38 protein-coding genes, 2 tRNA genes and 1 pseudogene are annotated in these 46,909 nt (G+C 61.5%); 17 read left to right on the top strand and 24 right to left on the bottom strand.

From position 1 onward, the window contains the following. Positions 1-417: 417 nt before the first annotated feature. From H5U38_11280 to H5U38_11290, 3 genes are read right to left on the bottom strand one after another with little or no spacing between them, the layout of a single operon-like run. Positions 418-933 carry a hypothetical protein gene (locus H5U38_11280; GenBank protein MBC7187607.1) on the bottom strand — a complete coding sequence of 172 codons (516 nt, stop codon included), beginning with the start codon at positions 931-933 and terminating at the stop codon, positions 418-420. Positions 934-957: 24 nt separating this feature from the next. Next, entirely contained in the window at positions 958-1,842 is an 885-nt protein-coding gene (locus H5U38_11285) for an EamA family transporter (GenBank protein ID MBC7187608.1), read from the bottom strand. A 47-nt stretch (positions 1,843-1,889) separates the two neighbouring features. Further along, positions 1,890-3,086, bottom strand: a complete 1,197-nt coding sequence (locus H5U38_11290; GenBank protein MBC7187609.1) for a PAS domain S-box protein — start codon at positions 3,084-3,086, stop codon at positions 1,890-1,892. A 419-nt stretch (positions 3,087-3,505) separates the two neighbouring features. On the opposite strand from H5U38_11290, the gene H5U38_11295 reads away from it, so the two are divergent. Continuing rightward, a complete protein-coding gene (locus H5U38_11295) occupies positions 3,506-3,916 on the top strand; it encodes a hypothetical protein (protein ID MBC7187610.1) in 411 nt (136 codons plus the stop codon). A 60-nt stretch (positions 3,917-3,976) separates the two neighbouring features. Next, positions 3,977-4,495 (top strand): hypothetical protein, encoded by a 519-nt coding sequence (locus H5U38_11300; protein MBC7187611.1) that lies wholly within the window; start codon positions 3,977-3,979, stop codon positions 4,493-4,495. A gap of 455 nt (positions 4,496-4,950) precedes the next feature. Here H5U38_11300 and H5U38_11305 read toward each other — a convergent pair whose 3' ends face one another. From H5U38_11305 to H5U38_11365, 13 genes and pseudogenes are all read right to left on the bottom strand, one after another. Beyond that, positions 4,951-5,934, bottom strand: a complete 984-nt coding sequence (locus H5U38_11305; GenBank protein MBC7187612.1) for a GDP-mannose 4,6-dehydratase — start codon at positions 5,932-5,934, stop codon at positions 4,951-4,953. Between the two features lie 17 nt (positions 5,935-5,951). Next, entirely contained in the window at positions 5,952-7,073 is a 1,122-nt protein-coding gene (locus tag H5U38_11310; protein MBC7187613.1) for an undecaprenyl/decaprenyl-phosphate alpha-N-acetylglucosaminyl 1-phosphate transferase, read from the bottom strand. After that, positions 7,070-8,287: a glycosyltransferase family 4 protein gene (locus H5U38_11315; protein MBC7187614.1), complete on the bottom strand. Its 1,218-nt coding sequence runs from the start codon at positions 8,285-8,287 to the stop codon at positions 7,070-7,072. Before H5U38_11315 ends, H5U38_11310 begins: the two co-directional genes overlap by 4 nt. Positions 8,288-8,348: 61 nt before the next feature. Then, positions 8,349-14,174, bottom strand: coding sequence for a T9SS type A sorting domain-containing protein (locus H5U38_11320; GenBank protein MBC7187615.1), 5,826 nt, complete (start codon positions 14,172-14,174; stop codon positions 8,349-8,351). Between the two features lie 407 nt (positions 14,175-14,581). Further along, a complete protein-coding gene (locus H5U38_11325; GenBank protein ID MBC7187616.1) occupies positions 14,582-15,739 on the bottom strand; it encodes a lamin tail domain-containing protein in 1,158 nt (385 codons plus the stop codon). Positions 15,740-15,810: 71 nt separating this feature from the next. Continuing rightward, positions 15,811-16,545, bottom strand: a complete 735-nt coding sequence (locus tag H5U38_11330; protein ID MBC7187617.1) for an SdiA-regulated domain-containing protein — start codon at positions 16,543-16,545, stop codon at positions 15,811-15,813. A gap of 90 nt (positions 16,546-16,635) precedes the next feature. Further along, positions 16,636-17,151, bottom strand: coding sequence for a lamin tail domain-containing protein (locus H5U38_11335; protein MBC7187618.1), 516 nt, complete (start codon positions 17,149-17,151; stop codon positions 16,636-16,638). 18 nt (positions 17,152-17,169) lie between these two features. Further along, the gene (locus tag H5U38_11340; GenBank protein MBC7187619.1) at positions 17,170-18,420 is read right to left on the bottom strand and encodes a hypothetical protein; all 1,251 of its coding nucleotides are present in this window, start codon (positions 18,418-18,420) and stop codon (positions 17,170-17,172) included. A 245-nt stretch (positions 18,421-18,665) separates the two neighbouring features. Further along, a pseudogene (locus H5U38_11345) lies at positions 18,666-19,709 on the bottom strand (inorganic phosphate transporter). A 10-nt stretch (positions 19,710-19,719) separates the two neighbouring features. After that, complete coding sequence (locus tag H5U38_11350) at positions 19,720-20,364, bottom strand: DUF47 family protein (protein MBC7187620.1); 645 nt, start codon at positions 20,362-20,364, stop codon at positions 19,720-19,722. An 18-nt stretch (positions 20,365-20,382) separates the two neighbouring features. After that, entirely contained in the window at positions 20,383-21,978 is a 1,596-nt protein-coding gene (locus H5U38_11355) for a DASS family sodium-coupled anion symporter (protein MBC7187621.1), read from the bottom strand. Positions 21,979-21,981: 3 nt separating this feature from the next. Next, positions 21,982-22,449: a CYTH domain-containing protein gene (locus H5U38_11360; protein ID MBC7187622.1), complete on the bottom strand. Its 468-nt coding sequence runs from the start codon at positions 22,447-22,449 to the stop codon at positions 21,982-21,984. A 30-nt stretch (positions 22,450-22,479) separates the two neighbouring features. Then, positions 22,480-23,106, bottom strand: coding sequence for a hypothetical protein (locus H5U38_11365; GenBank protein ID MBC7187623.1), 627 nt, complete (start codon positions 23,104-23,106; stop codon positions 22,480-22,482). Positions 23,107-23,706: 600 nt separating this feature from the next. Between H5U38_11365 and H5U38_11370 the strand changes: the two genes are divergently transcribed. The 3 genes from H5U38_11370 to H5U38_11380 are packed head-to-tail and all read left to right on the top strand — an operon-like array spanning position 23,707 to position 27,472. Then, a complete protein-coding gene (locus H5U38_11370) occupies positions 23,707-24,627 on the top strand; it encodes a PhnD/SsuA/transferrin family substrate-binding protein (protein MBC7187624.1) in 921 nt (306 codons plus the stop codon). Next, a complete protein-coding gene (locus H5U38_11375) occupies positions 24,624-26,072 on the top strand; it encodes a hypothetical protein (protein MBC7187625.1) in 1,449 nt (482 codons plus the stop codon). The genes H5U38_11370 and H5U38_11375 overlap by 4 nt, the downstream gene beginning before the upstream one ends. A 2-nt stretch (positions 26,073-26,074) precedes the next feature. Then, positions 26,075-27,472, top strand: coding sequence for a sigma-54-dependent Fis family transcriptional regulator (locus tag H5U38_11380; GenBank protein ID MBC7187626.1), 1,398 nt, complete (start codon positions 26,075-26,077; stop codon positions 27,470-27,472). A gap of 506 nt (positions 27,473-27,978) precedes the next feature. On the opposite strand, the gene H5U38_11385 is transcribed toward H5U38_11380, so the two are convergent. Continuing rightward, on the bottom strand, positions 27,979-29,070 hold the full coding sequence (locus H5U38_11385; GenBank protein MBC7187627.1) for a DNA photolyase: 1,092 nt from the start codon (positions 29,068-29,070) through the stop codon (positions 27,979-27,981). A gap of 23 nt (positions 29,071-29,093) precedes the next feature. Continuing rightward, entirely contained in the window at positions 29,094-30,080 is a 987-nt protein-coding gene (locus H5U38_11390) for a ParB N-terminal domain-containing protein (protein ID MBC7187628.1), read from the bottom strand. 182 nt (positions 30,081-30,262) lie between these two features. On the opposite strand from H5U38_11390, the gene H5U38_11395 reads away from it, so the two are divergent. The 8 genes from H5U38_11395 to H5U38_11430 all read left to right on the top strand — a co-directional run bounded on the left by H5U38_11395 (position 30,263) and on the right by H5U38_11430 (position 36,706). After that, positions 30,263-31,768, top strand: a complete 1,506-nt coding sequence (locus tag H5U38_11395) for an alanine:cation symporter family protein (protein ID MBC7187629.1) — start codon at positions 30,263-30,265, stop codon at positions 31,766-31,768. A 2-nt stretch (positions 31,769-31,770) separates the two neighbouring features. Further along, positions 31,771-32,265: a GIY-YIG nuclease family protein gene (locus H5U38_11400; protein MBC7187630.1), complete on the top strand. Its 495-nt coding sequence runs from the start codon at positions 31,771-31,773 to the stop codon at positions 32,263-32,265. A gap of 27 nt (positions 32,266-32,292) precedes the next feature. Further along, the gene (locus H5U38_11405) at positions 32,293-33,033 is read left to right on the top strand and encodes a radical SAM protein (GenBank protein MBC7187631.1); all 741 of its coding nucleotides are present in this window, start codon (positions 32,293-32,295) and stop codon (positions 33,031-33,033) included. Between the two features lie 163 nt (positions 33,034-33,196). Continuing rightward, positions 33,197-34,045: a hypothetical protein gene (locus H5U38_11410; protein ID MBC7187632.1), complete on the top strand. Its 849-nt coding sequence runs from the start codon at positions 33,197-33,199 to the stop codon at positions 34,043-34,045. Next, positions 34,042-34,662 carry a hypothetical protein gene (locus H5U38_11415; GenBank protein ID MBC7187633.1) on the top strand — a complete coding sequence of 207 codons (621 nt, stop codon included), beginning with the start codon at positions 34,042-34,044 and terminating at the stop codon, positions 34,660-34,662. Before H5U38_11410 ends, H5U38_11415 begins: the two co-directional genes overlap by 4 nt. 14 nt (positions 34,663-34,676) lie before the next feature. Continuing rightward, the gene (locus H5U38_11420) at positions 34,677-34,907 is read left to right on the top strand and encodes a hypothetical protein (protein MBC7187634.1); all 231 of its coding nucleotides are present in this window, start codon (positions 34,677-34,679) and stop codon (positions 34,905-34,907) included. Positions 34,908-34,933: 26 nt separating this feature from the next. Continuing rightward, entirely contained in the window at positions 34,934-36,187 is a 1,254-nt protein-coding gene (locus H5U38_11425) for a 3-isopropylmalate dehydratase large subunit (protein MBC7187635.1), read from the top strand. Between the two features lie 21 nt (positions 36,188-36,208). Next, positions 36,209-36,706 carry a 3-isopropylmalate dehydratase small subunit gene (locus H5U38_11430; GenBank protein MBC7187636.1) on the top strand — a complete coding sequence of 166 codons (498 nt, stop codon included), beginning with the start codon at positions 36,209-36,211 and terminating at the stop codon, positions 36,704-36,706. 379 nt (positions 36,707-37,085) lie between these two features. On the opposite strand, the gene H5U38_11435 is transcribed toward H5U38_11430, so the two are convergent. From H5U38_11435 to H5U38_11445, 3 genes are all read right to left on the bottom strand, one after another. Then, a tRNA-Asp gene (locus tag H5U38_11435) sits at positions 37,086-37,163 on the bottom strand. Positions 37,164-37,170: 7 nt separating this feature from the next. After that, positions 37,171-37,245: transfer RNA gene (locus H5U38_11440), tRNA-Val, on the bottom strand. A 7-nt stretch (positions 37,246-37,252) separates the two neighbouring features. Next, on the bottom strand, positions 37,253-37,558 hold the full coding sequence (locus H5U38_11445) for a hypothetical protein (protein MBC7187637.1): 306 nt from the start codon (positions 37,556-37,558) through the stop codon (positions 37,253-37,255). 420 nt (positions 37,559-37,978) lie between these two features. Between H5U38_11445 and H5U38_11450 the strand changes: the two genes are divergently transcribed. Then, a complete protein-coding gene (locus H5U38_11450; protein ID MBC7187638.1) occupies positions 37,979-38,239 on the top strand; it encodes a hypothetical protein in 261 nt (86 codons plus the stop codon). A gap of 31 nt (positions 38,240-38,270) precedes the next feature. Then, a complete protein-coding gene (locus tag H5U38_11455) occupies positions 38,271-39,467 on the top strand; it encodes a serine hydrolase (protein ID MBC7187639.1) in 1,197 nt (398 codons plus the stop codon). An 11-nt stretch (positions 39,468-39,478) separates the two neighbouring features. Here the strand turns inward: H5U38_11455 and H5U38_11460 are convergent, their stop codons facing one another. From H5U38_11460 to H5U38_11470, 3 genes are all read right to left on the bottom strand, one after another. Next, positions 39,479-40,084: a hypothetical protein gene (locus tag H5U38_11460; protein MBC7187640.1), complete on the bottom strand. Its 606-nt coding sequence runs from the start codon at positions 40,082-40,084 to the stop codon at positions 39,479-39,481. A 133-nt stretch (positions 40,085-40,217) separates the two neighbouring features. Then, positions 40,218-42,005 carry an MFS transporter gene (locus tag H5U38_11465; GenBank protein MBC7187641.1) on the bottom strand — a complete coding sequence of 596 codons (1,788 nt, stop codon included), beginning with the start codon at positions 42,003-42,005 and terminating at the stop codon, positions 40,218-40,220. A gap of 135 nt (positions 42,006-42,140) precedes the next feature. Then, the gene (locus H5U38_11470) at positions 42,141-43,346 is read right to left on the bottom strand and encodes an ornithine--oxo-acid transaminase (GenBank protein ID MBC7187642.1); all 1,206 of its coding nucleotides are present in this window, start codon (positions 43,344-43,346) and stop codon (positions 42,141-42,143) included. Between the two features lie 915 nt (positions 43,347-44,261). Here H5U38_11470 and H5U38_11475 point away from each other — a divergent pair. Together H5U38_11475 and H5U38_11480 are read left to right on the top strand one after the other, a co-directional pair. After that, on the top strand, positions 44,262-44,579 hold the full coding sequence (locus tag H5U38_11475) for a hypothetical protein (protein MBC7187643.1): 318 nt from the start codon (positions 44,262-44,264) through the stop codon (positions 44,577-44,579). 49 nt (positions 44,580-44,628) lie between these two features. After that, positions 44,629-45,819 carry a Fic family protein gene (locus tag H5U38_11480; protein MBC7187644.1) on the top strand — a complete coding sequence of 397 codons (1,191 nt, stop codon included), beginning with the start codon at positions 44,629-44,631 and terminating at the stop codon, positions 45,817-45,819. Positions 45,820-46,909 lie beyond the last annotated feature (1,090 nt).

The raw sequence follows: 46,909 nt of genomic DNA on the forward strand, positions 1-46,909 counted from the left end.
TCTTCGTGCGCGGAGCCATCACAGAAAACACAAATGTTGGGCCGGAAGAATGAACCGGGGATGCAGCGCGGCTCCATGATGCTCCTCTTACGCTTCGTCCGGCAGCCGCAGACGCCCGGAAGTTAGTGCGTCGAGGAAACTCCGTTGAAGGGAGCGCACATCGGCGAAAGTCCGGCGAGTTGTTGCTCGCGCAAGCCTTCTCCAGAGAATACAGCACGAAAGGCCCGGTGAAGTCGTGCAGCCCATTGCGGCAACGAACAATCGTCCCGGGATTCATGAAACAGTCTCCACGACAAGCACCCTGCTTAGATTCATCTCTCGCGCGCCTCTCCACTTCAGCATGGGCGGTTGCCATTTTTTCAGCCGCGGGGAGGTGACATGTCTCGTGCCAAACCACCGCTGCAAGGTGGCGCAGCCTCACAGCCCCGCCGGGTCGACAAAAAGGTCAATCCACGGCAACTTGTACGTGAAGCGCACATAGAGCAAGGCGGAGACGACCACCAAAATGACCACCAGCACCCGGAAAACGACCGTCGGCTTGTTCCCTGCGAGCTGCTTCTCCAGCACTCCACCCATGACGCCGGAGATGTAGGTAACCGCAAGCGCCCAAAGGAGCTCCACGGGCAAAGGCTCGAGCTTACCGCACAGAGCCGGACCCACATACCAAATCAGAAAGACCAGCCAGGGCACGAACACTGTTGATAGCAAGCGTGAATACCAAAAGGCCGCCGTTTCGCGTACCCGCTGCTTGGCCGCGGCGTATTCGATCGCGCTGGCCGCGAGATAGGACCAAAACGCCATCTTCAGGTGCTGAAACACCGATTCGTTGGTGCCACAAAAGGGAGTGAGAACGGCCCAATGGGTCAGATCGTAGAGGAAATGGAGTACGGAAAAGAGAAGCAGGTAGACGAGCGCCTTCACGTAGCTGTTCATCTCGGTCACCTCCTGCGATTGCGCTCAGCCGGCAAACAAGAGTCCCACGCCTGCGACGGCAACCAGGGCACCGACCCACGCGCGTGGCGAAGGCTTTTCTTTGTAGACCACCCGCACCACCGGGATGATGAGGATGGGCGTGGTCGCCATCAGCGTGGAGGCGATGCCTGTGGCGGTCAGCTTCACGGAGGTCAGCATCAGCCAGATGCCTAAGAACGGCCCGACAATGGCGCCGCCGGTCATGAAGGCGAGCGCTTGGCGGTTGCGCAGGGCACGGACGCCCGCCTGGGCGCGTCCCGCAACCAGCGCCAAGGCCCAGACGCCCACCACGGCGGTGGTCACGCGAATCACCGTGGCAGAAAGTGCATCCAGGCTGTTGCCCATAGCCATCTTGGAGAGGACCAGGCCCACCCCCTGGGCAGCGGCCGCTCCGACTCCGGCGACCACACCCTCGATGTTTACGCCTTTGGCGGTGGGAGTAGCAGAGTTTCGCTCGGACACGACCCACACCACGCCGGCCAGCGTCGCCACCATACCCGCTACAGCCACAGCGCTGAGGCGTTCGTGCAGCACCACTCGCGCCGCCACTGCCGCCACCGGGGGTGCCAGCGTGCTAAGCAGGGTGGCAAGGCGCGGGCCCAGGAGCACCACGGAGCGGAAGAAGAGCGCGTCGCCCATCGCCAAGCCGAGAAAGGAGCTGCCAGTGAGCAAAGCAACCTGGCGAGAGGTTGCCCAGGTGGGCCAGAGCACACCGCGACTCACAAAGAGGGTGGAGACCAAGAAGAAGGCCCCCATAGGGATGCGCAGCAAATTGGTGGCGAAGGCCCCGACCCTTTTGCTTGCCTCGCCAAACAAAGTGGTGCCCAACGCCCAACAGGCGGCAGTCGCCAACGCTGCCAGTTCGCCCACGTGCTATGCCTTTCCTCCGCGGCTGCCCTTGAGGTTGCCGCCCCTGCTCACGCCGCCCTCGCGCTGCTCACGCGCCCGGCATCCTGCTTTGCCACAGGGATTTCTACGATGGCGCGTGTGCCCACCCCCACCTGGCTTTCCAGATAGAAGCGGCCTCCGTGAGACTCGACAATCTGCTTGACGATGGGCAGGCCGAGGCCCGTCCCCTCTCCCTCCGCCTTGGTGGTAAAAAAGGGCTCGAAAATCTTGTCCTTGATCTCGTCAGGAATCCCCTGGCCATTGTCTTCGATGACCATGCGCACAAAGTTGCCATCCTCCGTCAAAGAGGTGGACACGGTGAGCACGCCATCGCTCTTCATGGCGTGGGCAGCGTTGATCTCCAAGTTGCGGATCACTTGCTCGATCTGGTTGCGGTCCCCGCACACCGGTGGGAGATCTGGCGCAAAGTGTTTCTCAATGCGAAAGCGCTTCAGCACCCCGCTGAGCACCAGCGTATCGGTCGTGTCCTCCAGCACCTCGGTCAGGTCCATGCTCTGCAGTTGTGGGCGAGCCGGCTTGCTCAACGACAGCAGGTTGCGGCCATGGAGCGCCACTTTCTCCAGATGGGTCAAGAGGCGCTGGCCTATTTTCCGCACCTCCTCCTGGTTGTCGGCGCGGCGCAGCAAGAGCTGAGTCTCCACCAGCAAGCCGCTGACCAAGTTGTTCAGCTCGTGGCCGATGCTGCCGGCGATCACTCCGAGGGTCGCCTGCTTCTCCGACTGGATGAGTTGTTCCTGCGCCCTCTTCTGCTCGGTAATGTCCTTGTAGATGAGGGAGACAAACTGCACTGTGCCGTCCTCGCCGAGAATGGGCGTGGCCGAGATGAGGACGTTGCGCGGCTGGCCTTCCTTGGTGTACCGCACCGCCTCGTAAACGCGCACCACCTTGCCGGCGCGAATTTGGCTGTTGACATAGTCGCTGGACGGACTGACGTCCGGCCGGATGATCAGATCATCGAGGGTCTTGCCGAGCGCTTCCTGTTCAGTGTAGCCGAACACCTCCTCGGCACCCTTGTTCCAGGAAAGCACGCGCAGGTTGCGATCGACGGTCATGATGGCGTCCGTCGCGCCGTCCACGATGGAGCGGTACAGGTGCTCGGACTTGCGCAAGTCGGCGGTCATCTCGGCAAAGAGGTCGCGGAGCCGCGCAGCATATTCGGCCAGCTCTCGTTCGTACTTCTGTGCCTTGCTTGTGGATGTCACCACTGCTGATACCTCGCAAAGATGCGCAAACCCCGCGGCGTTGCGCGGGGACAGATTCACGGCCGCTGCAAAGTAACAAAATCGCGCAGCAAAATCAAGCAGAAATCTGCGCCCTTGCAGCTTTGCTCGGAAGCTCGGCCACTTCGCGCAACCAGGAAAAATGTCTTGACAATGGCACTGCGCCTCCGTACATTTGGGCCACGCTCCGAGCAGCAAGACGGGACGGCACGCACCGAGGGAACCTGGGGCTTGAACCGCGGAGCGACGCAGAATGCTGCCACAAGCGGCAGATCAACGGTGCTGCCTCCGCGTAGTGCCTTATCCTGACGGCTACACCCGGCATGCCTCCGGTTACGTTCGCGTTGGCACAAGGTGAGAAACACTGACTGAGTCAGCTCCGCCACACCAGAGGAGGGAACAGGGTGCAACGAGTCTTTTTTGTCCTGGGGGTGGCAAACAATGTGATGCTCATTGCGGTGTTTGTCCTGCGCGTGCGGCACATGGCCCTGCTGGAGCGGTTTGGCTGGGCATACCTGCTCTTAGCTCTGCCTGCGGCCTACGCCCTGCTTCTTACACGCAGCCACCCACAGGGAGTGCAGTACGCGGTGTTTTTGAGCATCTTCTTGGCGTTCTTAGCTCTTGAAGGGCTGTTCGACTTTGTGCTCCGCCTCCCCTTCCGCGAGCAGTGGCGCCTGTTGGCGCCGTATCTCATGCTGTACTTTGCCATGAACTATGGCTTCGTAGTCATGAGCTGGAAAGCCTCACCCAAGCAGGGCCTGGTCATGCTCGCGCTCTTCGTGCTGCAGATAGCAGCGAACATTGCCACCCATTAGCCGTATGCACGGGCGAATGGCTACGCCCCAGAAGTGTACCTGCACTGCGGGAGGGAAAAGATGGCACGATCAAGGGCGAAGGGCTCCGCCTCTGTGGCGGAGTCCGGTTCGGCGCTCCACAGGTTCATCCATGGCCTGCGGCACCTTGCCGCCTCTTTGGCTCTGCAGCCGCACGAGTATCAGTCCCGTCGGCGACTGGGTGGGCTGCCCATGCTGAGCATCAACCTTGGGCCGGAGACTTCGGACGGCCAGCTCCGCCATGCGCGGGGCATCATCGCCATCGGCACCAAGGCCACGGGCGTGGTGGCCATCGGCATATTCTCGGCCATCGGGGTCGTCGCGCTGGGCTTTCTCACCGCCGGTGTCGTGGGAGTAAGCATCGCTGGCGTCGGTCTGCTCACGGTGAGTGTGTTCGGCTTAGGCGGCATCAGCGTGTCTGCTCTCGCGATCGGCTACATAGCGGTCGGCGTGTTGGCAGTGGGCATGCGCGCCCTCGGCGTGGTGGCAATCGGGGTGAAGGCAGTGGGCATAGTGGCCCTTGGGCGCAGTGTGCGCACCCTGTTCGCACTCTGGCGCTGAAGCACGCTGCGAGGTCTCGGCACCTGTCCAGCCCGGGCTGTTCCTGGGTCGAGGAGGGCCGAAGCGCCAGCAAGCACGGCCTTTCGCCGCACACCGCACGGTCCCGCCATGTGGCCAGCACGACCTTGCTCCGCTCTGCCATACAGCAGCGGCGGAGCGGATCACAAACGAAGGGCCTCGTCAGCAACGTCAGCGGGCGCCCGCAGACTCAAGGCTCACAAAGCCTCGGCGAGCGAAGAAGCCACGGACGTTGTAGGCAACGAACGGCGTACTCCAACCCGGACACCTCGAATAGCGCCACTCCCCCAAGAGCCTTGATGGGCAACCGGAGGCTGCTACCCCGGAACACGGGCTCCTTCGCCTCTGGCCTCTACACCTGTTCTTCCCCAAGAAGCTATCGGTGGGTCAGCTCCCTCGTCGTGCGCTCGCAGTGTCGCAATACGCGCCTCCCCCGCTCAGGATGCCCATTGTTGCTTCATCTGCTCCCGGGTGTAGTCGATGACCTTTTGCAAAATTTCATCCAGGCTGAACTTTGGCTGGTAGCCGATGAGTTGCCGGATCTTGGTCAAGTCCGGCACGCGCACGCGCATATCCTCAAACCCGGCCTCGTAAGCCTTTTCGTAGGGGATGTAGACAATCTCGGAGGGGGAACCGGATAGTCGCTTAATGCGCTCCGCCAGCTCGGCAATGGTAATCGCCTGATTGTTGCCGACGTTGTAGATCTGCCCCTCTGCCGCCGGATGCTCTGCTAAGGCAATGAGCGCCTCCACCACGTCGGCCACGTAGGTGAAGCAACGCACCTGGGAGCCGTCGCCGTACACAGTGATGGGCTCGCCCCGCAGGGCCTGGCCCACCATGCGCGGGATCACCATGCCGTAGCGCCCGGTTTGCCGCGGCCCCACAGTGTTGAACAGCCGCGCAATGACCGTGCGCAAGCCCTTCTGCTTGTGGTAGGCCAGGGCGAGGAACTCGTCGATGCCCTTGGAGGCTGAGTAGCTCCAGCGGCTCTTGGTGGTGGGCCCCAACAGCCGGTCGTCGTCCTCTTTGAACGGCACCGCTTCGCTCTTGCCGTAGATTTCCGAAGTCGAGGTGATCAGCACCTTGCGCAGGTAGCGGTTAGCCAGGCGCAGCACCACATGCGTACCCAAAATGTTTGTCTCGATGACCTCCACGGGCCTGCTGACGATGAGCTCGACGCCCACTGCCGCAGCCAGATGGTAGATGATGTCGCACTCCGAGACCAGCCGGTCCATGACCGTCTCATTGAGAATCGTCTCCACCGCCACATGGAAGCGCGGATTGTCCCGCAGGTGCTGGATGTTCTTGAGCGTACCCGTGGATAGATCGTCAATAGCCCACACCTCGTAGCCGCGGCGCAGCAGTTCCTCGCAGAGATGCGAGCCGATAAACCCTGCGCCGCCCGTCACCAGTATGCGCATGCGCACTCCTTTCCTGTTCAGTCCTGTTCCTTGGGTGCCCCTCTGCGTCGCCGAATGTGCATCAGGGAAACGATAATCGCAAAGATGACGAACTCATTCAAGAGCACCAGGATGCTCTGCCAGACGTTGAGGCTGGGGAGCAGCGCGGCCCCTACGCCCACGCCAAAGGTCACGAGGTACAAAAAGAGCACCGCCTGTCTGGGCGTCATGCCCATGTCCATCAGACGGTGGGAGAAGTGGCAGCGGTCCCCGACCCAGATCGGTCGCCCTTCGCGAAGGCGGATGAACACCACGGAGAACGTGTCAAAAAGGGGTACCCCAAGCACCAGCAGCGGCAAGATGACCGGGAGCAGGCCCGGACTGCCTGGAACCACGTACGAGCCGACCAGCGTCAGACAGGCAAGCACATAGCCCATGAACAGGCTGCCAGCGTCGCCCATGAAGATGCTGGCCGGGTAAAAGTTGTAGCGCAGGAAGCCCAGCACTGCCCCCACCAGCGCAGCGAGCATCAGCGCCGTGAAGACTTGACCTTGCAACGCTACCACAGCAAAAAGCACGCTGGCGGCGATTGCGGCGATCCCAGCGGCTGCACCGTCGGTATTGTCCAGGAGATTGAAAGAGTTGGTTATGCCCACGATCCAGAGCAGCGATATGAGATAATCCAGGGCCACGCCCGGCATGAAGCTGGTGCGTATTCCCACGGCAATGGCCGTGAGGGCCGCTACCGTCTGCCCGGCAAGTTTCACCCGCGGCGAGAAGTGGATGCCGGTCAGGTCGTCCGCCGTGCCCACACCGGTGACCACCGTGGCGCCCAGGAGAATGCCAACCACCTTAGGCAAGACGTGGCGCAGGCGGGAGACCTGGACCACAAGCGGCGCCAGGTAATCAGCCACGAGCGGATTAGAGCGCAACAAGAGGAAAAGGCCGATGTTCGCCACCACCACAAGGAGAAAAGTGGCATACATGGCGATGCCGCCCAACAACGGCATCGGCTTGGCATGCGCCTTGCGCGAGATGGGCCGGTCCAGCACCCCCAACTGCAGGGCAAGACGTCGACAACACGGCACCAGCAGCAGTGCCAGCCCGAAAGAGCTGACCAGCACGTACGCATAGAGCAAGGCTTTGAACTGCCAGGTCATCGCACCAGTGCCTCCAAAAGGTGGGCGAGCCTCTCGGCCTGGGCGCGGCGCGAGAAATGCTGCTCCACGTAGCGCCTGCCGTTGGCTCCCAGGCGACGCGCCAGAGCGCGGTCTTTTGCCAGACGCAGGATCGCCCGGGCAAGGGCCTCGGGGTCCTCGGGTTCCACAAAGACTCCCCCCTGAGCCTCTTCCAGCACGCGGCGTGCTTCCCCGTCCACCGCCAGCAGCACTGGCCTGCTGCAGGCCCAGGCGTCGAACATCTTGGAGGGCAAGGCGCCTGTGAAAAGCGGCTTCCTCTTCAGCGGCACGATACAGGCGTCGGCGGCAGAGATAAGCTCCGGAATCCGCTCGCGGGGCACTTCGTCAAGGAGGAGCAGGTTGTCAAGGCGCCACTGCTGCACCAAAGCGCGCACCTGCTCCTTGACCGGCCCCTCACCCACGAAGACAAAACGGACGTCGGAGTGGTCCTTCAAAAGCCGGGCCGCTGCGCAGAGCACTTCCATCCCCTGGGCAATGCCGAAGATTCCGGCATACATGGCCACGAATTCATCCCTTAGGCCCCATTCCCTGCGCGCCCCTTGCCCGCGGTCATAGAACAGCTCGGTGTTCGTGCCGTTGGGGATGAAGACCAGCTTCTCCTCGGCCACCCCTCGGGAACGAAGCACCTCGAAGATGCCTCTGGTCACCACCGGCACCGCCAGGGCATTCCGGTAAAGGGCCAGCTCCAACTTTTCAGCCAAGTGAGCGTAGGTACGGCTGCGTATCTCGCCCAACTCCACTGCCGAGAGTGGCCAGACGTCGCGTACCTCGAACACAAACCGCGTACGGCGGACGCGCGCAATGGCCAGGCCTGCTGCGCCGACAAAGAGAGGCGGCGACGTGGCAAAGACCACGTCGAAACGCTTGCGGTCAAGCATGCCTGTCAGCGAGGCCATAAAGGCGAACGAAAGGTAGAACGCTAAGCGAGTGGCAAAGGTTTTGCGCGGCGAGGTCATCACCCAGACGCGCAGGACCTCCACGCCATCAAGCCTCTCGCGCACCAGGAGCTTGCCCCGGTAGCCCGCGTGAATGATGCCCTTTGGGTGATTCGGCACCTCGGTCAAGACAGTGACCTTATGCCCCATGCGCACCAGATTCGTCGCCATTTCGTAGGCGCGGTTCTGTGTAGCCCCCACCTCCGGGGGGAAGTATTGCGAAAGGTAGAGGATATTCACGTCAGTTGGGCAGATTCCTCGGTGTCCAAGAAGCTTCTCTCTCTCAGTTGGCTGGCAGATGCTACCGCGCCACCACGACCTTGCCTATTACCGCCACCTGTTTTCCCTCCTGGGTCGCGGTGATTTTATAGAGGTACACGCCGTTGGCCAGTTCGTCGCCGTCCTCGTCTCGACCGTCCCAATGCACGCGGTTGAACCCGGTTGCGCTTGGGGCGTCATGAACCGTTTTGATCAGCCTACCGGCAAGAGTGTAGATGCGAATGCTCACCTCGTCTGCGGGCGCGGTCAGTACATAGCAGAAATCCGTGCCCGTGCGGAACGGGTTCGGGAAGTTTACCACGTCGCGCAGTTCGAGGCGCTCGGCCACCTGAAAGTCGATCCGAAGGTGAGAGGTGTTGCCGTTCGGGTCAGTGAACAGGACCTCTATCTCGTGCCGACCATTGGCCAGGGTCGGCTGAAAAACTATGGAGCCTTTGAGGCGCTGGTCGGCAGCCGCGTCGGGCGGCAGGAGCTGTAGGCGCGGCTCGCCACCGGCGAACGACAGGCGCGTCCCATCCAGCAGCAGGTGCAGGCCGGCGGTGTCGGTGAGGGCCCCTCCGCTGTTGTCGTACAGGCGCACCACAATCTGCGGGCGACCACTGACGAACTCACCGGCCGCGACGGCGTGGCCGTCCGCAAGCAGCTCGAGGGCCGGCGCGAGCGAGTCCCGCTGGACCTCCACGACGCAAGCCTGATCGTTGTTGAATTCCGCCGGCTCGCCGATCTGGTCGCCTGGATCGACCCTGGCGCGGAGCTCGTAACGGCCTGCCAACCGCGCAGTCGGCCATGCGCGCCGAACCACTGCGGCGCTATCCGGCGCAAGGGGACGGCGCAGGGTGTCGGTGCCGAACAGGTCCTCCTTGCTCTGGCTCACCTGACTCCACCAGACCACCACCTTTTCGGCAGGGGCATAGCCGAGGTTGTGGACCTCCAACTCGAGCTGCACAGGGTCGCCAGCCACCACGTTGCCTGTGGGTGTGACCCGGAGGGGGAGCGCTGCCAGCTCCGGCGCAGGCGTAAAGGAGGTGGCCCACCACTGCAGCGTCGGCGACCAGCGGCCGTCGCTGGTGAGCAGCTCCGCACGCAGCCTCACCAGCCTGAAACGCTGCGCATCCAACCCGCTGAGGTCCAGTGTTCCCTGCGGGCCACTGCCTTCCTGCACCCTGAGCCAGGCACCTGAGCTCCACTCGTAGCCCTCCACGGCTACTGCCACCCTCGTGCAGGGGGCGGGCTCCTCTGCCTGCCATTGCACTTTCTGCCAGCGCGTGGCCGGCCCGATCAGCGGCGACTGCAAGATGCCTTGGGCAATGTAGAAGAAGATGCTGTCCTGCAGCACCGCCACGCCCTGGCCACTCTTCACCAGCTTCTCGGGCACGCTCCCGGGGGTTGCGCCCTTCCTGCCGATGATGGCCCAGGAGTCGCGGGCTCCCACCTGTCGACAGAGCGCACTCCCTATCGATTCCAGCGCTTGGTAGGCCGCCTCGGTCATGCTGTGGCTGCCCTCGTCGGCAATAGCCGCCAGGACAAGCATGCCTTCAGGTATCTGCGCCACAAAATCAGCCAGCCGTTGCGCCTCGGCAGTCGACTCGTAGGTGTCGAAGGCCATGGCCTGGACCACCTGTCCGTTGCCTGGGTGCACGACGGCCAAGTTGTGGCCGCGCCCTTGTGCCAGGGCCGGGCTGCCGGCCACCAGAAGCCTGGCGTACTGCCCGTCGTTGTACCCTGCCGACTCGGCGCGCAGAACCACTTTTTCCCGCGCCAGCTGCACCCCTGTGGCTGTTTGTTCTGTGCCCGCGAAGAGACCCGCATCTGTCTCCGCGGGGAAAAGCTGCTGCCAGCGCGTCTCTTCGGCCCCTTCAGCAAGAGTGAAGGATGCTGCGCGCCACGGCCCAGGCCCGTTTGCATAGACCGCTCTTGCCCGCCAAAAGTAGCGCCGTCCCGCAGAAAGCGGCGCAGGAGTCCATCGCGTGGAGAGCAAGCCAGGCAAGATCTCCGGGGAGCGCTGCAAGGCTCCTGACGAGAAATCCGCAGTCGTATCCACCTCGAATTGCACGTATTGAGGCGAGCCTGAGGCGGACACCGGGGTGAGTACCTCCAGCGTCGGGGTGACGTCCAGCAGCGCATGGGGGAAAGGCTTGAGCAGCACCACCTCCACGGCGCCCACCGGCACGCGGATGGTGGCGCGGTTGTTCGTCTCCACCGCCTCGCGGATGCTGTCGTCAGGATCGACCACCGCTTCCAGATCAAAGCTGCCGCTGCGCCCTCCCAGGCGCCAGGCAAACGCGGCAGTGTCCTGCCACCCCAAGGCAGACAAAAGCTTGGGCGTGTCAATGGGAAACGCGCCAGTTCCTGGCGACCGTCCCCAGAGCCCCACCTGTACTGGGCCGGGCGTAGCCAGCCCAAAATTGTGCACGCGGACGACCACCTGGACCAAGGAGTCCTCTTCACTGGGCGTGGCAGGAGTCAGGGAGAGGTCAGCGGGCTGAACCACCAGGTCCGGCAACGAGGGCAAGGCCAAATCCGTAGCCGGGTCACCAAGCAGCGAGTACTGCAGAATCACATTCCTGGTGAACTGACTGTTCCCGAGGCTCTCCCACAGGCGCAGCTTTGCCAGGGTCGTGGCGGCGCCCAAGAGGTGTACAGTGTCGACGAGCGCAGCGCGAAACAGATTGGTAATCAGCACCTGGTCGTGGAAGAGGTAGCCCCATCCGGTGGTACCCCAGAAGCCGACCGCGCCGCTCTGGGGCAGTGTCAGGAACTCTTCCCCAAAGCAATTGGTGTAGGGATTGGCAAAGCGGGCCGTGTGGCAGGTCATGCTGGTCACAAACGGATAGCGCCCCTGGTTACGCAGCTCCCGCAGGTCAGTGGAGTTGAACATCAGGTCCCAGGTGCCGGTGCCCGCGTGCCCTACAAAGTTCGTCCACAGCACCCCCGCATTGAGAGCCGCCAGAATGTCATCGCGATGCTCCCCTTGGAAATACCCTTGCGAGGTCTTGCTTATCACCACGGGTTGGCAGGAGGCCGGCGGCTTGGCGATGATCGAATCCACGAGCAGCCGCGACTGTTGGGCGAATTGCTGCTGCTCCCAGGTGTCGAATCCACCGTTGATGAGCAGCACCTGCTTCTTCCATGCCGCGGGGGTGCTGTCCGACTCGTAGGCGATGATTTTGCGCACCATGCGCTCGGCCTGCTCCCCGTTCTCCGCAGGAATCCGTCCCACAAGAAGGTCCGGTAGAAGATCGTCAGGGCCGTCCGTGCAGGCGAACCAGGCATCGCTCACCGGATTGCCAAAAGTGGGCACATAGTCCTTTTTCACCGTTTGCGCAAGCAAACCCTTCGGGTCCCAGCACGCATCGCCGAGCAAAAGCAGGAAACGTGGGCTCCGCTGCCAGTGGGCAGTTGCGTGCTCCATAAGCAGCCGGATAGCGGCGGGGTCGGCCAGGCCATAGGTGAATTCGTCGTACACATCTTCAATGAACGCAGAGGTGACGGCGAAGCCATTGTGAACTCGGCGGAACGCGGCCAGCTCCTCTGCGGCAGCCGCAAAGCGCGGGTGGGTGATGAGCAGATAGTCCGCAGCATTCTGCGCCGAGCGCAAGTGCGAGGGCTGGTCCAGCACCATGCGAGCTGGGCTCCTCAACGTGCCCAGCTCGGCTGCCATGAGGTGCAGGGCAACACCCGACGAGTCTCGGAATGCCGCAGTCACTCCTCTGCCACCTGAGGAAAAGGAGATTACCTCGGCCAGGCGTGCTGGCCCCGTGCGTGCAGGTGCCAAGACCTCGGGCACAGACCCTGGGGTTGCCCCTTTGCGTCCGATCAGGGCCCAAGAGTCCCGCACGCCTACCTGCCGCGTGAGGGCGCTGCCCAAGCTCTCCAAGGCACTGTGCGCCCGCGGCGTCATGCCCACGCTCCCCTCATCGCGGATGGCGACCAGCACGACGGTGCCTGCCGGCAGACGCTCCACGTAGGCCGCCATGCTGTCGGCATTGGCCTGCGAAGCGTAGGTGTCGAAATTCCTCTTGTCCAGCACTTGCCCGCTCTGGCCGTCCAAGACCAGCAGGTTGTGACCCCGGCCACCACTCCACAGAAGCTGGTCGTCCTGCCAAAACTCGGCGCGGTTGCCATCGTGGTAGCCGGCAGAGAGCAGAACAAAACGTGCCCACCAGCTCGTTGAACAGCGGACCTCGGTGACCAGGCGCCCCTTGTCCACGTCGACAACGAGGATGCTGTCGGAAGAAAAGCCCTGAATTGCAATGTCTCGTGCCCCTCCACTGGCTGGCAGGAGGCCAGCGAAGCGGCCTGCTATGGCCTTGGGGCGACGCGGGTATACGAGTTCGATCCAGTCAAGATAGAATTGGTCGATGCCGGCACCCGTATTGCCGACTGAGGCAATGGCGAGATCGTTCAGGGCGCGCGCCGCATCGGCGGGGAACGTTGCGTCGACAAAGATGAGCTGCCGATTGTCAAACCAGACGTCGGCGGCCAGGCGGCCATTGAACCAGAGGCGCGCATGGTGGTCCGGGTTCGCCTGGTCCAGCGTGGTACCGCGCAGAAGCACCCTCAGCCGCAGGCTATCCCCTTCGAAAGCCAAATCGGGCAGTGGCACCGGCACGCTCAGGGAATCCCCGGGGTTGAAAAAGTGCCAAACCCACCCTTCGCCAGGTGTGGCGAAGGTGTTATGCACCTCGGCGTCGCTGTCGCCGTGATAGTAGTGCCTCTCTTCTTCAAGGTGCAGGGTATCGGCGAACCAATGGAGGAATTCCTGCCCGGCAGGCGCTGCTGCAGTTGCGACCAGGCGCTTTCCTTCCGACCCTCCCCAGGTCAGCCAGTAGACGTTCGTGTCCGACTGGGCCGCATAGTAGGTGGTGTCGCCCCGTCGGCGCTCAGCAGAAAAGACCAGCCAGTCGTCTGCATCGAACACGCCATCGCCGCCTTCGGCCACGTGCAGAGCTACCTCCTCGCCCCTGTAGTACAGGCGCAGCGTACTGCTAGGAACCACGCTGGAAATGCCCAACGACTGCAGCTCGCGGCCGCGGACCGCGTAGAGGCCTTGTTCCAGCAGCAACAACTTGCAGTAGGGCCGCGCCGGGTCGTACCAGCCATACTCGTCCTGAGGAGTGCTACGCCCCAGCGGCATTGGGGCCTTGCTACCCCGCAGGAGGTCGCCCGCCACGCGTTTGAGCTCGTCCCCCACAGGCGGCAGTTGAAGGGGGGTCTGCGCCGTACCCTGCCATTGCACGCGGAGGCGCGCCCGCTCGACAAGCCGTATGCTCCCCGTGGTCGCAGCATAGCGGAGCGGATGGACTGCCACCCGGACGAGCCGGTGACCAGCCACTACGGCCGCACCGTCAAGCATTGCGATTGGCCTTGCGGCGACCGGGTCGCCTGGCCCGTGTTGTGCAGGGGCAGCAAACCGATAGCTCACTCGGCTCATACCCTCAGGGCCCTGCTCCTGGGCAAGCAGGACACGCGGCAGGCGATAGGTCCCGGCAACTGGTGTGCAGATGCTGTCCTCTACAAGCACCGTGACCCTGGCCCCGGGCGGCACCTCAATGGCCAGGCCTGCGACTGGCAAGGCCAAAGCCCCATCGACAAGGTCTATGGGCAGGTCGCCGAGCAGAGGGAGGTGAACTTCCTCTCCCCCATCCACCAAGCGCTCAAAACGCAGGGCAGGGGCAGCCCACTCCAGCACACAGTAGTTCGCTCCCCGCTCGACCATGTGCAGGGCAGGCTGCCCGGCAAAGGCCAAGGCGGCTACCGAGCAGAGGAGGCTCACTACCGTTGCTCTATGTGCTCGCAGGACAGTCACGTTCTCCGGCCAGAAGGTCATCGCCTGCCTGAGGTCCACGGGCCACTCGAGACGGTGTCCTCAGTTGCTGCTTCCCTTGTTGCGTCAAAAGATAGCACTATTTTCCGAATCTGCAAAAGTCTTTTTGCAACGTGCCCCTTCCACTACTCTTGGCACACACCCTGCAGGCCCGCAGGGGCCCACCTTGCCAGCGAGAGGCCAGCTCACCCCCGAGAGGTTCCTCCGCACAGTCCTCTTGCCCGTAAGGCATTCCCCCGCGCGCTTGTCAGAACCTCCCGGAGGCTCCCCCACAGGCGCCCGAGGCGAAACCATGAGAACGCAGCGGGCTCTTGAGACCCGCCCCGGGCTCGCCACATTCCCAAAAGCAAAGAGGCCGCCGGCGAAATCGCCTGCGGCCTCTCGCGAAACAGGGGACCGTAAAGCCAAGGGCTGGAGGGCGCCCTTCGCTACTTAAGCAGCACCATGCGCCGCGTCGCCGTAAACTCCCCGGCCTGCAGCCTGTACAGATACACGCCAGAGGGCAGATCACTCCCGTCCACGACTATGCGGTGGCTGCCGGCGGCCAGGGGTGCGTTGACCACCTCTTTGACCTTCTGCCCGAGAGCGTTGAAGATGACCATGCTGACGTGCGTGTTGCTGGGCAGATACACGTCCACATACGTGGTCGGGTTGAAGGGGTTGGGGTAGTTCTGGCTCAAATGATAGGTGCCCAGGACCGCCGGCTGTTCTGCGACGCGCACCGGCGAGCCGTTGCTACCGCCCCGCGTGATGACCGACACGAGCTCCCAGGGCCCGCCATCTGGGACGCGACTGTAGGACTGGGTGACGTCCATCGCCGGAAAGGCGACCGAGTCTATCACCACACCGTCAGCGTCCTCAAGCCATGCCCACTCACCGCTGCTTGACAGGCCAAAGTCGGCCGGGTCACCGGTGTTATCGGTGACAATGACGAAGAAGCCATGCGGCGGAAGCACTGTCCCCGCCGGAAGGAGTTTCTTCGGCTTGGTGCCCGCCTTGCCGCCGTTGTCGTAAATCTTGTAGCCGGAAATGTCCACGGTGTCGAGGGTGGCGTTGTAGACCTCGATCCAGTCTGGATCAGAGGTCGTTCCGCGGGAGTAGATCTCGTTCATCCGGAGGACACCGTTGAGCGAGCCGCGCGTGACGCGCTTCAGTATCTGCCACGGACCGCCGTCCGGGTACCGGCCGTACGATTCGGTGGTAGCCAGCGCGGGAAACGCCACCGTGTCGATCACCGCACCGGTGGCATCCTCCAACCATACGGTCTCGCCACTGCTGGAAAGGCCAAAGGCGCTGGCCGTGCCGTCCTCGGTAACCACCACGTAGACCCCCAGGGGCGGGATCACGGTCCCGGCGGGAAACTCCTTCTTCGGCTTGGTGCCCGCCTTACCGCCGCTGTCGTAGATCTTGAAGCCGGTGATGTCCACCGTCTGTGAGCTGGCATTGTAGAGCTCAATCCAATCGGGATTCTCGTTGGTGCCACGGGAGTAGACCTCGTTGAGGAGAATCGCCGACTGCGCGTAGAGAGCTCCTGCCAACAGCCATGCGGCAACCATGAATGCCGCACCGTAACTAAGCTTCTTCATGTCCACCTCCTTTGCAATGCACTCCTTCCGTGCGCCAGCTCGGCGATGCACCGCACGCGGAGCCGGCCATCCTACGGCTTGTCAAAGGCGTAGAGCTTTGACTCGCCGTCCTGCACCACGTAGAGGGTGCGCCCAACTACAGCGATCCCCTCCCCTTTAGAAAAAGGTATGAACCACTCCCCTAACAGGACGCCCTCCCTGCTGAACTTGCCGATCTTGAGCGACTCGTCGCTGATGATCCACAGGCAGTCTTCCGCCTCGTCATAGCAGATGTCCGACAGGTCGGTGAATGCCGTGATCTCCACTCGTGCCACTTCGGCCCGCCCGCGGTACCGGAGGAGCATGCGGGGGTCCTTCTCGTTCACCACGTACAGGTTGCCGTACTTGTCCAGCGTGACCCCTTCGAGCGCATGATTCTCCGCAGTGGCCACGCGCACTGAGAAGGAAAACAGTTCTGTTCCGTCCCAACGCACGGCGGTGACAAGCTGTGGGCGTTCCTGAACAACGTAGAGCGTATCGCCACTACCGGTAACTGCCACGCCTTCGAGGTCCACGCAGGCGATCGGTATGCTTCTAATAACCCTGCCCGTGAGGTCTATCTCAAATACCTCCCCGCGGTCATCGGATACCACGAGCAGCGAATTGCTCACCTTGCGGTAACAGATACCAGAGGCCTCCGCAATCGCCGGACTGATGACGTAGGTCGCCACTGGCTGCAGCGTCGGCACCTCAGCTTGCGGCGGGAGTCCAGTGGGTGCTTTGCGGGTGCACCCACTGAACACCACGCCTGCAACCAGCACTGGCACCAAAAGCCACTTTCGCCACTCACCGGCTGACCGGAGAAAGCTCAACGCCTCCTCTGCTCCGACAGTGCTCCTTCCTTCGGTGGGGGGCCCTCATGGCTGGTTTGGACCGCCGCGAGTAATCGTGGCAAGCTGCCAGGTGGTCCCGCCATCCGGGATCCGCGAGTACGACTGTGTCACGTCCATGGCAGGGAAGGCGACGTAGTCGACGACCGTACCGGTGCTGTCCTCCAGCCACACTTCTTCACCAGCACTGGACAAGCCAAAGTCCGAGGGATCGCCGGTGTTGTCGGTCACCACCACGTAGTAGCCATGGGCCGGAACCGTCACGCCTTGCGGAATCGTCTTCTTCGGCTTGGTGCCACCCTTTCCTCCGCTGTCGTAGATGCGGTACCCACTGATATTCACCGCCGAGTTGAAGGGATTGAAAAGCTCCACCCAGTCTGGGGCATCTGCGGTGCCTCGGGAGTAGATCTCGTTCATCACCACGTAGGTGGCCTCTGGCGGCGGAGGCTCGGGACCTTGGATGGGCGGAGCCTCGCGCGAGCAGGCGAAAATGAGCAGGCCGGCCACCATTCCCAGACTCATCGCTTCCGTCTTTTTCAACATCGTGCAACCTCCTTTTGCTTAGAATGCCGCCTGGACGCGGAACTGAATGAACCAGTGATCGTCGTCGCCCAGCAGATTGCCCTTGCGCGTGGCGTACTGGTCCAGGTCGACCTTGGAGTAGTTGAACTGGAGCTTGATGTTCCTGTTCGGGTAGTAGTTGACGCCAAGCATCATCTGTTTGGAAGAGCCCCCATGGATGCCTGCTCCCAGGTCGTTCAGGTCAAGGAAGCTGGCGCGCGCCGCCAGTTCCAGCGCTCCCCACGAATGCTTCGGCATCTCCACAGGGCCTGGTTCCCCTTCGTCGACGTAGTAGTCGCGCGTCTCGCCGGTGACCATCCAGGTGACGAAGGCATAGCCGCCCTTCATGTCCACGCGCGGCTTGTTGTACCAGCGCTCCACGGTGGTCCACATCGCCTCAGACTGCAAGAAGAACGGCCCGTAGATGCCGAGCAGTTCCACGCCGGAGCGCAGGTAGTAGTTCACGTCCCGAATGTCGCCAGTGTGCAGGAGCTTGGGGTCGGACACGTAGGTCTCGTGCCGCGATTTGATCTCGATGGTGTTCTCTGGCAGATCGGCCACCGCGTCCGGGATCTTGTAGGCAAAGGCGCCACCGATGTGCAGGTTCCTCCCGCGCTGATTGATGGGCGCCAAGGTGAGGCGCACGTTGGTGGAGTAGCCCTCGTCGCGCGTCCCTTTGTCGATGCGCGTGCCAGCCTCGTGCCCCATGATCGCACCGGTCAACTGTCCGTATTTGGTCCAGTAGCGAGCCGCGGCTCCAATCCTCCTGCCAAGGGGAAACGCGTTGGAGACCGACGAGCGCTCCAAAAAGGTCAGGAGCAGCGAACTGGTGAGCCTCTCAAGCCCAAAAGGCTCTTTGAAATTCCCCACCTGGAGAGACAGATGAGTGCCTGGCACTCTGTACTTGACCCACATGTCCCGCAGGTCGAGAACCGCCTCGGCAAAGTCGACATCCAACTCGGTCTCCCAGTCCTTCCACAGCACGGTTTTCATGGCAAAGGTGAGTCTGCGAAACACGGCGCCGTCGCTCATAGGGTTCTTGCTGTCGAAGTAGAAAGCCGCGTCCATTTGCAGCCGTGCGTCGAACCACCAGCGGAAGGAGCCGTCCGCGGTCTGGAACACCATCCTGCCGTTCCTGGCCTCTGCACCCAGAGGCACCGAGTAGTCGCCTCCGGGAATTCTGGAGGCCTGACCGAAGACGAGCGCGGTGCCGAACAGCAGCATCACGACAACGGCGAATCGCTGTTTCATGACATAGCCCTCCCAAATTGGTCCAAAAGCCCTGTACTGCTCTCTACGCAAAACTCCCCCTGCGCCACACATTCCAGCCGCTTGCCACGCAAGGAGGCAGTCCTCTCCGCCGCAAGACCTCCCTGCCCTCTGGGCAGCCAGGCCACAGGCCCAGTGAGGCCTCTTGTGGCCGAACCCCCTTGCCCATACCTAGCGGAGTGTCGGTTTACCTCGGAGACCGTAGCCACCTCCAGGCCCGGCCCTGCCTATCGCACCACCGCTTGTTGGAAGACGTTTTGCACGAAAAACAGAGCGACAAAGGTCAACAGGGCGGCCACGACCGGCGTGAGCACCCAGCCGACTACGATCTTGCCCAGGTACCGATAGTTGACCACACGGCTACTCTTGAGCAGCCCCAAGCCGGAAATGGCACCGACGATCGCCTGGGAGCTGGACACCGGCACCAGCGGCAGTGACGGCAAGCCTGCACTGGTCAAGAGTGTCTTCAGTCCCTTGGAAGCAAAAAGCAGAAGTACCAGCGAATGCGCAAGGACCGCGATCATGGCAAGAATGGGCGTCAGCTTCACGATTTCGTTGCCCACCGCCGTCATCATGCGAAACGAGTAGCTACAGATGCCTAAGGAAATGGCCAGGCTGCCCAGCAGAAAGAGCTGCTGTCCACCAGTGATGCGCAAGGGCCCAGCAATGGTGATGTCGGTGAAAGGTGAAGCACGCACAAAGACCCCCACCACATTGGCAATGTTGTTTGCCCCCAAACTGTATGCACCAAAAGCACCCACCAGGATCAACCCCGCCCTTGTGTAGGCATCAAGGCGCAACAGATGAATGTGCGTCCTATTGAGCACACCCTTGAAAATGAAGTACAACACCACGGCGAAGGCACCCGCCAAGACGGGCGACACTACCCAAGTCGCGACAATTTTGCTGAGCACTGCAGGATCGGTGCGCGAATGGGTGAACATGTTCCATCCCAGAATGGCACCGACGATGGCCTGGGTCGTCGACACGGGCAACGTCGCCTTCGTCATCCAAAAAACGGTCAGGCCGGCGACCAGGGCCAAGGTGAACGAAGCAGCAGGCGCGCTAACCGCCCCGAGTGCCACCAGCGTCTACGTGGTGCCCGCCCCTCCAACTACCGCCCCGAGGATGACAAAGGTGCTGGAGATGAGGGCGGCCGTCTTGAAGCGCACCATCCTCGCCCCCACCGCCGTTCCAAAGACGTTGGCAGCGTCGTTGGCGCCAAGCGACCAACCCAAGAACAGCCCACTCAGTAGGTAGAACCAGAACATGCGCACGCGCTCACACGTAGCGTTTGATCGTAGCGATAGACAACCTGTCGCAGACGTCCTCCGCTTCCTCGGCGATTAGCTCGACATGGTAAGCGAAGTAGCGCAGGTGAATCTTGTGGCTCAGGCGCAGCTGGTGAGCGAACACTTCCCTCTTCAACTTCTCCGCCATCTTGTTGGTCTCTTTGCGGTAAAACTGCACCTGGTTGATGTTGTCCCGCACCGAGGTCAAGTCAGTGAAGTAGGCGCGAATTGCCCTGACCATCCCTTCCACTGCGGAGATGGAAAAGTCGGCAAGGTCTCCGAAGAAGGGGGAAAACTCTTCGCAGATATCTGGGCGCTCCACGGAAAACTGGAGCAACGTCTCCGCCATCCGGTTGAGCACCTTGTCGGCGTTTTCCAGCAAGCCAAGGACATCGCCTCTGGACTCAGGGATCAGCGTGTGCGAATAGAGGCTGGTCTCGATTTCCCGCCGAAGCCTGTCCCCAAGGTCTTCCATGTCCGACAACTGCTCCAAGTGCGACTCGAAATCTGGCAAGCGGCCTTTCAGGTAAAACTTCACCCCCTCCCTAAAGACCAGTCCCCCCTTGACGATGAGGTCCAGGTACTCATCAATCTGTACCTCGAGCCGTTTGCTGCGCCGGAAGAATATGCCCATACGCGCTCGCCGTCCAAGTTAAAAGATGCCAAAGACCCCGTGCGGCGTGATTCCTAAGAGGCGGAACCACGTCTCGCTGGCAAGCAAAGTGATTATCCATGTGACAATAAGCATGGTGAACCCATAACGGAAAGCCTCGCCGAGACTGTAGTGGTCGGTTTCGTAGAGCAGCAACGCCGGCTTACTATTGAACGGCAGGACGTAGACGTGCTCGATCAGAAACGCCACTGGCAGAGCCAAGCTGACTATGGGATAGCCAAACCGCGAGGCAGTACCGATGGCAAGCGGCACAAAGATCATGGCGCGCATCGTCTTTGACTGAAAAAGCAGCGCACTGAATAACATCACACTGGTCAGCAAGACGTACAACAACCAATAGGGAGTGCCTTCGCCGATGCCCACGTGGTCGAAGAAGGCATTGACGAGCAACGAGGGAAGATCGGTGATGGACAGCCCCGCGCCAAGGGCATAGGCACCCGCGGAGAAGAGCATGAGGTGCCAGGGGATGTCCACGTCGTTCCACTTCACAATGCCGATGCCGGGAAGCAGCGCCACGATCCCACCGACAAAGGCCACTGCCGTGGCACTGATGCCGTGCAGACGGTCCGTTGCCCACATGGCCAGGATGGCCATCAGGATGAGCACCGCCCGGATTTCTCGTGGCGAAACCGGGCCAAGGCTGCGGTACTCCGCCCGCAGCCGCTCCATCCCCCCCTGTATCTGCGGCACCCGCTCTTGCGGCGACAAGGGGAAGAAGACCTTGGTGGCCAGCACAAATCCGACCAACAGAATCACCAGCGTGACCGGCAGCATGGCTACCAGCCAGTCGGAGAAGAATATCTTCTGGCCAGTAGCGCCGCCGATTATGGCCACGGCCAGGAGGTTGGCCGCCGAGCCGGTCATGAACGCCTGGGCACCGACGCAATTCTGAAACAGGTTCTGAAGCACTATGCTTCGGCCGAAATTGTTGCGCTTCTCCCCTCCCTGAGCTCCATAAATGGCGGCAATGACCATGAAGATGGGCAGCAAAATGGCCGCCTTGGCAGTGGTGGCCGACACCAGCGCCGAAAGCACAAGATTGATGACGAGGAAGCTGAGGAAAATGTAGCTGGGCTTGCGCCCAAAGCGCAGGATGAACCACAAGGCAAACCGCTTGGCAACGCCGGTGGACACCAGCATGCTCGCCAAGACAAACGACATGATGTTCAGCCACATCACCTCGTGGCCCAGTTGCGCATAGGCTTCCTTCTCGGGGAGAACCTTGGTCAGCACCAGCGTGACAATCAGGATCAGGGAGGTCAAGTAGTTGGGGATAGCATCTGTGGCCCACAAGATTATGCCTGCCAAGAAGATACCCAGCATCAGGTGGTTGCTGCGCGCAAATGCTTCCGGCCCCAGGTTGCGGTAAGCGCTCTTGGCGGCATTGGATACCAGCTGCGCCCCGTCGATGTGCTGCAGGAAGGGAAGCTTGACTAAGTAACCGATGGAGATGAATGCCCCCAGGGCGAGGAAAGGACCGATCAGAGCCAGCCATCGCTCCAAAGAGGTCTTTTCCCTTTTCGGCAACCGATCGATGCGGTAGTTGCGCATGTCAAGGGGGTCGAAAGCGGCCATCGCTCACCAGTTCTTGTATGGGTTCTTCATGAGCATCGCGTTGTAGTAGCGGACGTCCCCAGTCACCTCGTCCCCCAACCACTCAGGCTTCTCGAATTCCTCCTCTTCAGAGTCCAGCTCCACTTCGGCGAGAATCAGGCCCTCGTTGTCGCCATAGAATTCGTCGACTTCAAACTTTTTCCCCCCAACCTTCACCTCGTACCGGCACTTGTCAATGACCCCAGGTTCGCAGATCTTCAGGAGGTCCTCGGCAACGTCGACGGGTATCTCTTGCTCCCATTCGAAGCGGCTGGCCCCAGAGGCGCCGCCGATGCCCTTGATGGTCAGGTACCCTTTGTCGCCTTTGATGCGCACGCGCACCGTCCTCTCTGGCACCGAAGAGAGGTACCCCTGCACGATGCGGGTCTTTTTCTCCGCAAGGTGCTTGAAGGGACCTTTCACCAAGAACTTGCGCTCAATCTCTCGGCCCATGTTTCGACCCTTTCTCTTTGCCGCCCGACCTCAAAAGCGAACGCGGTACACGGAGGATTCGGGCAGCGGCGCCATGCCTATGATGCGTTTAATCGCCAACAGGTAGTTGACGTTCTCGTAGCCGGTCAGACCGACCATCTCTTTCGCCTGCAGAATGGCCTCCACATGCTCGGACTCTATGCTGGCAGTCATTATCTTCGCCCCGTTGACGTATACCTCGGCCAGCTCAGCGATACAGCCGTTGATCGTAAAGCCAAACCGCCGCTTGAAGACGTGCACCGCGACGAGCGAAGGATGCGGGAGAATCAGCTCTTGAAGGAATTGGCGCAGGGTGTAGGTCTCCCGATTAAACTGGGGGCTGGCCACCCCAAACGCGGGGAATACCTGCTCGCCAATGATCTGCGCAGACATGGGGAACTGCCCTTTCATGCGGGGGTTCCACTGCTCCAAGCCCAGCTTCTTCTGCACAAGGACCTTAATGTCCATCAACTCATCACGGATCTTGGTGTTGTTCTCATTGTTCTCTGCAGAGACGATGTAGATTTCAAGGCTCTCGCGAATCTGCTCCACCGGGCTCAGCGTGCGCATTCTTTCTTCCACAAGTCCAAAGTTCTGCGCGAAAGCACGAAACTCAAATCGCGGTCTTACCTCTGCCATTCCTTCTCCTCCACCTCAGTTTGCTGGATTGCGATTCTCTCTGTCATGGCCGACGGCACGGCTTGGACCTGCTGCTGAAGCCTTAGCGCGGGGGGCCCTCACTTCGACTCGCGCAGGTGGGAGGCAACCGCCTCGCACTGCGACCGCTCGCTGGGGGAACACGTGCTCCATGAACCACTGCATTGTGCCCGATCCGATCCTGGCACCTCAGGTTGTCGTGGGCTGGTAAACTCGTGGCCAATTGTATGTTCGGCAAGAGCTGTGCCAGGGAGGGCCGACGCGAAATCAAGAGGTTAAGGCAGGCGAGAACAACGGCCGGTCGTCGGCTGTTGAGGTTTCGGCAGAAAGTCTGCCGAAATTTCGACAAAGCTCTTGCATTTGCCGAGTGAAAACTGTACATTTCATCCCAAAGGCAGTGCTCCGCCACCGGTCATAGAGGGTGCGAGCCTTTCAGAGGCGCCGATTGCTGTGCAAAGCAGCGTCATGTGACAATCCAGGCAGCAAGGCGGCCGGTGGCGCTCTACAAGAAGCGTGGCATCGTTTCCCTGCACGCACGGCACCTTCGTCTGCCATGACCACATCCGCAGCTTGGGGACTCCGATGAAGCGCAGGTTTGCGTATCTGTTCGCGAGCATCTTTCTCCTGGGGGTCATATCTCTCGGCCTCTATGTGGTTGTCATGGACATCCGGACGCCGTCGGCCTGGCAACACGCCGCGGCACCGGGGGAGGGCATCACCAAACGGGACACCATCCGCGTCGGTGTAGTCTCGCGTTTTGCGCCCAACCTCATCTATCAGGGTTACCAGCCCATCGTGGACTATCTCAACGAGGTGACCCCCTACCATTTCGTCTTGAAACTGGGTGGCTCCTATGAGGAGACCATTCAGCAATTGGTGCGGCGCGAGGTACAGCTGGCGTTTGTCGGCACCTTTGTCTACCTCAAGGCCAGGCACAAGTACCCTATTCGGTGCCTCCTCAGTCCTCTGAATAGGCGCTACGAGCCTTATTTGCGCTCCGTGCTCGTCACCCGTGCCGACAGCCCCATCCGCAGTGTTGCCGATTTGGTCGGCAAGAGTCTGGCCTTGCCTTCGCCCATGTCTTTCTCCGCCAATTGGCTGCTGCGCGCGGAACTGCCCAAATACGGCTTGCACGCAGCTGACCTTGCTGCCGTACGCCACTTTGACTTCCACCACACGGTAATCTACGAGATTCTCAGTGGCAGGATCGACGCAGGGGTAGTGAAAGATCGCGTTGCGGAGGAGTTTTTCGACAAGGGCATCCGGGTGGTCGCCTCCTCGCCGCCAATACCAGGCTCGCCGCTCGTGGTGAGAAGCGATCTCGATTCTACCCTGGTCCTGGCCATCGAGGAGGCCCTCCTCAGGGTGGACACCCGCAAGCCGGAGTTTGAGCAGTTGGTGCGAGATTGGGACCCTGAGTTCACCCATGGCTTCACCAGAGTTCAAGACAGCGATTACGACGAAGCCGAGGGTGCGGTTTTCTCCGGCGAGGACGAGCTATGAGGCCCAGAAAGAGCCTCAAGAAGCGCATCCTCCTCTTCCTCGGCGGACTGACGACAGTCCTGATGACGGCCGTGTTTGTCAGCGTTCTGCTGCGCTGGAAGAGCCTCATCCTAGACACCCACCGGCAGCGAGCCCTGGCCGTGGCGCACACCTTCTCGGCCTCCCTGCTGGATGCCCTCATCTACCAGGAAAGCCGGCCGATCCGCGATGAGGAGTTCTTGGCGAATCATATCCACAGATTCCTGTCCATGAATCCTGACATCAAGAGCCTCATCCTCTACGACCAGCGAGGGACGCCCATCTTCCGCAGCAGACTGGGGAGCGGCGCCCTGTCTGAGCAAACGCTGCGCCAGCTATCGACGGTTAAAGAGCCGCTGGTGCACATCTACCGTTCCGAGGACCTTGGCTGGGTTCTTGAGACCACCCTCTTACTCCGCATCCACAACCGGCAATGGGGATGGATGAGGATGGCGTTTGACGCCGAGCCGGTCCGGCAACAGCTCAAGTTCCTCTTCTTCCTCCTGTATGGCCTGGGTGCAGGTTTCACTCTCGTGCTCCTGGCTGCCACCTTTCTGATCGTCGACCGCCTCACGCAATCGCTGCGTCACCTCGTGAGCGAAATGCAACGACTCGACCTGGAGCACATCGAGCCCACCCGTCTACGCCCAGGCGATGACGAGGTGGGGCTGCTGGTGGAAACTTTCGAGATGTTGAAGAGCCGGCTGGTCCAGTCCCGGAAGCAGCTTCTGGAAGCCGAAAGGCAGGTCTATCAGGCCGAAAAGCTCGCCTCCATAGGCCGTCTGGCCGCAGGGGTGGCACACGAAATCAACAACCCTCTGCACGGTCTGAAGAGCTGTTTGTTTGCCATGCAGCGGGAGCCAGATAACCCGGTTGAGGTCACGAAATACCTCTCTCTTGCCGATGAGGCCGTCGACCGCATCTCCAGTGTGGTGGAAAAGCTACTGAACTTTTCGCGACAGGGGGCGCAGCAACGAACCGAAATGAACCTGAATGACGTCATCGAGAAGGTGCTTGCCCTAATCTCCTACCGCCTTGACAAAGGGGGTATCTCGGTGGTCAAGGAACTTGATCCCTCCTTGCCGAGCATCCACGCCGACCCGCAGCTCATCGGCCAGGTGGTCATGAATATGCTCATCAACAGCTACGACAGCATCCAGGATGGCGGCGAGATCCGCATCAGCACGCGGCGAGTTGATGGGCAGAAGGTCTGTATGGCCATCGCCGACACCGGTTGTGGCATCGCGGAGGAACATCTCGACAAGATATTCGACCCCTTCTTCACCACCAAGGAGGAAGGCCGGGGAACTGGCCTGGGGTTGTCGGTCAGCTTGGGAATCGTGGAGGCCCACGGCGGCACCATCACCGTGCACAGCAAAGTCGGGGTGGGCACCACGTTTCAGGTGACGCTTCCCATTGGAGGTTGAGCATGAAGGTCTTGCTCGTGGAAGACGAGAAGGTGTCGCGCATTGCCCTCAGTGACGCGTTAAGGAAGGCGGGTTACCAAGTAGTCGCCTGCGAGAGTGGCAATGAAGGCCTGGAGTGGATAGAAGAGGACCATTTCGAGGCGGTCATCACCGACTTGCGTCTGCCGGACCTGAGCGGCATGGAGATCCTGAAGGCGGCAAAGCAGAAGGATAAGGACTGCGCCGTCATTGTCGTCACCGCCTACGGCACGGTGGAAAGCGCCGTGGATGCTTTGAAGCTCGGTGCCTACGATTACCTGACCAAGCCCTTTTCCACGGACAAACTGCTGGCGATGCTCAAAAACATCCACCACCTGCACGAGCTGCTGCGCGAGAATCTCCAACTCAAGAAATGGGTCACCACCTACCAGGAGCGAGAGATCATTGGCAACTCTGCCCCAATTCGCCGGGTGGTGGAAATCCTGCGTTCGGTGGCCACAACGGACTACACGGTGCTCATCCAAGGAGAGAGCGGTACCGGCAAAGAGCTGGCAGCCCGCTTCTTGCACCGGACAAGCGAAAGACGACAAGGACCATTCGTTGCCGTCAACTGCGCCGCCCTCCCAGAGGGTTTGTTAGAGAGCGAGCTCTTCGGCTACGAAAAAGGGGCCTTCACCGGGGCCGTGCGTCGCCACGTTGGCTACATCGAGCGCTCCCGCGGGGGCACACTGTTCATTGACGACGTGGACGACCTGCCGCTCCGTTTGCAAGTCAAGCTGTTGCGCGTGCTGCAGGAGAGAGAAATCCAGCGTCTCGGCGGGGAACACCCCATTCCCGTGGATTTCCGTTTGGTGTGCGCAAGCAAGGCGAACTTGGCGCAGCTGGTTGCCTCGGGTTCGTTTCGCGAGGATCTCTATTACCGGCTGAACATCATCACCGTCACCATGCCGCCCCTGCGCGACCACCGCGAAGATATTCCGATCTTGATTGACCACTTCGTCAAGCGCTACGGCCAAGGCAAGGCGGGCTTTGCCCTCACGCGCACTCAGCTGGAGCAGCTCATGGCCTACGACTGGCCCGGCAACGTGCGCGAATTGGAGAACGTCGTGCAACGCATGCTGGCCCTGCCCCCGGGGGTGGATTTGCTGGAGCTCGGGAGCACTTTTCTGCCGGAAGTGCAGGAGCGCCAGAGTCCCGCATCTGCCTCGCCGCCTGCAGAGGAACTTCCGGCCCTTGCGGATTTTGTCAGGGCGCAGGAGTACGAACTCATCGCCAAAGCCATGCGTCTTGCCCAAAACAATATCAGTCGCGCGGCCCGGCTGCTCAAGATTCCGCGCACCACACTCCAGTGCAAGTTAGACAAGATGCGCCTGGCGAGACAAGGGGGACCACTGAGGGCTGGCGGAGAGGCAGTCCGGTGATGCGCGCGCAGCCAAAGCGAGTGCCGCCAGACCTTAGGACGACGCTGCAAGACGGTTTTGCAGCAGCAGGTAAGAGTCAGCCGAAGTAAATCCGCCGCGCGAGCCGTTCGCTGCGAACGCGCGGCTCGAGGACCAGCCGCACTTGCCACATCCTGCAACTCGTGGACGTAGATGGCCGGCAGCTCCTCCCGTCCGGCGACGGACTCGTCCACCGTGACCTGGTAGTCCAACCACTTGCCTTCCACCTTCTCAGACCAGCATCCAGCCGTTCGGTGACCCCACAAGGGGAAAGGAACGAGGAACCGGCGCTCTCTCATGCCAGGGCCATCCAGAGTCTTGAGCACCCTCCAGCATGATCCGTGCTGAACGATTTGCAAGACGATTGACAGGGCATGGCCCCTGAACTTGCACACTCTCGTTCGCCCACCAGGTGCACTCATGTGGAATGAGGGCATCGGGCACCGGAGAGGACTTTCACGCCAGGCTGGCGTTGTTCTTGGCGCTTCCTAAGGCAGGTGGACGCGCTCGTCGAGCAGACGGGCGAGGCCGGCGCTGTCCCCCGGCGACCATCCAAAAGATCGGCGCCAGACCTCGTCGCTTTCCATGCACAGGTAGACCAGAACGTGCGGCGCATGCAGGCGAATGCGCTGGTACAGCCACTGGAACATCTCCTCCCGAATCGCGCGAAAATAGCGCAACTTGCCATCCTTGCCGGGTACCAACTCCCCCAGCGGCAAATCGCTTTGCCTGTGGCGCTCGCGGATCAGCTCATCCAGGTGAGCGGGGTAGCGCAAGGCACCCAGGCTTATCCAGGCGATGTTCTCGGGCCGAGCGAAGGAAAAGAGGCGATCGACCACGCCCGCATACTCCTCCTTCCACCCCTCGTACCAGATGAGCGGGTCGAAGTGGAAGCCCAGCCGGTATCCGGCATCCTGCGCTTTCTGTGCCGCCTCCAGCCGCCGCGTTAATGGGGCACTGTTCGGCTCATGGGCCGCAACCATGCGCGCGGTGTTCAAGGACCAGGAGAGCACCGTGCGCCTGCCATGCTCGAGGCCCAATAGCGGCGCAATGGTGTCAGTCTTCGTCTTCAACTCGAGGAGGGCGTGCCTCTTGTCGGCAAAGTAACGCACCAGCTCCCGGTTCAAGTCGATGAGGTGGTCAAAGGCAAGGCTGTCGGCCAACTCGCCTGTGCCGATGCGCACTGCCGCCGGCCATCGTCGCGCCAAGAGCTCGTCCAGTTCCTGCCACAGGTCGGCACTGTTGGTGTAGATCGTCGCCACCGGGCAATTCAGATATCCTTGGAGAATACAGTAGCGGCAGCCGATGGTGCACCCCATGGCAACATTGAGGTTCCAATAACCGCAGCAGATGTAGCCCTTGGTGCCGGGGCACGGCTTGGCGAAATGCCCTCGCTGTCGCGCAAGGAGAAGGCTGTGCGCGGCCTCCTCCTCGGTCACCTGGGGAAACAGGCCGCCCTCCTCCGGCAGAAGGATGTGCTGCGCCCCGGGCAGCCTGTCGAGCACACGCTTGGTCAGCGGCTCCTCGGCTACCGAGGAGGCGATGAACACCTTCTCAGGAGCGAAGGCGCGGTAGGTCACTCTTCGTTCTCCGCGGACCTTTGTCAAGGCAGAAGCAGCAATTCTCGCAACGTCGAGCTTTCGGCGATTTGCTGAAGTCGTTGCGCCGCTGCCCGCAACTCCTCACCGCTCCCGAATTGTACGTGACACTGCCATTCGCCACCCTCAAAATTGGCTGGAGGAGAAAGACGCACATTGGCCGGGAGATCAAGACTGCGGATCAGCTCATGGGAGCGGCGTTCCGCTTCGGCTAAACGGGGGAACCGCCGCTGGCGCAGCCAGGTCAGCACCTTCTCCGTTTTCTGGCCTGGGCTCCAGTCGGTCTTTCGCAAGACCTCTTGCAACTCCGGCGCAGAAAGCACCTGCTGAATGGACATCGACTCCCTGCGCGCCACATCCTCTGCGAGTCGGACAAGGTCGCGTTGGTGGTTCTTCCCCAGGCGCAGCTGCGAGATCACGGCAAACAGGGCCGAGGCGTCGCCGTCGCTCATTTCGACGAGGCGGAGGGCCACCTCCTGGGAGAGACGGTCCTCGGCCAACCATTGCCGCATTGGCTCGGGCAGCCCGGCCAACGAGAGGTAACGCTGCAAGAGCGTACGGCTCCCCTGCAGGTTGAGGAGCGGCATGTACCGGCTTACAACCTCTGTTTCAGGCACATGGAATTGCCTGACCAGTTTGTGGAGGGCAACGGCGCACTCGACGACATTCAGGGCGCGGATGCCAAGATTGTCGCCCAAGGACCACACGAAGAGGGCAAGTTCAGGGACGGCTTCTTCCACACACCAAGCGGAGATGGTTGTTGCCCCCTGCTCCCTCAGGAGGGCGCACCGCCGGAACCCTGCGACCACTCGCCAACGGCCGTCCTGCCGCCTCTGCACAGTCGGCGGATTGATCAACCCCACCGTGTGCAGGGATGCCGCCAAAGCCGGGGGCGGCGGCCCATAGCTAACCTGATACCACCGATCCTCAAGGTCGATCTCCGTGAGGGCAACGCTTGCCAATTGCCGGGGAATGTCCTCTTCGATGCCCATGATCTGTCTCCCTTCGGGCAAGGAACGGCTGCACAGACGCGGACATATGCAAGTCTACAACAAGCTCTGCACAAAGTCAAGAGCAAAACCTAACCCGCACAAATAGATGTTGACATTGCCGCGATTTTTTGTTATCATACAAGCCACAAGCGACGACGAAACTCAGCCAGAGGGAGCTCGCCATGACCGCCTTTCTCGAGGAACTCTTGCGCATCTCGCAAATGCTGGCGGACTTTATGTGGGGCAACTGGATGATCCTGCTCTTGGTGGGCACCGGCGTGGTGCTCACCGTGGTGACGCGCGGCATTCAGGTGCGCAAGTTCTTTCTGTCCCTGAAATTCGCCTTCAGCGGCGCCTCCAAGAAGAGCGCCGTCCACTCCAAGCAGGGTGACATCTCGCCGTTTGCGGCGCTGATGACCGCGCTTGCTGCCACCGTGGGGAACGGCAACATTGCCGGCGTGGCTACGGCCATCGCCACCGGCGGACCAGGCGCGCCGTTCTGGATGTGGGTGTCCGCCCTCTTCGGCATGGCCACCAAGTATGCGGAAGGGTTCTTAGGGGTGAAATATCGCAAGGTCGCCGAGGACGGCTCCATGGCGGGCGGTCCCATGTACTACTGCCGCTACGGCATCAAGTGGAAGCCTCTGGCGCGCGTGTTGGGGATGGTATTTGCCGTCTGCGGTGCGTTCACCGCCCTGTTCGGCACCGGCAACATGATGCAGTCCAACTCCATGGCGCTGGCCTTCAAGACGCAGTTCCACGTGCCGACCATCGTGAGCGCCGTGGTCATCACCGTCCTGGTCGGCTTGGTCATCATTGGCGGCATCAAGCGCATTGGTGCGGTTGCCGAGCGCCTGGTGCCCACCATGATTCTCTTTTACCTGGCGGGGGCGGCTGTCATTCTCATCAGTAGGGCAACAGCCCTCGATGATGCCTTTATGCTCATCTTCCGCTCGGCATTCTCACTGCAGGCAGCAGGTGGCGCGTTGGTCGGCACGACCGTGCAGAAAGCCATCAGCCTCGGCGTGCGCCGCGGGGTGTTGTCCAACGAGGCGGGATTAGGCTCGGCAGCCATAGCCCAGGCGGCAGCCAAGTCGCCGGACCCCACGTACAACGGACTGGTGGCGATGACTGGCGTGTTCATCGACACCTTGCTCGTGAACACCATCACCACGCTCACGATCGTGGTCACCGGCCTGTGGATGCTCACCCCTGCGGCCGGAGTGGAGTTGTTGCGGGAAGGCACCCGCCTGGCCCCGGAGGCTGTCGCCACGCTTCCGCCCGCCGCCCAGCAACTTGCCGCACGCATAGGCTATGACCTGGCCAACGGCGGGCTGTCGAGCACGGCACTCACTACCATGGCCTTCAATTCGGTTATCCCCTTCGGCGGCTGGATTGTGGCCATTGGCTCTTTTCTCTTCGGCTATACCACGCTCATCGGCTGGGCCTACTACGGTGAGCAGTGCATCGAGTACATTTGGGGCGTCAAGTCGAAGATGCCCTACCGCCTGGTCTACATCACTCTGCTCTTCTTCGGCGCCTTGATGACTGGGAAGTACTTGAACATTGTCTGGTACGTGGGCGACACCGCCAATGCCATCATGGCCTTCCCCAATCTGATCGGGCTCTTATTGCTCTCGGGCGTGGTGGCACGTGTGACACGGCACCATTTCTTGGAGCAGATGTAGCTTTGCCTCAAAACGTAGAAAGTAAGGCGCAGAACGAGCCGACTCGCCACTACGTCTACATTGTCCGCTGCGGCGATGGTTCGTTCTACACGGGCTGCACCAAGAACGTCGAGGAGCGCGTCCGGCGCCACAACGGCGAACTGCACGGAGGGGCGCGCTACACACGCACGCGGCGACCCGTGGTGCTGGTACACTGCGAGGAGTTCACCTCCTTGCGAGAGGCGCGGCGCCGGGAGAGGGCACTCAAGCGCCTCTCGCGGACGGCCAAGGAACTGCTCATCGCCGGCAGCTCTGCAGGTGGGGCAGCGGATACGTTGGCCCAGGCAGGAGGCAGCAGGATTTCGGCCGCACGCAAGAAGGCCACCACGCGTATTGACGTGGATGAGCTGTATAAGAAGCTCCGCAAGCCCATGCCCAAACCGACGGTGGTGCACAAGGACCGCAAGCGCTATTCGCGGAAGCAGAAGCACCCGCGCATTCCTGAAGAGGAGGAGTGAGCGGTCGAGGCTCAATGCAACAGAACCATGTCGTCGCCCCTCCTCGTCAGGGAGATTCGCTGCAGGGCGGCGCTCACGCGCTCGCGCATTCCGGGAATTGACTATGCCCTGAATCCCTACGTGGGCTGCGCCCATGGCTGCCGGTATTGCTACGCGGAGTTCATGCGCGGCTATACCGGCCATGCCGAACCGTGGGGCAGTTTTGTGGATGTGCGCATCAATGCGGCCAGGCAGCTGGCAAACGATGTGGCGCGGCTGCGGCCAGGGGTAATCGGCCTGAGCACCGTCACCGATCCTTACCAGCCGCTGGAACGGAGGTACCAACTGACGCGTTCCTGCCTTACGGTCCTCCAGGCCGGCCTCTTCCCGGTGTCGATCCTGACCAAGTCGCCGCTGGTCACGCGGGACATCGACGTGCTCCGCTCTTTGGCAGAATGCGAGGTGGGACTGACCATCACCACAGATGACGAGCGCATGCGCCGACTGTTCGAGCCCTGTGCACCACCGGTTGTGCGGCGGCTGGAGGCGCTGGCGGCGCTCAAAGCGGCAGGGCTGCGCACCTATGCCTTCGTCGGGCCGGCGCTGCCAATGGATCCGCAACATCTGGCGAGGTTGCTCGATGGCCTTGTGGACGAGGTCCTGGTAGACCGCATGAACTATGCGCACAAGGTCGTCTCTCTGTATCGCGCCCACGGCCTGACAAAGTACCTGTCCAATGCGTACTTTGAGGAAGTTGAGGCGGCGATGTCATCTGTGGCGCGACGCTAAGCTCCGGATGCCCTCTGCATCTGGCTGTTGCATTTGTGCGGCGTTTCTGCTAAATTGCAGGGCCAATGAGAGCCGTCGAGCAGACATTTCCGCTGCGAAGCAACGATGCGCCGCGGCGCTACCACCGCATGGGCCATTCGTTAGCCAGCTCGCAGGAGCGCTGATGAGCAGTTTGCGTCCGCCTATGCGACGCACGCGCAGCGCGGCCGAAGTCGCCATTTTGGCAAACCAGTTGCGCGCGCATGCGCTGGGCAAAAAGGTGGTCCAGGCCTGGTTCCCCCAAGGTTGGGCAGGCGAGTTGCCGCCACGACCCGAAGCGCTTGTCCGGCACTCACGGGTCGCAGGCGTCGACCACTGTGCCACCTGCCTGACCATCGACTTTGACACAGGCCTGTCCATGGTGGTGCAGCTTGCCAAAGGAGGCTCGGCGCGCTGGGTGGCTGGCCCAGAGCCAACGCGCGAGGACGAGCAGATGGTCGTGCGCTTCGAGCGCGACACCTGGCTTCTGGTGAAAGTGGAAGGCCCTCGGGCAACAAAGTTGCTGCCCAGTGCGAACCTCCGGCGCCTGCCTCCGCTCAAGGGCCTCGGGCCGGACGTCCTGTCCGCGGAGTTTACTCTGGAGGTGCTGCGCGCCGCACTTGGCAAAGCGGGTGCGCGCATGGTGCGTCCCCTGCTCCTTGACCAGCGGCGCATCGCCGGGCTTGACGAGCCGCTTGTGGACGAGATCCTGCTCCGCGCACGCATTCACCCCCGCACCGAGGCGCGCCGCCTCTCTGCGGAACAGCAGCGAGGCCTGTTCGAAGCCATCCGGGAGGTGTTGCGGCAGGCAATGGAACAAGGAGGCTCAGCAACCACGGGCTTTGTGGACCTGCATGGCAAGCGCGGCAGATTTCGCTCCGCCGGCTGGGATGCGCGCATACGCACATGCTGGCGTTGCGGCACTCCCCTCGCCCGCCAGCTCTGCGCGCGCCGCCCCTGTTTCCTGTGTCCCCTGTGCCAGGAGCTCTCGTGAACGCGACCCCTTTTCTGACGGCAGTGGTTGTCGCGCTCGCGACACAGCGGTGCCGGCAGACGACGATGAGCCTGGAAGACCTCGTGCGTTGGCATTTGGCTCATCACGCGGGCATCCAGGTGCAAGACGTCTACAAGATGTTCCACCAGGCCGTCTATGGCCCGGCGCACATACTCGCCGATCCGGAGCGTGCGTTGCGGGAGTTGCGCCGCGAATGGCTGGAAGTGCAGGCCTCCGGAGAAGAACCTCTGGCAGAACCCATTTCCCCGGACCACTCCGTGGTGCGCCTCAACCTGCGCCGGTACAAACAGATGGGTGGCGCCGTCGAAGCTCTCTGGCAGGCGCTGTTAGAGTCCGCCGGCGCGATGCACAGCAGCGACGAGGCCTTCTTCGCCCTGTGGCGGCCTTTTGCTGCTGCGGTACGTCGCGGAGAGCTCCCTTTTTCCGCCTGGGAAGTTGCGGCCATGGAGGACTCCTTGGCGAAACGGGGAGTAGTTGCCGTGCATCACTCAGAAGCCTACCGTCGCGCCAATGCACCGGCTTATCGAGTGCTTACCGCAGCGGCCCTCCGCCGCTTGCGGAGGTCACTTGCGAAAGATCGTGGGGGCAAGCCATAGCTCAGGAGGGAGACATGTCCTGTTACCTGCGTCATCTCAGCAGTGAGCTGCACGAGGCGGGCATCGAGCTCACGCCGGCCAACCGGCGGCAGGTTGATCAGATGCTCCACGAATTGGTGGGTGTACCGTTCAAGGCCTGTCCCGAGGCCTGGAAAAGGCTCAAGGAGGAGCTCCGCGGCGACCCGACACGCCGCGCCGCCTTTGTGGCCCGCCTGCGGGACCTCTGGGCGGCCAAGAGCAAATGAAGGACTGACAACCAAAAGGGAGGCCTATGGGCAAGACTTTCGCGGAAAAGGTCCTGGGACGCAAAGCAGGAAAGGAAGTGGTAGCAGGCGAAATCGTGGAGGTCACTCCCGACGTAGCCATGAGCCACGACAACACCGCTGCCATTGCCAAGACCTTCTACAGCATCGGCGTGGAGAAAGTCTACAACCCGGACATGCACGTGGTCATCTTGGACCATTGCGTGCCGGCAGCCAACGAAAAGTTCGCGCTGAACCACAAGGAGGTGCGCGAGTTCGTGGCCAGGCAGGGGATCACCCACTTTTACGACATCCACCGCGGTATTTGCCACCAGGTGTTGCCGGAAGAGGGCTTTGCGCTTCCTGGGGAACTCATTGTGGGCAGCGATTCGCACTCGACCACCTACGGCGCGTTCGGCGCCTTCGCTACGGGCATCGGCCGCAGCGAGATGGCGGTCATCTTTGCCACCGGCAAGATCTGGCTGCGGGTACCGGAGACCATGCGCATTGTGGTGACCGGCGACCTTCCGGAAGGCATCTCTGCCAAGGATGTGATGTTGCACATCATCGGCAAACTCACGGCAGACGGTGCGCTGTACAAGGCAGTGGAATTCACCGGCCCCACGATCCGGCAAATGAGCATCGCCAGCCGCATGGTTCTCACGAACATGGCTGTGGAAATGGGCGCCAAGATCGGCTATGTCGAACCCGACGACAAGACCCTGGCATGGCTCGAGGGGCGGGCACGCCGCCCGTTTGAGGTGGTCACTTCCGATCCGGATGCGCTCATCGAGGAAGAACACGTGTTCGACGTCAGCAACCTCGAACCGATGGTTGCCTGCCCCCACACAGTGGACAACGTCAAACCGGTGCGCGAGGTGAAGGGGGTAAAGGTCCACCAGGTGTTCTTTGGCTCTTGCACCAATGGGCGCCTCGAGGACTTTGCCGAGGTGGTGAAGGTGCTGCGGGGCAGGCGCATTCACCCCAGTACGCGCATGATCGTGATTCCCGCCTCTCAGCAGGTGCTCAAGGAAGCGCTCGCTGCCGGCTACATCGCCGCGCTGGTGGAGGCTGGAGCGGTGATTGTCAACCCTGGTTGCGGGCCGTGCATGGGCAATCACGAGGGGATCCTGGCCCCGGGCGAGGTGACCCTGAGCACCTCCAACCGCAACTTCAAGGGGCGCTTTGGCTGCAAGGAAGCGGAAATCTACCTCGCCAGCCCGCGTACCGCAGCGGCAACGGCCCTCACCGGCACCATTACCGATTTCCGCGAAGTGGTCTGAAACGCAGGAGAGCAAGCTGCCATGAGCATAATTCGAGGAAGAGCCTGGAAGTACGGTGACGACGTGAACACCGACGTCATCTTCCCCGGGAAATACACCTACACAGTGACCGACCCCAAGGAGATGGCCAAAGTGGCCATGGAAGACCTCGACCCACGCTTTGCGCGCGAAGTACAGCCAGGCGACGTGGTCGTGGGAGGCAAGAATTTCGGGTGCGGCAGCTCTCGTGAGCAGGCCGCCTTTTGCCTCAAGTACGCCGGCGTGGGCGCGGTGATCGCCAAGTCCTTCTCCCGCCTCTATTTCCGCAACTGCATCAACGCCGGCCTTCCGGCCATTCAATGTCCGGAGGCGGTCGAGGCCATCCAGGACGGGCAAAGCGTGGAGGTGGACCTCAAGGCCGGCCTGGTGCGCGTGGGGAGCAAATCGTTCTCCTTTCCCCCGCTCCCGCCAGAGGTCATCGGCATCTTCGAGGCCGGAGGTCTCATCCCCTTCACGCGCAAACGGCTGGGCCTGGAGTAAACCACCGAGCGAACTTTACGCGCAGAGCAGGCGAACTGGCGGTCTGCAGCTCCCCCAACTGAATGCGACGGAAGCTCGACCGCCCTTGCTGACTCTGAGCCAGACGTAGATCGACCAAGCGCCGAACACTGCGGGGCTATTCTTGGACAGGACTTTCCTCACCCTGCGAGCCAGGTCTTGTTTTGAGGATCCTTGATAACTGGGCTTTCGGGCACAGCCAGGGCAAAGGACGATTCGCGCAGCCACGAGCCCGGGCGGGCAAGGGGAAGTGGAAAGCGCGACCTCATACCCTGCGTGCCACTCAACTATGCGGATGGGAGGTGGACGCTACATTAGGACGCTCACTGCGTTGGGCATGGATCGCGCTCACACAGGTAAATGGCGGGGCCGACGGGACTCGAACCCGCGACCTCTGGCTTGACAGGCCAGTGTGCTAACCAAGCTGCACCACGACCCCGTTGTAGTGGGCGATACTGGACTCGAACCAGTGACCTCCTGCTTGTAAGGCAGGCGCTCTGAACCACCTGAGCTAACCGCCCGCGTCTGCTACCCCTGCGACGAGGACGACGAGGTAGGGCCCGGCTGCTCGCTGGGCCGCTCCCCCTGGTTCTTCCCCCTCCAGATAATTGCAAGTGGCATGATGACACAATAGCCGGCAACCAGAAGGATGGGGGCCACGGTGAGGGTAAGAAAACCGTTAACCGGCGGCTGAGCAAGACAGACGTAACCGATGACAATCACCAGCAGCCCCAAGGCCGCAAGGATATAATTGGTCTTGCCCAGAGCGATCCCTTGTCGCCTGCTCCACGCGTCGCGCCGGCCGCCCTTATGTCGTTTCGCTTCTTTGCTCATATGGCAGGGCAAATATACAGAAAAATATCCTCAATGTCAAGTGCAAAAAGCCTGTGGATTACAGCGGACGGCGCTCCCAGTGGCGGTAGGGAAACGGGAGGTTTGCGCTACTCCGCAGGCAACTTGCGCACTGGTTTTTGCGCAAATCCGATGTTTGTGGTACAAGGCGCCCCCCAGACTCATGCCAAAATGCTGCATGACTGCCGCCCCGGGCGCTCGAGTCGCCCATGAGGTTTGGGGAGCACGGTTGCCCGGGGAAGAAGCCTCAAACCGCGGCGCCATCCTCGTTGGGGTTGGGGTGGCGCAAGGGGGAGCTCCCACCCTTCCTCTCCACGGCCCTCAAAGATTCTCCTTGCATTTCTCCCTTGCCCTGGTTACCTTTGCCCAGACAAAGCACGAAGCAGATGACCGGAGGCAACCATGTCAGTGTTAGGGTTTTTCGTTCTGTTGATTGTAGCTGCCATATGTGGCTCCGTGGGCGCCGCGATCGCCGGCTACTCTCGCCGCGGATGTCTCACCAATATCGCCATCGGCCTGATCGGCGCTTTGATCGGCAGCTGGATGGCGGGAAAACTGCACGCCCCCTTGTTCCTGGTAGTGGAGGGCATCCCCGTGCTCTGGGCGGTGGTCGGCGCCGCCCTGTTCATGGCCGTCATCGGCGCCCTCAGCGGCAGACGATAGCCCACATTTGCGTCAGCTCGAGGAATAGCCCATGCGTCCACTCTGCTGGATCACATTCTTCGCTTTGAGCCTGTGCGGGCTCACTGCCACATGGGCCGGTCTCCCGCACGCGCGACCCGAAGAGGTGGGGATGTCCAGCGAACGCCTCGCCCGACTGGACGAGCTCATCACTCAAGCAGTGACCAAGGGGGAGATACCGGGCGCGGTGGTCCTGGTCATGCGCCACGGCCGTATCGTGGTGCACAAGGCCTTTGGCCATTCTCAGCTCGTGCCGGAGCGCAAGCCCATGGAAAGAGACATGATCTTTGACCTGGCCTCCATGACCAAGCCAGTGGCCACCGCCACCTCGGTGATGATCCTGGTGGAACAGGGCAAACTCCGCCTGCACGACAAGGTAAAGACCTTCGTCCCCGAGTTCACCCCCTTCGTCGACGACAAGGGGGCGCCGGCTGAGGACGCCTGCGTGTGGCATCTGCTGACCCACACCTCAGGTCTTCCCCCCTATGCCAATGCCGACAGCGTTGCGCGCCGCTTCGGTCGCCCCTGTCCCACAGACTCGCTGGTTGCCTACATCGCCAAGCTCAAGAAGCTCAATGCACCCGGCAAGGAACTCCACTACAGCTGCCTGGGCTTCATCACCTTGGCCCACATTGTGCACCAGGTCTCCGGCCAGCCTCTTGACCAATTCGCCGACGAGCACATTTTCCGGCCTTTGGGCATGAAGAGCACCGCCTTCTGTCCCGGCAAGGAGCTTCTGCCGCGGGTCGTCCCCACCGAGGTGGTGGACGGCGCGCCCTTGCACGGCGTGGTGCACGATCCCTTGGCGCGCTTGCAGGGCGGTGTTTCGGGCAATGCGGGACTCTTTTCCTCTGCGGAAGACCTCGCCATTTTCGCCCAGATGATGCTCAACCAGGGGCACTATGCAGGCGTGCGCATCCTCAGCCCTTTGACCGTGCGCCTGATGACCTCTGTCTATCCCGAAGTGCCACAGGCTGGCCGTGGCCTGGGCTGGGACATCAGCAGTGCCTACGCCTCAAACGGCGGGGACCTTTTCGCTGGCGGCTACGGCCACACGGGCTACACCGGCACTTCCATCTGGATCGACCCCGCCACTGACGCAGCGGTCATCTTGCTGACCAACCGCGTGCACCCCAAGGACGTAGGCAGCGTGGTGCGTCTGCGCAGCCTCGCGGCAAACGTCGTGGCCGGGGCAATCGTCGGGCCGTAGCTGCAGCGCCCTCATTCGGCCAAAGCCCAGAAGTGGAATGGGGGCGCGGGGAAGCGGTCAATGGCCTTCAAGTAGCGACCCGGCCGGAACAGAAACGCCGGCCCCCGCTTCACCTCCTCGCCGTTCACCTTGGTCACGGCGTATGAGGCGCCGAAGTAACGATCGCCGTTCTGCACCGGGGTGATTGCGAAGCAGATCTCGTAGATGATGGTGGTATCCGGCGCGAAAAAGGTGTACGTGTAGCGCTCGCCCCCTCGGACCGTAGTCCTGAACAACAACTCATCGAGAATCCGGCCGGCACCGGTGTCCACCCGGGCAAAAAAGAGGCCCTCCTCCGTCTCCCGCACTGCGAAGAATTCCCCCAAAGGCAGGTACTCTCTGCCCTGCAGCATTACCGGTTGCCCGATCTGCCACACCACCGTTTCCACCATGCGGGCCGCTCCAGGTAGGCTGTCATAGATTGCATGGCGATATGCCCAGGATGCGCCCACCGCAAGAGGCAGAAGCCTGGTTCCCGAGGGAAGCGTTTCCGGAACCTCGGTGGGCCACTTCTCTGCGCAGCAAATGAAGACCATGCCGGCGGCGAACCCTACCAGCAAAATTTTCCGCGCAGACATTGCTCATGCCCTCCCCAAATTGTACCGAATATGCGGCCGTCTCTGGAGGCTGCAAGAAAACGACGAACGTAGCCCACACCCGATGCACGCTATGGCCAGACGAGCAGCCCCTGAGAACTTTGCCCCAATTGAGCTACGTCCTCTTTTCCTCGTCCCTCTTCTTGCCAAACTCCGGGTCCAAAGGGAGCAGCGTCACAATGATGAACCCGGGGATGGTGCAGAGCAGCACCCAGAGGAAGAACTTTTCGTAGCCAATCAGCTCCTGTATCCACCCGCTGATCATGCCGGGCAACATCATGCCCAGCGCCATAAAGCCGGTGGCGATGGCAAAATGGGCCGTCTTGTACTCCCCCTCTGCGATGTAAATCATGTAGAGCATGTAGGCCGTGTAGCCAAAGCCGTACCCGAACTGTTCGGTCGCCACGCACAGATTAATCAGCAGAAAGTTGTCCGGCAGATAGTGCGACAAATAGACGTAAACCACGTCAGGCACGTTGATGGCCAGCACCATCGGCAGAATCCACTTCTTGAGGCCGTCCCGCGCCACTAAGAAGCCACCGAGAATGCCCCCTAACGACAGCGCCAACAACCCCACGGTGCCGTAGACAAAGCCCACCTGTCCGGTGGTCAAAGCAAGCCCGCCTGCCTCCTGGCTGTCCAAGAGGAACGGGGAGGCGATTTTCACCAACTGGGCCTCGGCGAGCCGATAGAGCAGCAATAGCGCCAGGGCAATGCCGATCTGCTTCTTGGTGAAGAAGGTGGCAAAGGTGCGGGCAAAGTTGGCCAAGAAAGGCCTGAGGCCACCGGTCCGACGCGGCACATCGGCCTTCGGGTAGGGCAGCACGAAGCGATGGTAGACCATGAACAGCAAGAAGAGGGCCCCGAGCCCGGCAAAGGTGAGCGTCCAGGACAGGCGGACGTTGCCGGCGCGCGCCACAAATCGCGCAGAACTCGGCGTGCGCAGCTTAGGATCAAGCTGAATCACCGCCACCGCCGGTTGCGCCCAGTTGTCGCTGGTGAACTCGAACCTACCCCCTTCGACCAAAGAGATGCTCTTGTCGCCACCCTCCCGGCCAAAGTGCACCACCACGCTCTTGCCCGCCGGCGGCGGACCCGACAGATGCAGCCAGACCAGCCCGACGTTCCCCGCGACGGTCTGGCCGCTCTGGCCTGCGGAGCGCGAGCCGAACACCGCCACAAATGCCGCGGCCACCCTTCTGGCCACATGCCGCTGCCACCACGAGGGGTGTTGGGCCCGTGCTGCCTGCCGCTGCTCGGCAACCGCGCTGGCTGTCGGTTGCCGCCGGGTGTTCCACTGGCGCGCGCGAGCGATGAGCTCATTGACCTCCGCCGGCGCTCGGGTCTGCAAGCCGATGGCCAAAGTATCGGGCCTGACGATGATCCGCAGCTGTCCTTCGGTCGGAGCGACTGTGCTGTCGGCCCAGATGACCTCCGCCCCTGCGCGGGTGGCCAGCACCGGCACCTCCACTGGCCGCAAGCCCGTGTGGCTCTCGATGTAGCCCGCCACAATCACCAACAAGCCCTGACCGGTGAGCATCGCAAACCGGTAGAAGGTGCTGCGAATGCCCACGAACCACGCCTGCTGGTGTTGGCTCAGGCCCAGCATGTAGAAGCCATCTGCCGCAATATCGTGCGTGGCAGAACTGAAGGCCAGCAGCCAGAGGATGGCCAACGTCACCTTGAAAAAGTTCGGCAACGGGATAGCCAGCGCCATCGAGGCCAGGGCCGCGCCAATGACCAGTTGCATGAGGACGATCCACATGCGCTTGGTCTTGATAATCTCGACCACCGGGCTCCACAGCGGCTTGATCACCCATGGAAGGTAGAGCCAGCTCGTGTAGAGGGCTATCTCGGCGTTGGACATGCCCATGCGCTTGTAGAAAATCACCGATACGGTCATCACCACGATGTAGGGGATGCCCTCGGCGAAGTACAGACTGGGCACCCACAGCCACGGCGAGCGCCCCTTCTTCTGCGCGGTCTCTTGCTCTGTCACCTACTCCTCGTCTGCTGAGGTCTCAAGCACCGTTCCGGCTCAAGGCAGCGTCTCCAACACCTCCTTGATGCGCACGAACGCCCAGTCGATGTCCTTCTTGGTAATGACCAGCGGCGGCGCAAAGCGGATGACATGCTCATGGGTCTCCTTGCACAACAGGCCCTTCTTCTGCAATGCCTCGCAGAAGCGCCGTGCGCCCCCTGCCTGCGGATGAAGCTCCACGCCGATGAGCAGTCCCTTACCCCGCACCTCCTTGACGTGCTTGCTGTTGATGGTGCGGAGCTTTTCCATGAAATAAGTGCCCATCTTGAAGGCGTTCTCCGCCAAACGCTCCTCGACGATGACCCGCAATGCCTCCCTGGCGACCGCACAGGCGAGAGGATTGCCGCCGAAGGTAGAGCCGTGCTCGCCTGGGGTGAACACGCCGAGCACCTCCCTCTTGGACAGGACCGCCGACACTGGATAGAACCCTCCGCTCAGCGCCTTACCGATGGTGATGACATCCGGCTTGATCCCCTCGTGCTCGTAGGCGAAGAGCTTGCCGGTCCGGCCCAACCCTGTCTGGATCTCGTCAAGCATCAAGAGTACATTGTGCGCGCGACAGATCTCCGCCGCCTGGCGCAGATAGCCCACCGGCGGCACGATGATGCCTCCTTCGCCCTGGATGGGCTCCACCAAGAAAGCCACGGTGTTTCTGTTGATGGCCTTCTCCAAGGCGCGCGCATCCCCGTAGGGGATAATCTTGAAACCCGGCGTGAAGGGGCCGAACCACTGGCGGTAGAGCGGCTCGGTGGAAAAGCCGACGATTGTGGTCGTGCGTCCGGCAAAGTTGTTCTCGCAGACAATGATCTCGGCCTTGTCTTTCTTCACGCCCTTCTGCGTGTAGCCCCATTTGCGCGCCGCCTTGATGGCGGTCTCCACTGCCTCGGCGCCGCTGTTCATGGGCAGCACCATGTCAAAGCCGGTGAGCTCGCAGAGCTCCTTGCAGAAGAGGCCGAGTTGGTCGTTGCGAAACGCGCGTGAGGTGAGGGTGAGCCTGCCGGCCTGGCGCGTCATCGCCTTGACCAGGCGCGGGTGACAGTGTCCCTGATTGAGGGCAGAATAGGCGCTGAGAAAGTCGAGGTACTGATTGCCCTCTACATCGTAGACCCAGATGCCTTTTCCCTTGGTGAGGACGACGTCCAGTGGGTGGTAGTTGTGCGCCCCGTACTGGTCCTCGATCCGGATCAGCTCCTCTGTCTTCATCCAGTCTCCTTTCGGCTGTTCCAACTCTTGCACACCCGTTGGCAAAAATACAACAAATGCCAGCAATTTGCAAACGCAATCTTGGGCGCAAAAGTGGCACGCCTTGGCCGCAGCTTGTGCCCCGCTCGCCCGCATTTCCCGTGTTCGTGTGGTCAGGGCGGAAGCGACACCGGAGGTTTGCCTGGCGGACCTGCCGAGATGCTCAAAATCCTTGACTATTGCCCACGGATTTCCTAAATTGTTCGCGAAACGGCGAGCGAGACCAGCATGGGAAGTTGCGCGGCGAGGGGACGCACCGCGCGGAGGTCAGCTAATCCTGCAGACGTTTCAGAGGGAGGTAAGAGAGGCCACCACTCTACACCGAACAACATCTCCCGTTTTCCACGATCTTTCCGCCAGGCGAATCAAGCCGACTGTGCCATGCGCGGGGCAGGGGTCACTGGGACATGACGAGCAAAGGACAACGACGGTCTGCGCTCATGTTCCTCGCCACGGCGCCCGTGGCGGGAAAAGAGCTATGGAGGCCCGCCCGAGGGGGCAGGGCTGTTAAGGGGAAGGCAGATAGGGGGCTTCGCGACGGGAAGGGCAACTCTCAGTGTGCATTGAGACTTGGGCCAAGAGGATGAGTGGGTCTTGTCTGGAGGAGAGATGCGAAGCCGGGGTTGTCTCTAAACCACATAAAGAGTAGTTAGCCGCGGGGGAGAAATCGCGGGGCACGTAAAGGGAATACCGATACAGGGGTTGGTCGGTCGGTGCAATAACGTGGGGGTTGAGCCGGAGGCAGGCAAACGGCCGTGTCCCGGCGCGCGAAGGAGAAAGCGTCTAACCCGCCGCTGCAGCCGACGCCGCCTGCGGCGGCGCCGCTCAGTCGCAGGCCGTTAGCGGCTTTCTAACAACGAGGGTTCAAAGCAGGCGATGTCAAAGAAGGTTTACGAGCGAGCCATCACCAGTTGGCCCGAAGAAGATCGGCCACGAGAAAAGCTACTCAAGTACGGCGCGCACATCTTGAGCAACGACGAGCTTTTGGCCATTCTCATCCGCACGGGCGTGGAAGGCTCAAGCGCCGTTGACCTGGGCCGCGAACTGCTGCGCCGGTTCAAGACCCTGCGCGCACTCAGCGCCTGCGATCCAGCCGAATTGCGCGAGATCAAGGGCCTGAGCACCGCCAAGATCGCCCAGATCAAGGCGGCGGTGGAATTGGGGCGGCGGGCGCTATTTCAGTTTTGCCGATGAGGGACTGATCGAGGAATATCAGATGCAGGCTATTCGGTGAGGTTGTCTTGTGAACCCAGAACAGTTCCGCAAAAGCACGTCCGGTCAGGTCGTCCGTGTGGGACAGGGTGAGGCTGCTTATTGGGCCTTTGTCCCTCATCCGCTGCCGCCGAGTCTGCCGGCGGATTGGGAGTTGACCCGCGCCCTTTCGGAGGCCGACCGCGCCCTGAGCGAACTGGCCGGTCTGGGGCGCACCATGCCCAATCCCCACTTGCTGATCGGGCCGTTCGTGCGCCGTGAGGCTGTGCTTTCCTCGCGCATCGAGGGCACGCAGGCCAACATTGCCGATCTGTACGCTTACGAGGTCGGCCAGTTGCCGTTGCCCGGCCTGGAAGCGCCGCCCGAAGCGGATGTGCGCGAGGTGCTCAACTATGTCAACGCTCTGGAGTACGGCCTGAAGCGCCTGGAGACCCTGCCGGTCAGCCTGCGCCTGATGCGCGAACTGCACGAACGGCTGCTGGCCGGTGTGCGCGGTGAGCACGCCACGGCAGGCGAGTTCCGCCGCTCCCAGAACTGGATCGGCCCGCCGGGGTGCACCCTGAACGAGGCCACTTTTGTCCCGCCGCCGGTCCCGCAGATGCACGAAGCTCTGGACGCTCTGGAAAAATACTTGCACGGCGACGATGTGTATCCACCACTCTTGCGCCTGGCGCTGGTTCACTATCAGTTCGAGGCCATTCATCCCTTCGTGGACGGCAACGGGCGGATTGGGCGTTTGCTTCTGTCGCTATTGCTTGTCCAGTGGAGGCTGTTGCCGCTGCCGTTGCTCTACCTGAGCGCCTATTTCTATCGCCACCGCCAGGACTACTATGACCTGCTCTTGGGGGTAAGTGCACGGGGCGCGTGGCGTGATTGGCTGCTCTTTTTCCTGCGCGGCGTGGCTGAGCAGGCGGGGGATGCCGCAGCGCGCGCCAAGAAACTGCAGGACTTGCAGGAAGAATGGCGTGCCCGCCTGACCCAGGCGCGGACCTCTGTTCTGACTTTGCGTCTGGCGGATTCGCTTTTTGCCAACCCAATCCTTACGATTCCACAAGCCAAGCGCTTGCTCCAGGTTGGCTCTTATCACAGCGCGCAAAAGAATGTGGAAAAACTGGTGAGCGCCGGCATCCTGCATCCGGCGGAAGAAGCGGCTTATGGCAAGACGTACATAGCCGCCGAGATTTTGCGCATCATCCACGACGAGTTTCAAGATACGGGGTAAAATTGCACTTTTTGGTCGAAAAGTGCAATTCTGGCCCGTTGAATTGCACAAAAGTACAAATCTGGATTCGCAAAGGATACCAAGTAGGATCCCTTCGTGGCCTTAGTGTCCTTCGTGGTTTTTGATTCCGGCTTGTCTGGGTTAGGAGTGGGTCATTTGTTTCTGCCCTGGATGCCGCACTGGGGGAGAATGGTCAGCAATAGACACGGTGCGATTCATAATGGGCCGCATAACAAGCGGCTGGAGCCGACGCCGCCTTCGGCGGCGCGGCTCAGCCGCTAGACGTTAGGCGCATTACGGTTCCAGGAGAATGAGCCTCCCGTTTTGGAAGAACCTGTGGAACGCGCTCGTAGCTTCAGAGGAGCAGCTTTCGGAGGCCGGCGTTCGAGGCTTGCTGGCACATCTGCCACAAGTCGACACGGAGACCCTGCAGTTTTTCGAGCCTCCCTGTCGGGTCATGATCGGACATGAAGTTTTTGTTCCGCATGTTCTCGGCGAGTTTCGCGATCCTTCCGTCGCCATCGTCTACGGGGAGGGGCGTGGGCACGCGTTCGTGCGCGTGAGCACGGTCGCGAATGTCGCTGGCAGGCTACCGCCCCATGCTCGGACCCTGGGTCCGCTGGTTCGCGCGCTAGACCACCAAGGCTTTCGCGTGAAAAACATACGGCACTTCGTCTGTGAAGTGTCGAGCGCCTCGCGAGGCGCTGCAACTGACCGCTATTCCGCTGCGCCCCATAGCGACAGGTAAGCTTGGCCGTTAGGCCAAAAGCCGAGGAGGGATCCACGAATCGAGCAAGGTGGGAGTAGATTGTTAAGAAGTACTCGGAGCCTATCTGTTTTGGTCGTATTCAAGAATGCGCGACATCATCTAAGTGGCCCGAGCAAAGAAATCGACGAGGATCTTCCTGTTCCGGAAAACAAAGATGGAAGTAGCGTTGCAGCCATTGGGAGAACTAGGTAAGATTGCAGGGTTCAGAACATCGTGATATGCAAAGAGATGTTTCATGATCGAGTACGAGTTTTCGGAACACGCTTATGAGATGCTGAGGGAACTGAACATTCAGGAGTCCTGGGTGAAGTTGGCTATAGA

Source organism: Calditrichota bacterium, assembly GCA_014359355.1.
Lineage (GTDB): Bacteria > Zhuqueibacterota > Zhuqueibacteria > JANLFK01 > Oleimicrobiaceae > Oleimicrobium.

Excerpts from the sequence above, each read along its gene's own strand:
- H5U38_11305 (MBC7187612.1), bottom strand. The coding sequence starts at position 5,934 with ATGCGCATACTGGTGACGGGCGGCGCAGGGTTTATCGGCTCGCATCTC.
- H5U38_11375 (MBC7187625.1), top strand. The coding sequence starts at position 24,624 with ATGAGGCCCAGAAAGAGCCTCAAGAAGCGCATCCTCCTCTTCCTCGGC.
- H5U38_11465 (MBC7187641.1), bottom strand. The coding sequence starts at position 42,005 with ATGACCGTATCGGTGATTTTCTACAAGCGCATGGGCATGTCCAACGCC.
- H5U38_11365 (MBC7187623.1), bottom strand. The coding sequence starts at position 23,106 with ATGGCAGAGGTAAGACCGCGATTTGAGTTTCGTGCTTTCGCGCAGAAC.
- H5U38_11475 (MBC7187643.1), top strand. The coding sequence starts at position 44,262 with ATGTCAAAGAAGGTTTACGAGCGAGCCATCACCAGTTGGCCCGAAGAA.
- H5U38_11300 (MBC7187611.1), top strand. The coding sequence starts at position 3,977 with ATGGCACGATCAAGGGCGAAGGGCTCCGCCTCTGTGGCGGAGTCCGGT.
- H5U38_11340 (MBC7187619.1), bottom strand. The coding sequence starts at position 18,420 with ATGAAACAGCGATTCGCCGTTGTCGTGATGCTGCTGTTCGGCACCGCG.
- H5U38_11460 (MBC7187640.1), bottom strand. The coding sequence starts at position 40,084 with ATGTCTGCGCGGAAAATTTTGCTGGTAGGGTTCGCCGCCGGCATGGTC.
- H5U38_11405 (MBC7187631.1), top strand. The coding sequence starts at position 32,293 with ATGTCGTCGCCCCTCCTCGTCAGGGAGATTCGCTGCAGGGCGGCGCTC.
- H5U38_11350 (MBC7187620.1), bottom strand. The coding sequence starts at position 20,364 with ATGGGCATATTCTTCCGGCGCAGCAAACGGCTCGAGGTACAGATTGAT.
- H5U38_11355 (MBC7187621.1), bottom strand. The coding sequence starts at position 21,978 with ATGGCCGCTTTCGACCCCCTTGACATGCGCAACTACCGCATCGATCGG.
- H5U38_11410 (MBC7187632.1), top strand. The coding sequence starts at position 33,197 with ATGAGCAGTTTGCGTCCGCCTATGCGACGCACGCGCAGCGCGGCCGAA.
- H5U38_11280 (MBC7187607.1), bottom strand. The coding sequence starts at position 933 with ATGAACAGCTACGTGAAGGCGCTCGTCTACCTGCTTCTCTTTTCCGTA.
- H5U38_11380 (MBC7187626.1), top strand. The coding sequence starts at position 26,075 with ATGAAGGTCTTGCTCGTGGAAGACGAGAAGGTGTCGCGCATTGCCCTC.
- H5U38_11390 (MBC7187628.1), bottom strand. The coding sequence starts at position 30,080 with ATGGGCATCGAAGAGGACATTCCCCGGCAATTGGCAAGCGTTGCCCTC.
- H5U38_11470 (MBC7187642.1), bottom strand. The coding sequence starts at position 43,346 with ATGAAGACAGAGGAGCTGATCCGGATCGAGGACCAGTACGGGGCGCAC.
- H5U38_11455 (MBC7187639.1), top strand. The coding sequence starts at position 38,271 with ATGCGTCCACTCTGCTGGATCACATTCTTCGCTTTGAGCCTGTGCGGG.
- H5U38_11325 (MBC7187616.1), bottom strand. The coding sequence starts at position 15,739 with ATGAAGAAGCTTAGTTACGGTGCGGCATTCATGGTTGCCGCATGGCTG.
- H5U38_11445 (MBC7187637.1), bottom strand. The coding sequence starts at position 37,558 with ATGAGCAAAGAAGCGAAACGACATAAGGGCGGCCGGCGCGACGCGTGG.
- H5U38_11450 (MBC7187638.1), top strand. The coding sequence starts at position 37,979 with ATGTCAGTGTTAGGGTTTTTCGTTCTGTTGATTGTAGCTGCCATATGT.
- H5U38_11310 (MBC7187613.1), bottom strand. The coding sequence starts at position 7,073 with ATGACCTGGCAGTTCAAAGCCTTGCTCTATGCGTACGTGCTGGTCAGC.
- H5U38_11430 (MBC7187636.1), top strand. The coding sequence starts at position 36,209 with ATGAGCATAATTCGAGGAAGAGCCTGGAAGTACGGTGACGACGTGAAC.
- H5U38_11425 (MBC7187635.1), top strand. The coding sequence starts at position 34,934 with ATGGGCAAGACTTTCGCGGAAAAGGTCCTGGGACGCAAAGCAGGAAAG.
- H5U38_11335 (MBC7187618.1), bottom strand. The coding sequence starts at position 17,151 with ATGTTGAAAAAGACGGAAGCGATGAGTCTGGGAATGGTGGCCGGCCTG.
- H5U38_11370 (MBC7187624.1), top strand. The coding sequence starts at position 23,707 with ATGAAGCGCAGGTTTGCGTATCTGTTCGCGAGCATCTTTCTCCTGGGG.
- H5U38_11360 (MBC7187622.1), bottom strand. The coding sequence starts at position 22,449 with ATGGGCCGAGAGATTGAGCGCAAGTTCTTGGTGAAAGGTCCCTTCAAG.
- H5U38_11395 (MBC7187629.1), top strand. The coding sequence starts at position 30,263 with ATGACCGCCTTTCTCGAGGAACTCTTGCGCATCTCGCAAATGCTGGCG.
- H5U38_11420 (MBC7187634.1), top strand. The coding sequence starts at position 34,677 with ATGTCCTGTTACCTGCGTCATCTCAGCAGTGAGCTGCACGAGGCGGGC.